At 40.7% G+C, this 45,343-nt stretch carries 46 protein-coding genes and 1 pseudogene; 45 read left to right on the top strand and 2 right to left on the bottom strand.

Annotation, left to right across the window (positions count from 1 at the left end):
- Window positions 1-1,408, top strand: a 1,408-nt coding sequence (locus OCF96_RS08545) for an SIALI-17 repeat-containing surface protein (RefSeq protein WP_261446925.1), incomplete at its 5' end; no start/stop codon positions are given.
- Between the two features lie 201 nt (window positions 1,409-1,609).
- Here OCF96_RS08545 and OCF96_RS08540 read toward each other — a convergent pair.
- On the bottom strand, window positions 1,610-2,155 hold the full coding sequence (locus OCF96_RS08540) for an NADPH-dependent FMN reductase (RefSeq protein WP_261446924.1): 546 nt from the start codon (window positions 2,153-2,155) through the stop codon (window positions 1,610-1,612).
- Window positions 2,156-2,409: 254 nt separating this feature from the next.
- Between OCF96_RS08540 and OCF96_RS08535 the strand changes: the two genes are divergently transcribed.
- The 15 genes from OCF96_RS08535 (at window position 2,410) to OCF96_RS08465 (ending at window position 12,959) form a co-directional block, all read left to right on the top strand.
- Window positions 2,410-2,898: a cell wall elongation regulator TseB-like domain-containing protein gene (locus OCF96_RS08535; RefSeq protein WP_261446923.1), complete on the top strand. Its 489-nt coding sequence runs from the start codon at window positions 2,410-2,412 to the stop codon at window positions 2,896-2,898.
- Complete coding sequence (locus tag OCF96_RS08530; protein WP_261446922.1) at window positions 2,895-4,073, top strand: pyridoxal phosphate-dependent aminotransferase; 1,179 nt, start codon at window positions 2,895-2,897, stop codon at window positions 4,071-4,073. Before OCF96_RS08535 ends, OCF96_RS08530 begins: the two co-directional genes overlap by 4 nt.
- Window positions 4,074-4,095: 22 nt before the next feature.
- The gene (gene asnS, locus OCF96_RS08525) at window positions 4,096-5,439 is read left to right on the top strand and encodes an asparagine--tRNA ligase (protein WP_000167160.1); all 1,344 of its coding nucleotides are present in this window, start codon (window positions 4,096-4,098) and stop codon (window positions 5,437-5,439) included.
- 152 nt (window positions 5,440-5,591) lie between these two features.
- Entirely contained in the window at window positions 5,592-5,882 is a 291-nt protein-coding gene (gene rpsF, locus OCF96_RS08520; RefSeq protein WP_001151778.1) for a 30S ribosomal protein S6, read from the top strand.
- A gap of 11 nt (window positions 5,883-5,893) precedes the next feature.
- Window positions 5,894-6,364, top strand: a complete 471-nt coding sequence (ssbA, locus tag OCF96_RS08515; RefSeq protein ID WP_000609606.1) for a single-stranded DNA-binding protein SsbA — start codon at window positions 5,894-5,896, stop codon at window positions 6,362-6,364.
- Window positions 6,365-6,395: 31 nt separating this feature from the next.
- A complete protein-coding gene (gene rpsR, locus OCF96_RS08510; protein ID WP_000068664.1) occupies window positions 6,396-6,635 on the top strand; it encodes a 30S ribosomal protein S18 in 240 nt (79 codons plus the stop codon).
- Between the two features lie 249 nt (window positions 6,636-6,884).
- Window positions 6,885-7,388: a GNAT family N-acetyltransferase gene (locus tag OCF96_RS08505; protein ID WP_261446921.1), complete on the top strand. Its 504-nt coding sequence runs from the start codon at window positions 6,885-6,887 to the stop codon at window positions 7,386-7,388.
- Window positions 7,389-7,467: 79 nt separating this feature from the next.
- Window positions 7,468-8,868, top strand: a complete 1,401-nt coding sequence (locus OCF96_RS08500) for a bifunctional Cof-type HAD-IIB family hydrolase/peptidylprolyl isomerase (RefSeq protein WP_261446920.1) — start codon at window positions 7,468-7,470, stop codon at window positions 8,866-8,868.
- Window position 8,869: 1 nt separating this feature from the next.
- Window positions 8,870-9,232, top strand: a complete 363-nt coding sequence (locus OCF96_RS08495) for a S1 RNA-binding domain-containing protein (RefSeq protein WP_261446919.1) — start codon at window positions 8,870-8,872, stop codon at window positions 9,230-9,232.
- A gap of 52 nt (window positions 9,233-9,284) precedes the next feature.
- On the top strand, window positions 9,285-10,034 hold the full coding sequence (locus tag OCF96_RS08490; RefSeq protein WP_261446918.1) for a tRNA1(Val) (adenine(37)-N6)-methyltransferase: 750 nt from the start codon (window positions 9,285-9,287) through the stop codon (window positions 10,032-10,034).
- Window positions 10,024-10,308 (top strand): GIY-YIG nuclease family protein, encoded by a 285-nt coding sequence (locus tag OCF96_RS08485; protein WP_261446917.1) that lies wholly within the window; start codon window positions 10,024-10,026, stop codon window positions 10,306-10,308. Before OCF96_RS08490 ends, OCF96_RS08485 begins: the two co-directional genes overlap by 11 nt.
- 84 nt (window positions 10,309-10,392) lie before the next feature.
- Window positions 10,393-11,328, top strand: a complete 936-nt coding sequence (locus tag OCF96_RS08480; protein WP_261039865.1) for a manganese-dependent inorganic pyrophosphatase — start codon at window positions 10,393-10,395, stop codon at window positions 11,326-11,328.
- A 210-nt stretch (window positions 11,329-11,538) separates the two neighbouring features.
- Window positions 11,539-12,033 carry a C40 family peptidase gene (locus OCF96_RS08475; protein ID WP_261039862.1) on the top strand — a complete coding sequence of 165 codons (495 nt, stop codon included), beginning with the start codon at window positions 11,539-11,541 and terminating at the stop codon, window positions 12,031-12,033.
- On the top strand, window positions 12,017-12,667 hold the full coding sequence (locus OCF96_RS08470; RefSeq protein ID WP_261020847.1) for a DUF1803 domain-containing protein: 651 nt from the start codon (window positions 12,017-12,019) through the stop codon (window positions 12,665-12,667). The genes OCF96_RS08475 and OCF96_RS08470 overlap by 17 nt, the downstream gene beginning before the upstream one ends.
- 100 nt (window positions 12,668-12,767) lie before the next feature.
- On the top strand, window positions 12,768-12,959 hold the full coding sequence (locus OCF96_RS08465) for a CsbD family protein (RefSeq protein ID WP_000051182.1): 192 nt from the start codon (window positions 12,768-12,770) through the stop codon (window positions 12,957-12,959).
- Between the two features lie 48 nt (window positions 12,960-13,007).
- On the opposite strand, the gene OCF96_RS08460 is transcribed toward OCF96_RS08465, so the two are convergent.
- Window positions 13,008-14,453, bottom strand: coding sequence for a UDP-N-acetylmuramoyl-L-alanyl-D-glutamate--L-lysine ligase (locus OCF96_RS08460; protein WP_261446916.1), 1,446 nt, complete (start codon window positions 14,451-14,453; stop codon window positions 13,008-13,010).
- A gap of 107 nt (window positions 14,454-14,560) precedes the next feature.
- Between OCF96_RS08460 and OCF96_RS08455 the strand changes: the two genes are divergently transcribed.
- From OCF96_RS08455 to OCF96_RS08315, 29 genes and pseudogenes are all read left to right on the top strand, one after another.
- Window positions 14,561-16,186 carry a putative polysaccharide biosynthesis protein gene (locus OCF96_RS08455; protein ID WP_261446927.1) on the top strand — a complete coding sequence of 542 codons (1,626 nt, stop codon included), beginning with the start codon at window positions 14,561-14,563 and terminating at the stop codon, window positions 16,184-16,186.
- 191 nt (window positions 16,187-16,377) lie between these two features.
- Window positions 16,378-18,335, top strand: a pseudogene (locus OCF96_RS08450) (peptide ABC transporter substrate-binding protein).
- Window positions 18,336-18,650: 315 nt separating this feature from the next.
- Entirely contained in the window at window positions 18,651-19,106 is a 456-nt protein-coding gene (locus OCF96_RS08445) for a hypothetical protein (RefSeq protein WP_261446915.1), read from the top strand.
- A gap of 164 nt (window positions 19,107-19,270) precedes the next feature.
- On the top strand, window positions 19,271-20,365 hold the full coding sequence (locus tag OCF96_RS08440) for a cystathionine gamma-synthase (protein WP_261446914.1): 1,095 nt from the start codon (window positions 19,271-19,273) through the stop codon (window positions 20,363-20,365).
- Between the two features lie 7 nt (window positions 20,366-20,372).
- Window positions 20,373-21,539 carry a MalY/PatB family protein gene (locus tag OCF96_RS08435; protein ID WP_261446913.1) on the top strand — a complete coding sequence of 389 codons (1,167 nt, stop codon included), beginning with the start codon at window positions 20,373-20,375 and terminating at the stop codon, window positions 21,537-21,539.
- A gap of 92 nt (window positions 21,540-21,631) precedes the next feature.
- On the top strand, window positions 21,632-24,730 hold the full coding sequence (locus OCF96_RS08430; RefSeq protein WP_261446912.1) for a pilus expression-regulating Snf2 family helicase: 3,099 nt from the start codon (window positions 21,632-21,634) through the stop codon (window positions 24,728-24,730).
- A gap of 47 nt (window positions 24,731-24,777) precedes the next feature.
- Window positions 24,778-25,395, top strand: coding sequence for a divisome accessory protein ZapJ (locus OCF96_RS08425; protein ID WP_261446911.1), 618 nt, complete (start codon window positions 24,778-24,780; stop codon window positions 25,393-25,395).
- A 10-nt stretch (window positions 25,396-25,405) separates the two neighbouring features.
- Window positions 25,406-26,740, top strand: a complete 1,335-nt coding sequence (gene murC, locus OCF96_RS08420) for a UDP-N-acetylmuramate--L-alanine ligase (protein WP_033689108.1) — start codon at window positions 25,406-25,408, stop codon at window positions 26,738-26,740.
- A 9-nt stretch (window positions 26,741-26,749) separates the two neighbouring features.
- Window positions 26,750-27,217, top strand: a complete 468-nt coding sequence (locus OCF96_RS08415) for a GNAT family N-acetyltransferase (protein WP_084926843.1) — start codon at window positions 26,750-26,752, stop codon at window positions 27,215-27,217.
- Window positions 27,214-27,708, top strand: coding sequence for a GNAT family N-acetyltransferase (locus OCF96_RS08410; RefSeq protein WP_084926844.1), 495 nt, complete (start codon window positions 27,214-27,216; stop codon window positions 27,706-27,708). The genes OCF96_RS08415 and OCF96_RS08410 overlap by 4 nt, the downstream gene beginning before the upstream one ends.
- A gap of 79 nt (window positions 27,709-27,787) precedes the next feature.
- The gene (gene mltG, locus OCF96_RS08405; RefSeq protein ID WP_001291630.1) at window positions 27,788-29,539 is read left to right on the top strand and encodes an endolytic transglycosylase MltG; all 1,752 of its coding nucleotides are present in this window, start codon (window positions 27,788-27,790) and stop codon (window positions 29,537-29,539) included.
- A 60-nt stretch (window positions 29,540-29,599) separates the two neighbouring features.
- Window positions 29,600-30,082 carry a transcription elongation factor GreA gene (gene greA / locus OCF96_RS08400; protein WP_000818750.1) on the top strand — a complete coding sequence of 161 codons (483 nt, stop codon included), beginning with the start codon at window positions 29,600-29,602 and terminating at the stop codon, window positions 30,080-30,082.
- 73 nt (window positions 30,083-30,155) lie between these two features.
- Entirely contained in the window at window positions 30,156-31,520 is a 1,365-nt protein-coding gene (locus OCF96_RS08395; RefSeq protein ID WP_000095648.1) for an amino acid permease, read from the top strand.
- 100 nt (window positions 31,521-31,620) lie between these two features.
- Window positions 31,621-32,031, top strand: coding sequence for a GNAT family N-acetyltransferase (locus OCF96_RS08390; protein WP_315898998.1), 411 nt, complete (start codon window positions 31,621-31,623; stop codon window positions 32,029-32,031).
- Between the two features lie 45 nt (window positions 32,032-32,076).
- Window positions 32,077-32,235: a hypothetical protein gene (locus OCF96_RS08385; RefSeq protein WP_261446910.1), complete on the top strand. Its 159-nt coding sequence runs from the start codon at window positions 32,077-32,079 to the stop codon at window positions 32,233-32,235.
- Between the two features lie 178 nt (window positions 32,236-32,413).
- Entirely contained in the window at window positions 32,414-33,259 is an 846-nt protein-coding gene (locus OCF96_RS08380; RefSeq protein WP_261446909.1) for an ABC transporter ATP-binding protein, read from the top strand.
- A 15-nt stretch (window positions 33,260-33,274) separates the two neighbouring features.
- Window positions 33,275-34,003, top strand: coding sequence for an ABC transporter permease (locus OCF96_RS08375; protein ID WP_049499000.1), 729 nt, complete (start codon window positions 33,275-33,277; stop codon window positions 34,001-34,003).
- Between the two features lie 384 nt (window positions 34,004-34,387).
- The gene (locus OCF96_RS08370; protein ID WP_001107500.1) at window positions 34,388-34,597 is read left to right on the top strand and encodes a helix-turn-helix transcriptional regulator; all 210 of its coding nucleotides are present in this window, start codon (window positions 34,388-34,390) and stop codon (window positions 34,595-34,597) included.
- The gene (locus tag OCF96_RS08365) at window positions 34,587-35,075 is read left to right on the top strand and encodes a DUF6773 family protein (RefSeq protein ID WP_049498998.1); all 489 of its coding nucleotides are present in this window, start codon (window positions 34,587-34,589) and stop codon (window positions 35,073-35,075) included. Before OCF96_RS08370 ends, OCF96_RS08365 begins: the two co-directional genes overlap by 11 nt.
- Window positions 35,076-35,190: 115 nt before the next feature.
- On the top strand, window positions 35,191-36,651 hold the full coding sequence (locus OCF96_RS08360) for a nicotinate phosphoribosyltransferase (RefSeq protein ID WP_261446908.1): 1,461 nt from the start codon (window positions 35,191-35,193) through the stop codon (window positions 36,649-36,651).
- On the top strand, window positions 36,648-37,472 hold the full coding sequence (gene nadE / locus OCF96_RS08355; RefSeq protein WP_261446907.1) for an ammonia-dependent NAD(+) synthetase: 825 nt from the start codon (window positions 36,648-36,650) through the stop codon (window positions 37,470-37,472). The genes OCF96_RS08360 and nadE overlap by 4 nt, the downstream gene beginning before the upstream one ends.
- Window positions 37,473-37,780: 308 nt before the next feature.
- A complete protein-coding gene (locus OCF96_RS08350; protein ID WP_261446906.1) occupies window positions 37,781-38,329 on the top strand; it encodes a GNAT family N-acetyltransferase in 549 nt (182 codons plus the stop codon).
- A gap of 166 nt (window positions 38,330-38,495) precedes the next feature.
- Complete coding sequence (gene ccdA2 / locus OCF96_RS08345; protein WP_261446905.1) at window positions 38,496-39,206, top strand: thiol-disulfide oxidoreductase-associated membrane protein CcdA2; 711 nt, start codon at window positions 38,496-38,498, stop codon at window positions 39,204-39,206.
- A 13-nt stretch (window positions 39,207-39,219) separates the two neighbouring features.
- Entirely contained in the window at window positions 39,220-39,783 is a 564-nt protein-coding gene (locus OCF96_RS08340) for a redoxin family protein (RefSeq protein ID WP_000759264.1), read from the top strand.
- Window positions 39,784-39,792: 9 nt separating this feature from the next.
- The gene (gene msrB, locus OCF96_RS08335; RefSeq protein WP_261446904.1) at window positions 39,793-40,905 is read left to right on the top strand and encodes a peptide-methionine (R)-S-oxide reductase MsrB; all 1,113 of its coding nucleotides are present in this window, start codon (window positions 39,793-39,795) and stop codon (window positions 40,903-40,905) included.
- A 70-nt stretch (window positions 40,906-40,975) separates the two neighbouring features.
- Window positions 40,976-41,713, top strand: coding sequence for a response regulator transcription factor (locus OCF96_RS08330; protein WP_261446903.1), 738 nt, complete (start codon window positions 40,976-40,978; stop codon window positions 41,711-41,713).
- Window positions 41,710-43,401 carry a cache domain-containing sensor histidine kinase gene (locus OCF96_RS08325; RefSeq protein ID WP_261446902.1) on the top strand — a complete coding sequence of 564 codons (1,692 nt, stop codon included), beginning with the start codon at window positions 41,710-41,712 and terminating at the stop codon, window positions 43,399-43,401. The genes OCF96_RS08330 and OCF96_RS08325 overlap by 4 nt, the downstream gene beginning before the upstream one ends.
- Before the next feature lie 114 nt (window positions 43,402-43,515).
- On the top strand, window positions 43,516-44,079 hold the full coding sequence (locus OCF96_RS08320; protein WP_061590307.1) for a TIGR01440 family protein: 564 nt from the start codon (window positions 43,516-43,518) through the stop codon (window positions 44,077-44,079).
- A gap of 2 nt (window positions 44,080-44,081) precedes the next feature.
- A partial coding sequence (locus tag OCF96_RS08315) for a YSIRK-type signal peptide-containing protein (RefSeq protein WP_261446901.1) occupies window positions 44,082-45,343 on the top strand: 1,262 nt, incomplete at its 3' end.

Here is a 45,343-nt window from a genome sequence, read left to right as displayed (position 1 = left end):
CCCAACGGCAAAAGAACCGAACCAAACTGTTCGTCACAACGAAGTACCAGATCCAGAGAAAAGTATTAATACAAATGACTTACCAAAAGGAACAAACTATAGCTGGTCAGAACAACCAGACACAAGTAAACCAGGAAGTAAGACAGGAAAAGTATTAATCACTTACCCAGATAAGAGTACGGAAGAAGTGACGGTAACAGTCGAAGTAACGCCACAAAAAGACGATTACGATCCACAGCCAAAAACACAAACGGTAGAACATGCTCAAGTACCATCTGCAAAAGATAGTATTGAAAATGTAAAAACGTTACCAGAAGGAACGACTTTTGGATGGAAAGATGGAAAAATTCCAGATACTTCAAAACATGGGGAGAAAAAAGGTGTTGTAACTGTAACGTATCCAGATGGAAGTACAGAAGATGTTGATGTTGTAATTACTGTGAATCCAGAAGATTTCAGTCCAGTAGTTCCGATGGAAAAAGTACCAGTGAAAAATCCTGAGAACTTAAGTCCAGAAGAACAAGATAAAGTGAAAGAAAAAGTGACAAAAGCAAATCCAGGAAAAGACGTAACAGTTGATTCAAAAGGAAATGTAACAATTACAGATCCGGAGACAAAAGTAAGTCATGAAATTTCTCGAGATAAATTAGTTTTTGCATATGCAAAAGGTGAACCAGAAACTTCGGAAATCCCTGAATTTAATGGCGGAGTGAACGCACCAGATTCACCAATTCATGAAGTTCCAGAGTTTGCAGGTGGTGTCAATGGAGAACCGGAAACTCAAGAAATCTTGCCAGAGTTTAATGGCGGAGCGAATACACCAAATTCACCAACACATGAAGTCCCAGAATTCAATGGAGGTGTAAATGGTGAGCTTCCTAATCCAGTAGAAGTATCTAAAATTCAACTGATGATCACCAAGTGGGTTGATGAAAATGGTAAAGAATTGAAACCAGCGGATGCCAAAGCACTAAAGGTATTAGGTGAAGCAAATGAAGCATTTGAACATGGTGAAATTGAAGGGTATGTATTTGTAAGAACAGAAACTAAAGGTGATGTTGTAACTCACATCTTCAGGAAAGTGAGTCCAGTCAGACCAACAGGTGACGGTCAACAAAGACCAGCTACACCATCTGATGATACAAATCCTAGACCGGATATTGCTACCCCTGCTGAGGTGCCAGCTACTCAAGCGGCTGGACAACCAAGTCAAACAGTTGAAGTACCTGCTCAATTGCCGAATGAAGTGTCAGAAACTGATTCATCAGTTTCTCAATCGCAAGCAGTATTGCCAAATACTGGTATACAAGGAGACCGTACTACAGGTACAGTAGGAGTTCTCTCTCTTCTTGGCGCATTTGGTTTGCTATTTGCTAAAAAGAAAAAAGACGATGAAGAGGAAGCTTAAATAGATGATCTCATCTGATCCTTGGTAGCTTTCCCTACATGAAGTCTTTGTAAATCAAAAAGAACTAGAAACATCACTCATTTGTGAGAACTCTAGTTCTTTTTTCGTATTTCAAGAAGTAGTCATTCAATTGTTGATAAATTGACTAGTTTTTTGATATATAGGACTAAAAGTCTGTTTAAAAATAACGATTAGTGATGACTAGATCGCATTGACCAAATCTTGAGCTTGTTTTTCAAGTGAATTTAGGACTGATTCTTCAAGAACCAATTTTCCGTCTACCCAAGCAGAGTCATTGACACGTGCAGCAGTGAAATCACCAACTACTTGTGTACGGATAAATGGCAAGAGGTCCTTGTAAATAGCGAAAAGTTGATCGTGACCTGCATTGGCTACAGATGAGACTGTGACAAACTTGTCTTGAAGGGCAGAAGCGCCACGTGTATCAGATAAGTCAAGGGCACGAGATAGCCAGTCAAGCAAGTTTTTCACTGTTCCAGGGATAGAGAAGTTGTAGACTGGAGAGAAAATCCAGATAGCATCAGCAGCGAGAACTGCTTCACGAGCAGCAACTACAGCTGTATGTGTTGGAACTTCCAAATCTTGGCTGAAGAGAGGAAGGTTTGAATAATCGAGGTAGCTAACTTCCGCTTTACCAGCAAGTGCTTTCTCAGCTTCGAGGGCCATTTGGTGGTTGAAAGAACCTTGGCGTAGTGATCCGACGATAAATAATACTTTTTTAGACATGATGTGTCTCCTTTTTCTTAAAATTTCCGAGAACTCTCTCGTTGTTATAAAATAGATTACAATATAACAAAAGGACTTGCAAGAAATTTGCTCAGAGTTTATTTGAAAATTATAAAATTGCTGAAACTCTAGTCAGTTGCCACTGGAAAAGTAAGAACTGTTTTTTGGATTCTGTTTTGTTTGAAGAGAGAAATAAAATGCGAGTATTCTTATATTCACTTGTAATAAAGCTTAATAGATGGTAAAATAGACGAGTGAAAAAAAGACAAAAAAAAGCAAAAAATAATCTACTGTGGCAGTATGGTCTAGGGATGACGATTTTGTTTGTGGTTATCAGTGCGTCCTTTCTGTATCTGGTGTTTCTGGGGATGAAACCCTACCAAACAGCTAAAAGTGAAGGAGAAAAATTAGCTCAGCAGTATGCAGGATTAGAGCAGGCTGATCAGGTTGACTTATACAATGGCTTGGAATCTTACTACAGTGTTCTTGGTCATAATAAACAGCAAGAATCACTTGCTGTCCTGATTGGAAAAGATGACCATAAGATTTACGTTTATCAGCTAAATCAGGGTGTTTCACAAGAAAAAGCAGAAGCTCTTTCTAAGGAAAAAGGAGCTGGCGAGATTGACAAGATTACCTTTGGCCGTTATCAAGACAAGCCAATCTGGGAAGTTAAGTCAGGCACTGATTTTTATCTAGTAGATTTTGAAACAGGAGCATTGGTCAATAAGGAGGGCCTATGAAACTATCCAACCGTGTTTTAGAAATGGAAGAAAGTGTCACTCTAGCTAGTGATGCTAGAGCAAAAAATTTAAAAGCTCAAGGTAAGGATGTCCTTTTCTTGACCTTAGGACAGCCAGATTTTCACACCCCTGAAAATATTCAGGATGCAGCAGTTAAAGCTATTCGAGAAGGACAGGCTTCCTTCTATACAGTAGCTTCAGGTCTACCAGAATTAAAAGCTGCAGTGAATACCTACTTTGAGCGCTACTATGGCTATTCTGTCGCAAGTAACGAGGTTACCTTTGCCACAGGTGCTAAGTTCTCTCTCTATACTTTCTTTATGGCTGTAATTAACCCTTTAGATGAGGTTATTATTCCAACTCCATATTGGGTTAGTTATGGAGACCAGGTCAAGATGGCAGAAGGGATTCCAGTCTTTGTTCAAGCTAAAGAAGACAATGATTTTAAAGTCACGGTGGATCAACTAGAACTAGTTAGGACAGATAAGACAAAGGTTTTGGTTCTCAATTCACCATCTAATCCGACTGGTATGATTTATACTCGTGAAGAATTACTAGCTATCGGAAATTGGGCAGTTGAGCATGACATTCTGATCTTAGCAGATGATATATACGGTCGCCTTGTTTATAATGGAAATGAATTTGTTCCAATCTCAAGTCTATCAGAAGCAATTCGTAAGCAAACCATTGTTATCAACGGTGTATCTAAGGCCTATGCCATGACGGGTTGGCGAGTTGGTTATGCGGTAGGTGATCCGGAAATCATTGCAGCTATGAGTAAATTGACAGGACAAACAACTTCAAATTTGACATCTGTTTCTCAATATGCGGCTATCGAAGCCTTAACAGGACTACAGGATTCTGTTGATATCATGCGTCAGGCTTTTGAGGAGCGTCTCAATACCATTTATCCGCTATTATGTGAGGTCCCTGGTTTTGAAGTCGTTAAGCCACAAGGAGCCTTCTATCTCTTTCCAAATGTCAAAAAGGCAATGGAGATGAAAGGCTATACGGATGTGACAGACTTTACAACTGCTATCCTAGAAGAAGCCGAAGTGGCCTTGGTAACAGGAGCAGGATTCGGAGCGCCAGAAAATGTGCGCCTCAGCTATGCGACAGACCTAGATACGCTTAAAGAAGCAGTCGAACGCTTGAAAGCATTTATGGAAAAATAAAAGAAAAAGAAAAGGAAAAATAATGACAAAACGTGTAACGATTATTGATGTAAAAGACTATGTTGGTCAGGAAGTGACGATTGGCGCTTGGGTTGCCAACAAATCAGGAAAAGGAAAAATCGCCTTCTTGCAATTGCGTGATGGAACAGCCTTCTTCCAAGGTGTGGCTTTTAAACCAAACTTTGTCGAAAAATTTGGTGAAGAAGTGGGACTTGAGAAGTTTGATGTTATCAAACGCTTGAGCCAAGAAACTTCTGTTTATGTGACAGGAATTGTCAAAGAAGACGAACGTTCTAAGTTTGGCTATGAATTGGACATTACAGACATCGAAGTGATCGGTGAATCTCAAGACTACCCAATCACACCAAAAGAACACGGAACAGACTTCTTGATGGACAACCGTCACTTGTGGCTCCGTTCTCGTAAGCAAGTGGCTGTGATGCAAATCCGTAACGCTATCATTTATGCAACGTATGAGTTCTTTGACAAGAATGGCTTTATGAAATTTGATAGCCCAATTCTTTCAGGAAATGCGGCTGAAGACTCAACGGAACTCTTTGAAACTGACTACTTCGGAACGCCAGCCTACTTGAGCCAATCAGGTCAGCTTTACCTAGAAGCAGGTGCTATGGCTCTTGGTCGTGTCTTTGACTTTGGTCCCGTATTCCGTGCTGAAAAATCAAAAACGCGCCGTCACTTGACTGAGTTCTGGATGATGGACGCAGAGTACTCATACTTGACTCACGATGAGTCACTTGATTTGCAAGAAGCTTATGTAAAAGCTCTTCTACAAGGTGTTCTTGACCGTGCGCCTCAAGCCTTGGAAACCTTGGAACGTGATACAGAACTCTTGAAACGCTACATTGCAGAGCCCTTCAAACGTATCACTTACGATCAAGCCATTGACCTCTTGCAAGAACATGAAAATGATGAAGACGCTGACTACGAACATCTTGAGCATGGTGATGACTTTGGTTCACCACATGAAACGTGGATCTCAAACCACTTTGGTGTACCAACATTTGTCATGAACTATCCAGCAGCCATCAAGGCCTTCTACATGAAACCAGTTCCTGGAAATCCAGAGCGCGTGCTTTGTGCAGACTTGCTTGCTCCAGAAGGTTACGGAGAAATCATCGGTGGTTCTATGCGTGAGGAAGACTACGATGCCCTTGTTGCTAAGATGGATGAACTTGGCATGGACCGTACAGAGTATGAATTCTACCTTGACCTTCGTAAATACGGTACAGTTCCACACGGTGGATTTGGTATCGGTATCGAGCGTATGGTAACCTTCGCAGCAGGAACAAAACACATCCGTGAAGCCATTCCATTCCCACGTATGTTGCACCGTATCAAACCATAAGAACAGGAAAACGCCCATGTGGCGTTTTTTCGAATTTCAGAGTTTTTACTTGCGTAAAAATTTGTTTTCTAGTATAATAGTTTATTGTGAGCGAACCTCACTTACCCCTTGCAAAGTCTTGGGGTCATTAGACCAAAAGGAGGAACATATCAATGGCTAAATACGAAATTCTTTATATCATTCGTCCAAACATTGAAGAAGAAGCTAAAAACGCTTTGGTAGCACGTTTTGACTCTATTTTGACTGACAACGGTGCAACTGTTGTTGAATCAAAATCTTGGGAAAAACGTCGTCTTGCATACGAAATCAAAGATTTCCGTGAAGGACTTTACCACATCGTTAACGTTGAAGCAAACGACGATGCAGCTCTTAAAGAGTTTGACCGTCTTTCAAAAATCAACGCTGACATTCTTCGTCACATGATCGTCAAAACTGACGCTTAAGAAGGTAAACTATGATTAACAATGTTGTACTTGTAGGGCGTATGACACGTGACGCTGAGTTACGTTATACCCCATCAAATGTAGCAGTTGCGACTTTTACTCTTGCAGTAAACCGTACATTTAAGAGTCAAAATGGTGAACGTGAGGCTGATTTTATCAATGTCGTTATGTGGCGCCAACAGGCTGAAAACCTTGCTAACTGGGCTAAAAAAGGCTCACTTATCGGGGTGACAGGTCGTATCCAGACTCGTAGTTACGATAACCAGCAAGGACAACGTGTCTACGTGACTGAGGTCGTGGCTGAGAATTTCCAAATGTTGGAAAGCCGTAGTGTGCGTGAGGGTCATACAGGTGGAGCTTACTCTGCACCAACTGCAAACTATTCAGCGCCTACAAATTCAGTACCAGACTTTTCACGTGATGAAAATCCATTTGGAGCAACAAATCCATTGGATATTTCAGATGATGATTTACCATTCTAATGGACAACTAAAATTATAAAGGAGAAAAAACATGGCTCAACAACGTCGTGGCGGATTCAAACGCCGTAAAAAAGTTGATTACATCGCAGCAAACAAAATTGAATATGTTGATTACAAAGATACTGAGCTTCTTAGCCGTTTCGTTTCAGAACGTGGGAAAATCCTTCCTCGTCGTGTAACAGGAACTTCAGCTAAAAACCAACGTAAAGTAACAACAGCTATCAAACGCGCTCGCGTAATGGCTTTGATGCCTTTCGTAAACGAAGATTAAAAAAGAGGTCCGGGTGAACCTCTTTTTCATGAGCTTGGAGACAAGAAAGCGAATAAAGACCCTGAAGGGTCTTTTTTTCACGAGCATTGAAATGAGAGAGCGAGTTGGGTCCGGATGGACCTCTTTTTCATGAGTTTGAAAACAAGAAAGTGAATTAAGACCTGGGTGGGTCTTTTTCACGAGATAGTTTTTTTCTGACCTTGGCGTGCTATAATGGTAATAAAAAGAGTAAAGGTGGGTAAGTCAAAGATGAATTGTACGATTAGAAATATGATTAAGTCTGATATTGAATCCTTATCTCATGGATTTATGAATCAAGGTTGGCCTGGTAGAGAGGAAATGTTGGCTAGATATTTTCTGGAACAGGAAAGTGGGGAGAGAGAAGTCTCAGTTGCAGAGATTGATGGTGCTGTAGCGGGCTACGTTACCATTTTGCCCTTTGCTAAACATGGTCCTTTTGCAGAAGTCTATCCAGAATTATCAGATTTTAATGTGTTTGAGCCTTTTCGAAATCAAGGGATTGGGAATCAACTGCTAGAAGAAGCAGAAAAACGAGTCAAGTTTGTTTCGAGTAAGGTCACTCTTGGTGTAGGTTTGCACTTGGGCTATGGCCCTGCCCAGAGATTGTATATCAGACGGGGCTACATTCCAGATGGGACGGGTTTATGGTATAGAAATAAACTGCTAGAAATGGGTGCAAGTTGTCAAAATAATAATGATTTAGTTTTATACTTATCCAAAGACTTACAATAAAACTGGAAACTTTTTGAAAATAGGGGATTTGCCTACTTTATGGTATAATGGAAAGAGTTAGATTGAAAGAGGTAGTGAGATGGATGCCAAATTAAGATACAAGGCAAAGAAGATCAAGATTGTCTTTTTTGATATTGATGATACATTGAGAAATTCCAAGACAGGTTTTATTCCAGCTTCAATCCCAACTGTCTTTAAGCAACTACGTGAGAAAGGAATCTTGACAGGTATTGCTTCTGGACGAGGGATTTTTGGTGTTGTGCCAGAGATTCGTGAACTCAATCCTGACTTTTTTGTAACCTTAAATGGGGCCTACATCGAAGATAAAAAAGGTCAGGTTATTTATCAACATCAGATTGAGAAGTCAGATGTTGAGGAGTATATCTCTTGGGCCAAGCAAGAGGGAATTGAGTATGGTTTGGTTGGGAGTCATGATGCCAAGTTGTCGACTCGCACCGATATGATTAGTGAGGCAATCAATCCAATTTACCCTGATTTGGATGTGGATCCTGATTTCCATGAGAAAGAAGACATCTATCAAATGTGGACCTTTGAAGATAAAGGAGATGACTTGCACTTACCTGACAGTCTCTCTGACAAACTTCGCATGGTTCGTTGGCATCAACATTCGTCTGATATTGTGCCGATTTCAGGCTCCAAAGCGACGGGGGTGGAAAAGGTTGTGGAACACCTAGGATTGAAACCAGAGAATGTCATGGTCTTTGGAGATGGACTCAATGACTTGGAACTCTTTGATTATGCTGGAATCAGCGTTGCCATGGGAATTTCTCATGATAACATCAAAGAAAAAGCAGATTATATTACAAAAACATTAGAAGAAGATGGCATTTTTGATGCCTTAGAAGGATTTGGTATGGTAGAAAAAGAATTGCATTTCCCACAAGTAGACATTGAAACAGTAGAAGGTCCTATCGCGACTATTAAGACCAATCACGGAGACTTGCGTATCAAGCTCTTCCCTGAACATGCTCCTAAAACAGTGGCTAACTTTGTAGCTCTTTCTAAAGATGGCTATTATGATGGTGTCATTTTCCACCGTATTATCAAGGACTTTATGATCCAAGGTGGAGACCCAACTGGAACTGGTATGGGTGGCGAGTCAATCTACGGCGAATCATTTGAGGATGAATTCTCAGAAGAACTTTACAATATCCGTGGTGCCCTTTCCATGGCTAATGCTGGGCCAAATACCAACGGTAGCCAGTTCTTTATTGTGCAAAATCAACACCTGCCTTATTCTAAAAAGGAGATTGCTCGTGGTGGTTGGCCAGAACCGATTGCGGAAATCTATGCAGAGCAAGGTGGGACACCTCACCTAGACCGTCGTCATACTGTATTTGGTCAGCTAGCTGATGAAGCTTCTTACGCTGTTTTGGATGCCATTGCTACTGTTGAGACTGGAGCTATGGACAAGCCAGTTGAAGATGTCGTTATTGAAACAATTGAAATCGAGGACTAAGATGAAAATCGGTGACAAGCTAAAGGGCCGTATTACAGGGATTCAGCCCTACGGTGCCTTTGTTGAGCTAGAAACGGGTGATACGGGACTGATTCACATTTCAGAGATTCGGACAGGCTTTATTGAAAATATCCAAGAAGCCTTGAAAGTCGATGAAGAGGTTCAAGTTCAAGTAGTAGATTTAGATGAATTTACAGGGAAAGCTAGTCTTTCTATCCGCACTTTGGAGGAAGAAAAGCACCAGTTTCTGAGACGGAGACGCTTTTCAAGCGACCGTTTTAACTACGGTTTTGCTCCTCTCAAACGAATGATGCCAATTTGGACCAAGGAAGCCCTTCAACATTTGAAGAATCAGAAGCACTAGTTAGAAACCTCTATCTTTTGTAATGTTAATATAAATCTGCTATAATAAGACCATGGAAGAAGAACAATTATTAAAATCAGGGGAGCGCATTAACCAGCTCTTTTCGACAGATATCAAAATCATTCAAAATAGAGAGGTTTTTAGCTATTCAGTGGATAGTGTTCTCTTGTCACGATTTCCACGTTTTCCTAAGAAGGGCTTGATTGTGGATTTCTGTACTGGGAATGGAGCAGTGGGACTTTTTGCCAGCACTCGTACTCAGGCACAGATTTTGGCAGTTGAGATTCAGGAGCGTTTGGCAGATATGGCTGAACGCTCTGTCCGTTTGAATGATTTGGAAGAGCAGATGCAGGTCATATGTGATGATTTGAAAAATATGCCTGCATACATTCAGGGAAGTAAGGTGGATCTGATTTTGTGTAATCCGCCCTATTTCAAGGTGGATCCTCATTCAAACTTAAATGATAGCGAGCATTATCTCTTGGCGCGGCATGAAATCACGACCAATTTGGAAGAAATCTGTCGTAGTGCCCAAAGTATTCTCAAATCTAATGGGCGTTTGGCCATGGTTCATCGTCCTGATCGACTCTTGGATATTTTGGACATGTTTCAACGGCATAATCTAGCACCTAAGCGTCTGCAGTTTGTTTATCCAAAAAGAGAAAAGGAAGCTAACATGCTCTTGATTGAAGCTATCAAGGATGGCTCAACAAGTGGTTTTAAGGTCTTGCCTCCTCTCATTGTCCACAATGATGATGGTTCCTATACGCCGGAACTTGAAGAGATTTATTATGGATCATAAGGCTTATATGTATGTGCTTGAGTGCCGTGATGGTTCCTACTATACAGGATATACGACTGATGTGAAAAAACGCCTCGCTGTTCATAATAGTGGGAAGGGAGCCAAATATACACGAGCTCGCTTGCCAGTCAAACTTATCTATGCTCAAGGTTTTGCCAGTAAGGAAGAAGCTATGTCTGCAGAATCCCTTCTCAAGCGTAAGAAGAGGCCACAGAAGGAAAGATTTTTATCTGAAAATCAAGATAGAAATTTACTCAGTTATTTTGAAGAGTAAGAGGAGTCCTTTGACTCCTCTTACTTTTGTCAAAAAGCGAAAAAAATGCTACAATAAAGAGAATAAACAAAATGAGGTATTATCATGTCTAAGATTCTAGTATTTGGTCACCAAAATCCAGACTCAGATGCCATTGGGTCATCTGTAGCCTTTGCCTACCTTGCAAAAGAAGCTTACGGTTTGGATACGGAAGCTGTTGCCCTTGGAACTCCAAATGAAGAAACAGCCTTTGTCTTGAACTATTTTGGTGTGGAAGCACCGCGTGTTATCACTTCTGCTAAAGCAGAAGGTGCAGAGCAAGTTATCCTGACTGACCACAATGAATTCCAACAATCTGTATCAGATATCGCTGAAGTAGAAGTTTATGGTGTTGTAGACCACCACCGTGTGGCTAACTTTGAAACTGCAAGCCCACTCTACATGCGTTTGGAGCCAGTTGGTTCAGCGTCTTCAATCGTTTACCGTATGTTCAAAGAACATGGTGTAGCTGTGCCTAAAGAGATTGCAGGTTTGATGCTTTCAGGTTTGATTTCAGATACCCTTCTTTTGAAATCACCAACAACACACCCAACAGATACAGTCCTTGCTCCTGAATTAGCTGAATTGGCTGGTGTCAACTTGGAAGAATATGGTTTAGCTATGTTGAAAGCTGGTACAAACTTGGCTAGCAAATCTGCTGAAGAATTGATTGATATCGATGCTAAGACTTTTGAATTGAACGGAAATAATGTCCGTGTTGCTCAAGTAAACTCAGTTGACATCGCTGAAGTATTGGAACGTCAAGCAGAAATTGAAGCTGCAATGCAAGCCGCTAACGCAGCAAATGGTTATTCTGACTTTGTCTTGATGATTACAGATATCGTCAACTCAAACTCAGAAATCCTAGCACTTGGTGCTAACATGGACAAGGTTGAAGCAGCCTTCAACTTCAAACTTGAAAACAATCATGCCTTCCTTGCTGGTGCTGTTTCACGTAAGAAACAAGTGGTACCTCAATTGACTGAAAGCTTCAATGCTTAAGATTTTGAGTGTTAATTCAAATTAGGAAAGGCTAGTTTGCCTTATATCGAAAGGAGTTTCGGCTCCTTTTTTTCTAGGAGTGAAGCATGTTAGAAAATGGCGATTTGATACTCAATGAAAATCAAAGAGCAAACTAGGAAGCTAGCCGCAAGCTGTACTTGAGTACGGTAAGGCGACGCTGACGTGGTTTGAATTTGATTTTCGAAGAGTATGATTTTTGTGAGAGATGAGTCAGATATAGGACAGGCCATCCAGACTTCCACAGGCAACTATAACCATGTTGCGATTTGTTTGGATGGGATGATTTACCACGCTAGTGGACAGGATGGTGTTGTCTGTCAGGAACCAGTAGACTTCTTTGAGTCCAATCACTTGTACGACCTCTATTTCTACCCAGAAATGGATATCCAGTCTGTGAAGGAAAAAGCTTGCAAACATCTAGGAACACCCTACAATGCTTCTTTCTATCCAGCTGGACCTGGTTTCTACTGTTCCCAGTACATGGCAGAAATCCTACCGATTTTTGAAACGATTCCCATGAAATTTGGAGATGGGGAGCAGGAGATTAGTGATTTTTGGAGAGAGTATTACAGAGAACTAGGTCTGCCTGTTCCTTTGAACCAAGCTGGGACCAATCCTAGTCAGTTGGCAGCATCGCCTCTGTTAGAATGTAAAGAAAGGAATCTTCATGATTCAGATTTTTAATCCATCTCGTTTGACGAGACAGCCATTTTTTAGAGAATTGATCCGCTATCTAGACCAGCATGAGGATGTGATTTTGCGAGAAATTAAGGCTCAATTTCCAGATGTTGCAGTCGATAAACTCATGGAAGAGTATATAAAGGCAGGTTTGATTCTACGAGAAAATAAGCGTTATTACCTTAATCTTCCTATGCTTGAATCACTCGATAGTCTCGAACTGGATCAAGAGATTTTTGTCAGCGAAGATAGTCCGGCCTATCAAGCCTTGTTAGAGCAGAGTTTTGAGACGGAATTACGAAATCAAACCAATGCAGCTATTTTAGTTGAAAAGACGGACTTTGCGAGATCAAAAATGACCCTGTCCAATTATTTCTACAAGGTCAAACATCAGTATCCTTTGACAGAAAAACAGCAGGAACTCTATGACATTTTGGGAGATGTTAATCCTGAGTATGCTCTCAAATATATGACGACTTTTTTGTTGAAATTTCTCAAAAAAGACCAGCTTATGCAGAAACGCCGTGATATCTTTGTGGACAGTTTAGTTGTCCTAGGTTATATTGTCCAAAATGAAGATGGAAAGTATGAGTTGGCTATCGATTTGGATAAGGAAAGATTAACTTTCTACTTGGCCTAATTTCTTTTTTCTGAGCACATTGTTTGACTTTCTTTAGGATTAAGTATAAACTATATGTAACCGGTAACACATATCGGAATAAACTAAAGGAGACAATCATATGTCACTTGAAAACAAATTGGAACAAGCAACAGGCGCTATCAAAGAAGGATTTGGTAAAGTTACTGGAGATGGCAAGACTGAAGCGGAAGGCGCTGTAGAAAAGACAGTTGCTAAGGCAAAAGAAGTAGTTGAAGATGCTAAAGGTGCTGTAGAAGGTGCCGTTGAAGGTTTGAAAAACGCTTTTAAATAAAAATAGAAAAAATCAAGGGTTTCGTTTCCCTTGATTTTTTTACGATCCTTATAAATAATTTTCTGCTACGGCTGCATCTCCTGGATAGGCTTCTTTCTTTCCTTGGACGATTTGGTAGCAATCGGCTCCCTTACCGGCGATAATAACTGCATCTAATTCTTGACTTGTGATAGTCATCGCTGCCCTGATGGCTTCTTGGCGATCTGCAATTTTTTCAACAGGATGATTGATGTAGCTACTAATTTCATCTGCAATGGCCATTGGGTCTTCATAGTTAGGGTCATCAGCAGTCAAAAAGACTTGAATCTCAGGGTGTTGATTGAGGAGGAGGCCAAAGTCCTTGCGACGACTTTCTCCCTTATTTCCTGTCGAACCTAAGACCAGAGCAATCTTTCCAGTTTGATGAGTTTCTACAACATTGATTAGTTTTTTCAGACTGTCACCATTGTGGGCATAGTCGATAAAAACCTTGGCTCCATTTTTCTGAGTGAGGACTTCCATACGACCAGGAACACGGGTTGCAGCGATTCCTTTTTTTATGTCCTCAAGACTAGCTCCGAGACGAAGGCAAGCAAGTCCAGCAGCAACGGCATTTTCTTGATTGAAGTGCCCAATCAGTTGGATAGCATAATCTCCAGCGAGTTTACCACTAGCTGAAAAACTAAAGGCTTTGGAATTCTCGATTTGGTTATCAGACTGGCTACCGTAGAAATCATGGTCTTGATCTTCCACCTGTTCTTTTAGTACAGAGAAGTGGTCCATGTCACTGTTAATGATGACTGCTCGGCTATTTTTCATCAAGAGACGCTTGTGGTAGAAGTAGTCTTCAAAGCTAGGGTGTTCAATCGGGCCGATATGGTCGGGGCTGATATTGAGGAAAACTCCCACATCAAAGGTTAGACCATAGACACGTTTGACCAGATAGGCCTGACTGGATACTTCCATAATGAGGTGAGTACGGCCATTTTGCACAGCTTGATTCATCATATCAAAGAGGTCAATACTCTCAGGGGTTGTTAATGCAGACTTAAAGAAACTCTTGCCATCTAGAGTTGTATTCATGGTCGAGAGCATAGCAGGTCGATGCCCTTGAGATAAAATGTTATAGGCGAAGTAGGCTGCTGTTGTTTTACCCTTAGTACCAGTAAAGGCAAGGAGTTTGAGTTTTTTCTGTGGATTGCCATAAAATTCCATAGCTACCAAACTCATGGCTTTCTTGATATCGCTGACGATAATAGCAGGAATACCAACTTCATAGTCTTCTTCAGCCACATACCAACCGAGGCCTTGAGAGATGGCAGAAATCAGAAATTCCTTTTTAAAGGCAGCACCCTTGACGAAAAAGATGCTCTTCTCTTTGGCCTTGCGGCTATCATAGCAGATGGTGTCAAATACGACATGGCTGTAGTTGTAGTGATAATGTCCTTGGTCGATAATCTCACGGAAGAGACCATCTTTCTTTAAAATATCTAATACGGTTTCAATCTTAATCATACTTTCTATTGTAAACCGAAAGTCGTAAATTTACAAGTGACAAGGAAAAGTTTATAATGGAAGATGAGGAATTTTTCCTAGTGATTTTAAAATTAAACGAGGAATCTATGTCTAACGAAAACAATCACCAGCAGGCCCAGATGTTACGGGGGACTGCTTGGCTAACGGCTAGTAACTTTATCAGTCGTCTACTCGGTGCCATTTATATCATCCCTTGGTATATATGGATGGGGTCTTATGCGGCTACAGCAAATGGTCTCTTTACCATGGGCTACAATATCTATGCCTGGTTCTTGCTGATTTCAACAGCGGGTATTCCAGTTGCGGTGGCCAAGCAAGTTGCCAAGTATAATACTATGCGAGAAGAAGAGCATAGCTTTGCCCTGATTCGGAGCTTTTTAGGCTTTATGACAGGACTAGGTCTAGTTTTTGCTTTAGTCTTGTATGTCTTTGCTCCTTGGCTAGCAGATTTGTCGGGTGTAGGGAAAGACCTGATACCAATCATGCAGAGCTTGGCTTGGGCGGTCTTGATTTTCCCATCTATGAGTGTGATTCGAGGTTTCTTCCAAGGGATGAATAACCTGAAACCTTATGCCATGAGCCAAATCGCTGAGCAGGTCATTCGTGTTATCTGGATGCTCTTAGCTACCTTTATGATTATGAAAATGGGTTCAGGGGATTATCTAGCAGCGGTTACCCAATCCACATTTGCTGCCTTTGTCGGCATGGTAGCTAGTTTTGCAGTTTTGATCTATTTCCTTGCCAAAGAAGGATTACTTAAAAGAGTCCTTGAAACAGGAGATAAGATAAACAGCAAGCGTCTTTTGGTCGACACCATTAAGGAAGCCATTCCTTTTATCCTGACAGGGTCTGCTATCCAGCTTTTCCAGATTTTGGACCAGATGACCTTTATCAATAGTATGAGTTGGTTTACCAACTATAGTAATGAAGACTTGGTTGTCATGTTTTCTTATTTCTCAGCTAATCCTAATAAAATCACTATGATTTTGATTTCTGTTGGGGTTTCGATTGGGAGTGTAGGCTTGCCACTTTTGACTGAAAACTATGTCAAGGGAGACTTGAAGGCGGCTTCTCGTCTAGTTCAGGACAGCATTACCATGCTTTTCTTATTCCTGCTGCCTGCAACGGTTGGAGTAGTCATGGTAGGAGAACCTCTCTATACTGTCTTCTATGGCAAGCCAGATAGTTTGGCTATGGGCTTGTTTGTCTTTGCAGTTTTGCAGTCTACTATTTTAGGCTTGTACATGGTCTTGTCTCCCATGCTTCAAGCTATGTTCCGAAATCGCAAGGCAGTTCTCTATTTTATCTATGGTTCCATTGCCAAGCTGGTCTTGCAACTTCCAACCATCGCTCTCTTCCACAGTTATGGACCTTTGATTTCAACAACCATCGGACTCATTATTCCTAATGTTTTGATGTATCGGGATATTTGTAAGGTAACAGGTGTTAAGCGCAAGGTGATTTTGAAGCGAACCATTTTAATCAGTTTGTTAACTCTTTTCATGTTTCTAGTAGTTGGGACATTGCAGTGGATTTTAGGATTTGTTTTCCAACCAAGTGGACGTTTGTGGAGTTTCCTATACGTAGCTCTTGTCGGTGCCATGGGGGGAGGAGTTTACGGATTCTTGAGTCTTCGTACCCGTCTATTAGACAAGGTGATTGGACAAGCCCAAGCTAATCGCCTAAGAGCAAAATTAAGAATTTCTCAATAATTTTTCATAAATAAAAGGGATAATTTGAACATTTCTATCATGGAATGCTTAAATTATTCTCTTTTTTATTATTTTGTAGAATAATTTCTATAGTTTGTAGATGTAATGATTAATTTTTTCAAAAAATCTATTGACTAAATAAAACATGAGTTGTATAATAAGACAAATATTTAAATCAGGAGGTTCTGGAGATGAAAAAGTCTAAAGCCAAGTATGCAACGCTTGCAGGTATCGTTTTAAGTGCAGGTATTTTATTAAGCGCGTGTGGAAATTCTAGCACAGGGTCAAAAACATATAACTATGTTTATTCTAGCGATCCGTCAAGTTTTAACTATCTAGCAGAAAACCGTGCGACAACTAATGATATTATCACTAATCTGGTAGATGGTCTTATGGAAAATGACCAGTATGGGAACTATATTCCATCCTTGGCAGAGGATTGGAGTGTTTCTCAAGACGGTTTGACCTATACCTATAAACTGCGTAAAGATGCTAAATGGTATACTGCAGATGGAGATGAATATGCTCCTGTAACTGCTCAAGATTTTATAACTGGTCTTAAGTATGCAGCTGATAAAAAATCAGAAGCCTTGTACCTAGTTCAAGACTCTGTTGCTGGTTTGGATGACTATATCAACGGGAAAACAACTGACTTTTCAACTGTAGGTGTTAAGGCGATTGATGACCAAACTGTTCAATATACCTTGACACGACCAGAATCTTACTGGAATTCAAAAACAACATCAACCATTCTCTTCCCTGTTAACGCTGATTTCTTGAAATCAAAAGGTGATGATTTTGGGAAGGTAGACCCATCTAGCATATTGTACAATGGACCGTTCTTGATGAAATCCTTTGTTTCAAAATCTGTTATTGAATTCAAGAAAAATCCGAACTACTGGGATGCTAAAAATGTCTTTGTAGATGATGTGAAATTGGCCTATTATGATGGTAGTGACCAAGATGCACTAGCTCGTAACTTTGTCGAGGGAGCTTATAGCTACGCTCGTCTCTATCCAAATAGTTCAAGCTTTGAAGGGATTAAAGAAAAGAATAAGGATAATATCATCTATAGCTTGCAAGATGCCACTTCTTATTTCTTAAACTTTAACCTGGATAGAAAATCTTATAAATTCACTTCTAAGACAAGTGATGCTGAAAAGAATCGACTCAGGAAGCGGTTCTTAATAAAAACTTCCGTCAAGCCATTAACTTTGCCTATGACCGTACAGCTTACGGGGCTCAATCCCAAGGAGAGGATGGTGCAACTAAGATTTTGCGTAACCTAGTCGTTCCTCCAAACTTCGTAAGTATCAATGGCAAAGACTTTGGTGAAGTAGTAGCCTCTAAGATGGTTAATTACGGTAAGGAATGGCAAGGAATTAACTTTGCAGATGCCCAAGATCCATACTACAATCCTGACAAAGCCAAGGCTAAATTTGCTGAAGCTAAGAAAGAACTCCAAGCTAAAGGAGTTCAATTCCCTATCCACTTAGATAAAACTGTAGATTTGACCAATAAGGCAGAAATTCAAGGAATCAATTCCATGAAACAATCAATTGAATCTGTCTTGGGGGCAGATAATGTTGTGATTGATGTTCACCAACTCTCTACTGAAGACTTTGATAATACAAGCTATTTAGCTCAGACTGCAGCTCAGAAGGATTATGATCTTTACAACGGTGGCTGGAGCGCAGACTATCAAGATCCATCAAGCTACCTTGATATTTTTAATATTAATTCTGGTGGAGTGTTGCAAAATCTAGGTTTAGAACCAGGTGAAGCCAATGATAAGGCCAAGGCTGTTGGGCTAGATGTCTATACTCAAATGTTGGAAGAAGCCAATAAGGAGCAAGATCCAGCTAAACGTTATGAAAAATATGCAGATGCCCAAGCTTGGTTAGTAGATAGCTCTCTAGCAATTCCAAATGTTTCACTGGGTGGAACACCAACATTGAGAAAAATCGTTCCTTTCTCAACACCATATTCATTGGCTGGTAATAAAGGGGTTGAATCATATAAATACCTCAAATTACAAGATAAGACAGTTACAAAAGACGAATATGAAAAAGCCAAAGAAAAATGGTTGAAAGAAAAAGAAGAATCTAATAAAAAGGCCCAAGAAGAATTAGCAAAACATGTGAAATAGGGATTTTTCAAGAAAAACGATGGTTTCGAAGGAAACTGTCGTTTTTTAATAGAATGATGGCAAATTTGGAAGAAAAGTGCTTACATTTTTTAATTGGTTTATTAAATTTATGTTATAATGAATATAACAAAAACGTGAGAAACTATTTTCGAAAGTCTCTTCCAGCGTTAATGGAAGTATGCACATGCTAGGGTAATGTTATAGGAGGGATGCTATCTACTGTAAAAGTAAGATAAAACGCAACAAATGATAAGTCCTTCTTTTATACGAAGAGTGCTTATCTGCCTATTTACTAATCGTTATGGAGGTAAGGTCATGGGCGCTATTATGGAGTTTGCAACAGAAAAACAGATTGAATCATTTCTCTCAACTTGCCACATTGAAGGGCAAAAGAATTTTCTGATGGCTTTCAAGAAAAAGACATGGTTGAAATCCTTTATTGATTTTTTCATTATAGGTGGTTCCTACTACGTTCAGTCGAGTGTGAAGCCTAAGATTCTGGCATTCATACCTAAGGGGATTTGCTTGATGGACATCAGTGATGTAATTGAAAATCGTTCTAATCAAGTCCTCGAGATGCCTTGGGATGACGTTAAAGATTTTACTTATCAGACAGCCTTGAATACAGTTAGGCTGAACTGGAACTATCAAAATGAAGCCTATATTTTTTCTGTGGATGTCGGTCAGATTAGTCAGCATGTGGGTCAGTATCAATTTAACAAAGACCATTATGACTATTTAGCCCAACACGATTTCTTTCAGTCAAAGTAAACCTTAGCAATCATCGTCACAAAAGGATCTGGAAGCTTTTCTGGATTCTTTTTAGCTTTACTCGATAAGTCTATAGTTTGAAACTATAACTAGCTCTTGAAAAGAAGAAAATGAGTTGATGCAAATAAGTGGTACAATAGTTACTATAGATTTGGAGGTATTGTATGAGCAAAGAATTACACATCAACACAATTTTGGCCCAGGCGGGTATTAAGTCAGATGAAGCGACAGGTGCCTTGGTGACACCGCTTCATTTTTCAACGACCTATCAGCATCCAGAGTTTGGCAAATCTACTGGATTTGACTATACACGTACTAAAAACCCAACTCGTAGTAAGGCTGAAGAAGTCTTGGCGGCTATTGAGTCAGCAGATTATGCCCTAGCGACTAGCTCAGGAATGTCAGCTATTGTTTTAGCTTTTAGCGTCTTTCCAGTAGGAAGTAAGGTCTTGGCTGTTCGTGACCTTTACGGTGGTTCTTTCCGCTGGTTTAACCAAGTGGAGCAGGAAGGCCGTTTCCATTTTACCTATGCCAATACAGAAGAAGAGTTGATTTCCGAGTTAGAGGAGGATGTGGATGTTCTCTATATCGAAACCCCAACCAACCCTTTGATGTTGGAATTTGATATTGAAAAACTAGCAAAATTGGCCCATGCCAAGGGTGCCAAAGTGGTGGTGGACAATACCTTCTATAGCCCTATTTACCAACGTCCGATTGAAGATGGAGCAGATATCGTCCTTCATTCAGCAACCAAGTATCTAGCAGGCCACAATGATGTCTTGGCTGGAGTGGTTGTGACCAATAGTTTAGAACTATACGAGAAGCTTTTCTACAATCTTAATACGACAGGAGCAGTCTTGTCTCCATTTGACAGCTACCAGTTGATTCGTGGTCTCAAGACCTTGTCTCTTCGTATGGAACGCTCAACAGCCAATGCTCAAGAAGTGGTTGCTTTTTTGAAGGATTCTCCAGCAGTTAAGGAAGTTCTATACACTGGGCGTGGAGGGATGATTTCTTTTAAAGTAGCAGATGAAAAACGTATTCCTCATATTTTGAACGGCCTCAAGGTCTTCTCTTTTGCGGAAAGTTTGGGTGGGGTGGAAAGTCTTATTACTTATCCAACGACACAAACTCATGCCGATATTCCAGCAGAAGTGCGCCATTCTTATGGTTTGACAGATGACCTCTTGCGCTTGTCAATTGGGATTGAGGATGCTAGAGATTTGATTGCAGATTTGCGCCAAGCATTAGAAGGATAAGATAAAGATGGGAAAATATGATTTTACAAGCCTGCCCAATCGTTTAGGGCATCATACCTATAAATGGAAAGAGGCGGAAACGGATAGCGAAGTTCTACCAGCTTGGATAGCGGATATGGACTTTGTGGTCTTGCCTGAAATCCGCCAAGCCGTGCAAACTTACGCTGATCAACTGGTTTATGGTTATACTTATGCTAGTGAAGAGTTAATTAAGGAAGTTCAAAAGTGGGAAGCTACACAACATGGTTATCACTTTGACAAAGAGGCTCTTGTCTTTATCGAGGGTGTGGTACCGGCCATCTCAACAGCTATTCAAGCCTTTACAAAAGAAGGCGAGGCTGTTTTGATTAACACGCCTGTCTATCCACCTTTTGCTCGCAGTGTCAAGTTGAACAATCGTAGATTGATTACCAATTCTTTGGTGGAAAAGGATGGTCTGTTTGAGATTGACTTTGACCAACTGGAGAAGGATTTGGTGGAAGAGGATGTCAAACTTTATATCCTCTGCAACCCTCACAATCCTGGTGGACGTGTTTGGGAAAAAGAAGTCTTGGAAAAGATTGGCCAACTCTGCCAGAAACACGGTGTTTTCTTGGTTTCGGACGAGATTCACCAAGATTTGGCCCTCTTTGGTCACAAACACCATTCTTTCAATACCATTAATCCTGCCTTCAAAGATTTTGCTATTGTCTTGACTAGTGCCACTAAAACCTTTAACATCGCTGGAACAAAAAATTCATATGCAGTTATTGAAAATCATAAGTTGAGACTGGCTTACCAGAAACGCCAGTTGGCCAATAACCAGCATGAAATTTCAGGCTTGGGTTATTTGGCGACAGAAGCTGCCTATCGATACGGTAAAGATTGGTTAGAGGAACTCAAGCAAGTCTTTGAAGACCACATCAATTATGTGGTGGATTTATTTGGAAAAGAGACTAAAATCAAGGTTATGAAACCGCAAGGAACCTACTTGATTTGGCTTGATTTTTCAGCCTATGACCTGACTGATGAAAGATTGCAAGAGCTGTTGAGAAATGAAGCTAAGGTTATCCTCAACCGTGGTTTGGATTTTGGGGAGGAAGGAAGTCTCCATGCCCGCCTCAATGTAGCCATGCCTAAAACTCTGTTGCAAGAAGTTTGTCAGCGGATTGTGGCGACTTTTGCCAAACTTTAAACATCCAGCCTTCTAGGAGAAAAGTCTTCCTAGGAGGCTATTTTCATAGGCGAAAATATGGTATAATAAAAAGATAAGGTAAAGGTAGAAATATGGCTAAATTGATTCCGGGGAAAGTCCGTATCGAAGGCGTTGCCCTTTATGAAACTGGTAAAGTTGACATCATCAAGGAAAAGAACAATCGGCTCTACGCTCGCGTTGCAGAAGAAGAACTGCGCTATAGTTTAGAGGATGATTTGGTTTTTTGTGCCTGCGATTTTTTCCAAAAGAGGGGCTACTGTGTGCACTTGGCGGCGCTGGAGCATTTTCTGAAAAATGATGAGCGTGGTCAGGAAATCTTGCAAAGTCTGGAAGAAGGTCATGAAGAAAAAGAGGCCGTTGAAACCAAGGTAACCTTGGGTGGCAAATTTTTGGACCGAATCTTGCCTCCAAAAGCAGAACGTGCCTATGAATTATCGGCTGTGGGGCAAGTGGAAGCAGGAACCAATCATATCTTGTGGACCCTTAGAATCGGGCAAATCAATAGCCAAAAATACTATGTCATTCGGGACATTCCACTCTTTTTAAGGGTTGTCGAGCAGAGAAAACCTTATATGATTGGTAAAACTTATGAGGAGTCTCTGTCTTTGGAAGACTTTGATGAGGCAAGTCAAGAGCTTCTTACTTTCTTGCGGGGACTAGTGGAGGAAGGACTAACTCCAGACCTCTTTTTCCAAAATCAAGGCCGACACCTTTTTTTCCCTCTGACCTTTTTTGAGCAGGGTGTGAATTTACTGATGACTCTGCCCCATTTTCAATTTGACCATCAAGTGGATAGCTACCAAACACTGCTCTTTCAGGATATGAATGCGGATGCCAATTTATTTGCCTTTACAGTAACAGAATACTCTGACTATTTTGAAATGGAAATCAGCGAGAGCCCTAGGGCCAATGTCTTTTATCAGGGAGCTGTGCTATTCCATAAAGGACAGGTTTATTTTCTAACCGACCAGCAGGTGCGTCTTCTCAAAGAAATCAAAACGCTGCCTGTGGATCAACATGGAAAGAAATACCTACAATTTGATAGCAGTGACCGCGATAAATTGGCTTCCTGTCTGACTCTCTTTGGCCAGATGGGCACTATTTCAGCTCCAGAACGCTTACAAATCAAAACTTTTGCTCCCTTTTTTTACTTTGACAGGGAAGAGGATAACCGGATTCGTCTAGAAATCCAGTTTGATTATGGAGATAAGCAGGTATCTAGCCGACAAGAGCTAGAAGAATTGCCATTTTCGAGTGATGCTAACTTAGAAGAAAAAATTTTCCAAGTCTGTTTGGTGGCAGGCTTTGAAGTAGATTTTCAATCTTGGCGTCAGGCCTTAAAAGCGGAGTCTGTCTATCATTTCTTCCATGAAATCATTCCAATATTTGAAAAACTCGGGCATGTTGACCTATCAGACAAGCTAGAAGAACTTTATAGCCTAGCGAGTCCTCAAGTGCAGATTGCTTCTAAGGGAGGTCTCTTGGAAATCCAGTTTGATTTTCAAGATATTGCCCAAGAGGAAATTGACCAAGCCATGCAGGCCTTGGTTGCCAACCAAGATTTTTACATTGATTCGTCCAATCAAGTCTACTTTTTCGATGACGAAACCAAGAAAATTCGCCAAAATCTACAGGAACTAGGACAGTTTGAATTAAAAGATGGGACCTTGCAGGCTCGAAAATCCTTGGCCTATAGTTTAGCTCATCTTTTTGAAGGGCGTGACCGTGTTTCTTTTTCACAAGAATTCCAGAATTTGGCCCAGGATTTAACGCATCCAGAGGACTTCCCACGACAAGCAACTCAGGTTCAGGCTGATTTACGAGATTATCAGGGAAAGGGAATCGGCTGGTTGCAAATGCTCCATCATTATGGTTTTGGTGGGATTTTGGCTGATGATATGGGGTTGGGTAAAACCCTGCAGACCATTGCTTTTTTGACTAGTCAAGTGACAAAAGAAAGTCGGGTTTTGATTCTCGCTCCGTCGGGTTTGATTTACAACTGGGCAGATGAATTTAAGAAATTTGCTCCACAGTTGGATGTGGCTGTTGTTCACGGTTTGAAAGCAAGTCGTGAAGAGATACTTTCCGAGAGCTATCAAATCTATGTAACGAGCTATGCTACCTTCCGTCAGGACAGTGATCTTTATCAGGGGATGGCCTTTGACTTCCTTTTCTTAGATGAAGCTCAGGTCATGAAAAATGCCCAGACCAAGATTGCCCAGACCTTGAGACAATTTGTAGTACCGTCGGTCTTTGCCCTGTCAGGAACTCCTATTGAAAACCATCTGGGTGAGCTGTGGTCTATTTTCCAAATCGTCATGCCAGGACTTCTGCCAAGTAAGAAAGAATTTATGAAATTGCCAGCTGAGCGAGTAGCTCAGTTTATCAAGCCTTTCGTTATGCGACGCAAGAAAGAAGAAGTTCTGACTGAATTGCCAGATTTGATAGAAGTCGTTTATAAGAATGAACTGGAAGACCAGCAAAAGGCTATCTATCTAGCCCAGTTACAACAGATGCGGGAACGACTGGCTCAAGTGTCAGACCAGGAATTCCAACGAAATCGAGTGGAAATCTTGTCTGGTCTGATGCGCTTGCGTCAAATCTGTGACACCCCTGCCCTCTTTATGGAGGATTATCAGGGTGCCAGTGGTAAACTGGATAGTCTACGAGATCTGCTGGTACAGGTGGCAGACGGTGGACACCGTGTCTTGATTTTCTCGCAGTTCAAGGGAATGTTGGAGAAAATTGAACAAGAACTACCAGACTTGGGCTTGACTTCCTTTAAAATTACAGGGTCAACACTAGCCAAGGATAGACAAGACATGACTAAGGCCTTTAACCAAGGGGAGAGAGATGCCTTTCTGATTTCCCTTAAGGCAGGTGGTGTTGGTCTGAACCTGACCGGTGCTGATACAGTGATTTTGGTTGACCTTTGGTGGAATCCTGCGGTGGAAGCGCAAGCTATTGGCCGTGCCCATCGGATGGGTCAGGAAGAAACGGTTGAGGTCTATCGCTTGGTGACCAAGGGAACCATTGAAGAAAAAATTCAGGAACTTCAAGAACAGAAGAAACATCTGGTGTCACAAGTATTGGACGGCACAGAGTCACGTGGCAGTCTGACCCTAGCAGAAATTAGAGAAATTTTGGGAATTTCTGAAGCCAGCACTTGAAAAATCAAGACAATACGCTATAATGAAGTGTTGAAAGGAAATAGAAAATGAGAGAAGAACGATTTCCATTGGTCTCAGATGATGAGGTCATGCTGACTGAGATGCCGGTTATGGACCTCTATGATGAATCTGACTTTATCAGTAATATCAAGGGAGAATACCGTGATAAGAATTATCTGGATTGGGCCCTTATTACTGAAGAAAAACCAGTCAAACCCATTGAAAAGCCAGTAGAGAAACCTAAGAAGTCTGGTTTAGGAGTTAAGAGAGAAGGAAAGAGCTATGCGGAGGTGGCGCGTGAAGAAGCGCGTGCGGACCTGAAAAAGAAACGCTCAGCAAGTTATCTGACTAAGGATATTACTCCTACAAGGCGCCCTTCTCAGCAACGTTTGGATAGACAGGGCAATCAACCTACTGCGCCTTTCCAAAAGGAAAATCCTGGTGAATTTGTTAAATATAGTCAAAAATTGACCCAGTCTCATTACATCTTGGCGGAAGAAGTGAACAATATTTCGACTCAAGCTGAGCCAAAAGAAACTTCAGGCCCAAAGAAAAACAATTATGATTTTCTGAAGAAGAGCCAAATCTACAATAAAAAGAATCAACAAAAAGAACAAGAACGTCAGGTTGCCCAAGAGTTGAATCTGACAAGAATTACGGAATAGGGGAGAAAACATGTCAAAGACATATCATTTTATCGGAATTAAAGGATCAGGTATGAGTGCCTTGGCCTTGATGTTGCACCAAATGGGGCATAAGGTACAGGGATCAGATGTTGAAAAGTACTACTTTACTCAACGTGGTCTTGAGCAGGCAGGGATTACTATTCTTCCTTTTGATGAAAAGAATCTAGACGGTGATATGGAAATTATCGCTGGAAATGCCTTTCGTCCAGATAACAACGTCGAAATTGCCTATGCGGACCAAAATGGCATTAGCTACAAACGCTACCATGAGTTCCTAGGTAGCTTTATGCGCGACTTTGTTAGCATGGGAGTTGCTGGAGCGCACGGAAAAACTTCAACAACGGGTATGTTGTCTCATGTCTTGTCTCATATCACAGATACTAGCTTCTTGATTGGAGATGGGACAGGCCGTGGTTCAGCCAATGCCAAATATTTTGTCTTTGAATCTGACGAATATGAGCGCCACTTCATGCCTTACCACCCAGAATACTCTATTATCACCAATATTGACTTTGACCATCCAGACTATTTCACAAGTCTAGAGGATGTTTTCAATGCCTTTAACGACTATGCTAAGCAAATTACCAAGGGTCTCTTTGTCTATGGTGAAGATGCTGAATTGCGTAAGATTACGTCTGATGCACCAATTTATTATTATGGTTTTGAAGCAGAAGGTAATGACTTTGTCGCTAGTGATCTTCTTCGTTCAACAACTGGTTCAACCTTCACTGTTCACTTCCGTGGACAAGAATTGGGGCAATTCCACATTCCAACCTTTGGTCGTCACAATATCATGAATGCGACAGCCGTTATTGGTCTTCTTTACACAGCAGGATTTGATTTGAACTTGGTGCGTGAACACTTGAAAACATTTGCCGGTGTTAAGCGTCGTTTCACTGAGAAAATTGTTAATGACACAGTGATTATCGATGACTTTGCCCACCATCCAACAGAAATCATTGCGACCTTGGATGCGGCTCGTCAAAAATATCCAAGCAAAGAGATAGTAGCAATCTTCCAACCGCATACTTTTACAAGAACCATTGCCTTGTTGGACGAATTTGCCCACGCTTTGAACCAAGCGGATGCAGTTTACCTAGCTCAAATTTATGGCTCTGCCCGTGAAGTAGACCACGGCGATGTTAAGGTAGAAGACCTAGCCAATAAAATCAACAAGAAACACCAAGTCATTACTGTTGAAAATGTTTCTCCACTCCTAGACCATGACAATGCTGTTTATGTCTTTATGGGAGCAGGGGACATCCAAACCTATGAATATTCATTTGAACGTCTCTTGTCTAATTTGACAAGCAATGTTCAATAGGCTATCCACATGGAAACTCCAATTAAGATCATTCGGGCAAATAAGTCTGATTTACCTGAGATAGAGGCACTGCAGACCTCATCTTTTCCAGCTGAAAAACAGCTGACTTCCCATATCTTAGAAGAAAGTATCCGTAAGTCTGCGGATACCTTTCTTCTAGCTAGGGATGAAAATCAGCTTCTGGGCTATGTTCTAGGTGGTCCTTACCCACACAATCCGAAATGTCTAGAAGTACATTCTTTAGTCATTGATACTGACCATCAGAGACAGGGCTTGGGCATGCTTCTTCTTGCGGCTTTAAAAGAGGTGGCTGTTGAGCAGGATTACAAAGCTATTCGTTTGAAGAGTCCTGATGAGCTACTTTCCTATTTTGAAATGAACGGTTTTATTGATGAAGAAGAAGGAACTGCGCTTTATGCAGCTAGTCAAGGTTTTAGTATGATTTGGTTTAATCCTTTTTATCTGGAGGCACAATGAAAATTAGGAAAGCAAGATTAGAAGATTTAGATCGTATCGTTGAGATTGAACTAGAAAATTTCTCACTTGAAGAAGCCATTACTCGCTCTGTTTTTGAGGCGCATTTGCGAGTAATTCAGACCTCTTTTCTGGTTGCAGAAAAAGAGGGTAAGATTATTGGTTATATAGAAGGGCCAGTTGGACCACACCGCCATCTGCAAGACCAGTCTTTTACAGAGGAGATAGAAGACCATAGTCATGAGCCTGGTGGATATATCTCTGTGACCTGCCTGTCTATTGCCAAGGAAGCACAGAGACTAGGACTGGGTCAGAAATTGCTAACAGCTTTGAAAGAACTGGCTCTTGAACACGAAAGAGAAGGCATTAACCTAACCTGTCATGACTATCTCATCGCCTACTACGAAAAGCATGGATTTGTCAATGAAGGCTTGTCCCAGTCAACCTTTGCAGGAGAAACCTGGTATGATATGGTCTGGGAAGCTAAAAAATAAGCCAGAAAAGCATGCTAGGTTGCTTTTCTTTCGTTTTTAAGATATAATATTATGGATTGTCAACGAGGAGGATAAACTTTTGAGTGAAAAGTCAAGAGAAGACGAAAAATTAAGCTTTAAAGAGCAGATTTTACGTGATTTAGAACGAGTTAAAAAACATGAAGAAGATCAGGAAGAAGTTAATTTAGCTTCAATAAAACCTCAACTTTCTTCTAAAAATGATCAGTCAATAGAAGACTTGATGGAAGATTCTCTATCAGCTGTAGAGGATATTATGAGAAACGCTCCTACCGTGCCGACTCACCCCAGCCAAGATTTACCAGCTTCTCCAGCAGATGAGATAAAAAGAGAAACTCTTACTGTTCCAAGTCATCCCAGTCAAGATGTTCCTTCTTCTCCCGCGGAAGAGGCTGTAAGACAAGCTCCACTTGCTCCTAGTCACCCGAGTCAAGAAGGACCTTCTACTCCATCAGCGGAGGGAGTATCAAGACCAACTCCAGGACCTGTTAGTCCTAGAAACGTAGAGAAGGAATTTAATGAAATCCCAACAAGAGTAGCTGTTTCTTATAAGACTGAAGCTGAAAAAGAACCTCAGAAAGAAGTAGCAAAACCAGAACCAGTTACGGAATCGGAAGCTGTTGAAGTTGTTACTGAAACTCCACGTCGTAGTCGCCGTGAGACAGTTAAACCAGTTAAGAAGAAAAAATCACATTTGAAGGCTTTCTTCATTTCACTACTGATTTTCCTTGCCCTGATTTCAGCAGGTGGTTACTTCGGTTATCAGTATGTTCAGTCATCTTTATTACCAGTTGATGCTAATTCTAAGCAGTATGTAACCGTTCAAATCCCGGAAGGATCCAATGTCCAAGAGATTGGATCAGCACTTGAAAATGCTGGTGTGATTAAACACGGAGTGATTTTTGCTTTCTATGCGAAATATAAGAATTATTCAGATTTGAAGGCTGGATATTACAATTTGCAAAAGAGCATGAGTACAGAGGATATCATTAAGGAACTACAAAAAGGTGGTACTCCTGAACCTCAAGAACCTTCACTTGCTGATTTAACCATTCCAGAAGGATATACGATTGATCAAATTGCCCAAGCTGTAGGCCAATTACAAGGTGAATTTAAAGAACCTTTGACAGCGGAAGCCTTCTTGGCTAAGGTGCAAGATGACAACTTTATCAGTCAAGAAGTTGCTAAATATCCAAACCTACTCGAAAGCTTGCCAACGAAAGAAAGTGGAGTTCGTTACCGTTTGGAAGGTTATCTTTTCCCAGCGACCTACTCTATCAAGGAAAGCACGACTATTGAAAGCTTGATTGATGAGATGTTGGCAGCCATGGATAAGACCTTGACTCCGCACTATAGTGCAATTAAGTCTAAGAACTTGACAGTTAATGAATTGCTAACAATTGCTTCACTTGTTGAAAAAGAAGGTGCTAAGACTGAAGATCGTAAATTGATTGCAGGTGTCTTCTACAATCGTTTGAACCTTGGTATGCCACTTCAAAGCAATATCGCAATCTTGTATGCTCAAGGCAAACTTGGCCAAAATATCAGCCTAGCAGATGACGCTGGAATTGATACATCGATTAATTCACCATACAATGTTTATACAAAACCTGGTTTGATGCCTGGTCCAGTGGATAGTCCAAGTAAGGACGCGATTGAAGCAAGTATCAACCAAACAAAGAGTGAGAACCTCTACTTTGTAGCCAATGTTACAGATGGTAAAGTCTATTACGCAGTGACACAGGAAGAACATGATCGTAATGTAGCTGAGCACGTCAATAGCAAGCTTACTCAAAATAGTAGTTCAAACTAAGACTACAAAAATGAGAATCTCAGATAGAGATTCAATACTATCGAAGGAAAGTTGAGAAAAATGGCAGAAAAAACATATCCTATGACCCTTGCGGAAAAGGAAAAACTTGAAAAAGAATTAGAAGAATTGAAATTGGTCCGCCGTCCAGAAGTGGTAGAACGCATTAAGATTGCCCGTTCATACGGTGACCTTTCTGAAAACAGTGAGTACGAAGCAGCTAAGGATGAACAAGCCTTTGTTGAAGGACAAATCTCTAGCTTGGAAACAAAAATCCGTTATGCTGAAATCGTCAATAGCGACTCAGTTGCCCAAGATGAAGTAGCGATTGGTAAAACAGTCACTATCCAAGAAATTGGTGAGGACGAAGAAGAAGTTTATATTATCGTAGGTTCAGCTGGTGCAGATGCTTTTGCAGGTAAGGTTTCAAATGAAAGCCCAATTGGACAAGCTTTGATTGGTAAGAAAACAGGTGACACAGCAACTATTGAAACACCTGTTGGTAGCTATGATGTAAAAATCTTGAAGGTTGAAAAAACAGCCTAAAACAAAAAAAGGAGTGGGGAGGCAGTGCGCTTCACTCACTCCTTTTTCCATTTTAAATTGAATTGGAGACTATATGAGTTCAAAGAAGAAAAAAAATAAGATGGAGCGTGGTTTAACTAATCGTCACGTACAGGTTATGGCCATCGCCGGAACAATCGGAACAGGACTCTTTTTGGGAGCGGGTCGCTCAATTAGCCTAACAGGTCCGTCCATTGTACTGATTTATATGATTACTGGGGCTTTTATGTTCCTCATGATGCGTGCGGTTGGGGAAATGCTCTACCAAGACCCTGAGCAACATACCTTTATCAACTTTATCACGCGCCATTTGGGTAAGGGCTGGGGCTATTTCTCAGTTTGGTCTTACTGGCTATCCGTTGTCTTTATCGGTATGGCGGAAATCACAGCTATCTCTCACTATGTTCAGTTTTGGTTTCCTAGCTGGCCGAGTTGGATGATTGAGATTGGATTTTTGACAATTCTAGCCTTGGTTAATCTGATTGCGGTTAAGCTCTTTGGGGAAGTTGAGTTTTGGTTTGCGATGGTCAAGATTGTGGCTATTTTAGCTATGATTGCCACAGGAGTCTTTATGGTCTTGACAGGCTTTAAGACACCTCATGGAGTAGCAAGTTTGGCTAATATCGCCGACAATTTCTCCCTATTCCCAAATGGTGGAGTAAACTTTGTCATGGCCTTCCAGATGGTTTTCTTTGCCTACCTCATGATTGAGTTTATCGGGGTAACGACTTCTGAAACCAAAAATCCACGTCAGGTCTTGCCAAAAGCTGTTAAGGAAATTCCTTTGCGTATCGTATTTTTCTATGGTGGAGCTCTCTTAGCCATTATGTCCATTATTCCTTGGCGTGAACTTGCATCGGCTGATTCTCCCTTTGTTACGGTGTTTGAATTGGCAGGTATCAAGTGGGCAGCGGCCTTGATTAACTTCGTCGTTTTGACGTCAGCAGCATCTGCTCTTAACTCAACCCTTTATTCAACAGGCCGTCATTTATACCAGATTGCCCATGATTCACCAAATCGCTTCCTCAAGGCGATTAAGGCTGATACCCTTTCTCGTCATAATGTGCCACAAAATGCCATCATCGCTTCAGCAATTTTGATTGCCCTAGCAGCCTTTATCAACGTCTTGCCAGGAGTTTCGGATGCCTTTGCCTTGATTACGGCATCATCATCAGGTGTCTATATCGCCATTTATATCTTGATTATGGTGGCTCACCTTAAATACCGCAAGTCACCAGACTTTATGGCGGATGGCTATCTCATGCCCCACTATCGTTTCCTAAATCCTTTAACCATGCTCTTCTTTGCCTTTGTCTTTGTAACTCTCTTTCTACAAGAGTCTACATTTGTAGGAGCAATCGGATCAGCTATCTGGATTATCGGTTTTGGGATTTATAGCCAGTGGAAATTTAGAAAGTAGATTTGGAACTCATCAACTTAGCTTGATGAGTTTTTGCTAGTTTGACAGTCCATTGAAATAAGACTATAATCAAGCTGTATCAGTTTTCGAGGAGGTTTGGATGTACTTTAGAATGGAAAATAAGGAATCCCAGAAGGCGCAAGAAATTGGGAATTTGATTCGTGCTTATAACCGTTCCAAAAGAGAAGAGGCTGAAAGTGTGCCACTTAATCTTTATGTAGAAGATGAAAAGGGTAATCTCCTGGCAGGTTTGATAGCAGAGACTTTTGGAAATTGGCTAGAAATCGAGTATTTGTTTGTAAAAGAGGAATTGCGAGGGCAAGGAATCGGTTCAAAACTATTGAAGCAGGTAGAAAGTGAAGCTAAGAATCGAAACTGTCGTTTTGCCTTTGTCAATACTTACCAGTTCCAGGCACCAGACTTTTATCAGAAGCATGGCTACAAGGAAGTTTTTACCTTGCAAGACTATCCCTACATTGGCCAAAGATATTATTACCAAAAGAATCTGTAAGGAGAATATGAAAGCATAAGGCAAAGAGGGGTTCTTGACATAAGTATGAAGGGGATTCTCGATAAATACCAGTTAAATCCTACAAATTGTGTCTTTCTAGACGATATTGAAGACAATGCAATCGCAGCTGAGAAGGTGGGAATCAAGGCTTATCAGGTTAAGAAAAGAAGTGATGTCGTCGAAATTTTGAAATCATATATTTAGATTCAACACTCTCTATTTTTTATGGTAGAGATTTTTTTGTTAATAAAATTTTACAAAATGACATTTATATATTGCATTAGGTTAGATATATGATATAATAATGTTGAAAAGAGGCGCAACTTTTTAAAATTAATGAGAATCAAAGAGAAAACCAAGAATATTAATGGAGGAATAAAAAATGGAAGTTATAAATGTAAGTAAGCATTATGGTCATTCAACCATTCTCAAAGATATAAATTTCGTACTTAATAAGGGTGAAATTGTTGGTCTAGTAGGGAGAAACGGAGTTGGTAAGAGTACATTGATGAAAATTCTTGTTCAGAATAATCAACCGACTGCAGGGAATATTATAAGTAGTGATAATGTTGGGTATTTAATCGAAGAACCAAAATTATTTTTATCTAAAACAGGTTTAGAGAATTTAAAATATCTGGCAAATTTATATGGTGTTGACTACAATCAAGAAAGATTTGGGAGTTTGATTCAAGAGTTAGATTTGACTCAGTCTATTAATAAAAAAGTAAAGACCTATTCTTTGGGTACAAAACAAAAATTAGCTTTGCTTCTAACTCTCGTTTCGGAACCTGATATATTGATTTTAGATGAACCGACTAATGGTTTAGATATTGAATCATCACAAATAGTTTTAGCGGCTCTAAAAAATTTAGCTTTACATGAAAATGTGGGAATTTTAATATCAAGTCATAAATTAGAAGATATTGAAGAAATTTGTGAGAGGGTTCTTTTCTTGGAGAATGGGCTTTTGATATTCCAAAAAGTAGGAAAAGATAGTCATAATTGCTTGTTTGAGATAGCTTTTTCATCAGCTACAGATAAAGACATTTTCATTACTAAACAAGAATTTGGGGATATTGTTCAGGAAGAGGGACTGAGAATTACTATGTCTGGGAATATTCAAAGTAGTGAGCTTTTTAAATTTTTTAACGAAAATTCTATTAAAGTAGTTGATTTTGAAACTAAAAAAGAGACGCTTAAAGATATTTATCTAAATCGTTCAAAATAAAGGAAGGTTATAATCATGAAATTAAATAAATTGAATTTTCTTAAGGAAAATATAAGGGATTTATATTCATCAGGCGTAATATATCTTTGTTTGATTATCTCGTTTATACCGCCGCTACTGGTTACATTCTTTATTTTAAAGACTCAAGGGACATCGCTTGGTATTAAGCATATTTCAAACTTTTATGCTATGCTCGGTATGTTAATGGCTGTTATACATGCTAACCGAATTATTAGCAGGGATTTTTCCCACAATACGATAAGTTTATTTTATAATCAACAGAAAAATCGGATGATTTACGTCTTGTCCAATTTTCTATATGCCATCTCAGTTTCCATTATTTATGCTTTGAATGGCATTTTGTTACTAGTCATCGTAAGTAAATTGGGTGTTCCAGGTGCTTTAGGATTAAATTTTATAGCAGTCATTGTAGTCAATACAATTTTGTTAGTCCTATTTTATTTTCTATTATCTTACATTTTCTATTTATACAAATTGAAAAGTGGCTTGGTATTTGGTATTTTAGTAGCTTTACTACTCTTTATCCCTAATATATTAAATACGATTATGATGAATACTAGTAATGATTTGTTTATCAAAGCAATTGAACTTCTTCCTTTTTATTCCTTACCTGTATTTGTTGCTTCAAATACGATGTCTATTAGTCAGTATCTTGTGGTAATCACTACAATCATTTTATTGTATTTTTTCACTCTCAAGAAAAGTAAGGAGTATTCATTTTAGTTTCGTTTAGTATTATTTTGCAGACTTAAAATCCAGCAAAAAATCAGTCATCTTGCTATGCTCCTGCTCTTGCTGTGTACACGTTTTTGTCTTATGCTAGACTCATTTCCAAAAGCATTATATAATAGTGATATGAAAGCAACTAAATTAAACAAGAAATACAAGCAATCAAAACTCGTTTAAAAGACCCTACTAAAGCTAATACTAAACAAAAAATCAAATAGCCAGCTAGGGAGTTTATTTCAAACAATCTAACATACTGATTTTAGGCTGAAGATAATATTGGAGTGCTAATTAATGAGGTTATAATAAATAGCTGACAGCTTGTGTTGGTTTTGGATTTTTTAAGAGTAGATGAGTATTAAAACTATAAGGAGGATGCAGGTGGCTAAAAATTTAAAATTAAAATTAGCTCGTGTAGAGCTTGATTTAACACAAGGTCAACTGGCAGAGGCTGTTGGGGTGACGCGCCAGACTATTGGTTTGATAGAGGCGGGGAAATACAATCCCAGTCTCTCACTCTGCCAGTCTATTTGCAGATGTTTAGGGAAAACCCTAGACCAACTATTTTGGGAGGAAGAAGATGGTAAATAAATTCATTCATTATCAATTACTTGACGAAAGAGAAGAACAACTAATCAATAAAGCTGGGGCAGAATCCTTTACCCTCTTCATTGGGCTTGTGCTTCTAAGCTATTTGGTGGCTGTATTGGCTCCATCTATTTTTAATCCGAATTTTCTAGTCTATACTCTGATAGTAGGAATTTTCTTCTTTTTCAATCGTGCCCGTTATCTGGGAGTGACCTACTATAGTCGTTTTCATTTTACAATTTTGGGTTGTTTTTTCCTAACCTTGGCGATTACAACTCTATTGATGTTGCAGAATTATCAATTCAACATAGAAATTTATCAGCACAATCCTTTGAACGTTAAATACCTATCTGCTTGGGTCATTACTTATGTCATTTACCTTCCCTGGGTCTTTATTGGCAATCTTGGTCTTAAGAGCTATGGCGAATGGGCTCAGAAAAAGTTTGAACAAGACATGGATGAACTGGAGAGTGGTGAATAGCTTGTTACTCTTTTCTCAATCCAGCTAAAATGTGATATAATAGTACTAATTTATTGGAATACATGAAAGTTCTTGAAAATTTTCATGTATTTCTAGCTAAGGAAGTAGGAAAAGTATGTATCCAGATGATAGTTTGACATTGCACACGGACTTGTACCAGATTAACATGATGCAGGTTTACTTTGACCAAGGGATTCACAATAAGAAGGCAGTTTTTGAGGTTTATTTCCGCCAACAGCCTTTTAAGAACGGCTATGCGGTTTTTGCTGGTTTGGAAAGAATTGTGAATTATCTTGAAGAGTTGCGTTTTTCAGATAGTGATATCGCCTATTTGGAGTCGCTTGGTTATCATGGGGCATTCTTGGACTACCTCCGCAATTTCAAGTTGGAGTTGACAGTTCGTTCTGCCCAAGAAGGGGATTTGGTTTTTGCTAATGAACCGATTGTGCAGGTGGAAGGTCCTCTAGCCCAATGTCAATTGGTCGAAACGGCTCTTTTGAACATTGTCAACTACCAGACCTTGGTGGCTACTAAGGCAGCTCGTATTCGTTCGGTCATCGAAGATGAACCTTTGATGGAGTTTGGGACACGTCGGGCGCAAGAAATGGATGCGGCTATCTGGGGAACACGCGCAGCGGTGATTGGTGGTGCTAATGGAACTAGCAACGTGCGTGCGGGTAAACTCTTTGACATTCCTGTCTTGGGGACCCATGCCCATTCTTTGGTACAGGTTTATGGAAATGACTATGAGGCTTTTAAGGCTTATGCTACGACTCACAAAAATTGTGTCTTTCTTGTGGATACCTATGACACCCTTCGCATCGGTGTGCCAGCTGCCATTCAGGTGGCGCGTGAGCTGGGCGACCAGATTAACTTTATGGGTGTTCGAATTGACTCTGGGGATATTGCCTACATTTCCAAGACAGTCCGTCAGCAACTGGACGAGGCTGGATTTACAGAGGCTAAGATTTATGCTTCAAATGACCTAGATGAAAATACTATCCTCAACCTCAAGATGCAAAAGGCCAAGATTGATGTCTGGGGTGTAGGAACTAAGCTGATTACAGCCTATGACCAGCCAGCTCTTGGGGCAGTTTATAAGATTGTTGCAATCGAAGATGAAAATGGCCAGATGCGCAATACCATCAAGCTGTCAAATAATGCCGAAAAAGTGTCTACGCCAGGTAAGAAGCAGGTGTGGCGCATTACTAGTCGTGAAAAAGGCAAGTCAGAAGGCGACTACATAACCTATGATGGTGTTGATGTTTCCAGCATGACAGAAATCAAGATGTTCCATCCGACTTATACATACATCAAGAAGACCGTTCGTAATTTTGACGCAGTTCCTCTCTTGGTGGATATTTTTAAAGATGGGAAATTGACTTACAACTTGCCTAGCTTGACTGAGATTCAGGATTATGCTCGTAAGGAATTTGACAAGCTTTGGGATGAGTACAAGCGCGTGCTCAATCCGCAACACTATCCAGTGGATTTGGCGCGTGATGTATGGCAAGATAAGATGGACTTGATTGACAAGATGCGCAAGGAAGCCCTCGGCGAAGGAGAAGAAGAATGAGTTTGCAAGAAACGATTATCCAAGAATTGGGTGTCAAACTGGTGATTGATGCTCAGGAAGAAATCCGTCGTTCTATTGATTTCTTAAAAAGATATCTGAAAAAACATCCCTTCCTTAAAACCTTTGTACTAGGGATTTCTGGAGGACAAGACTCAACCTTAGCAGGACGTTTAGCTCAATTGACTATGGAAGAACTGCGAGCTGAAACGGGCGATGACAGCTACAAATTTATCGCTGTCCGCCTGCCATATGGAGTGCAAGCTGATGAAGCAGATGCTCAAAAAGCTCTAGCCTTCATCCAGCCAGATGTCAGCTTGGTAGTTAATATCAAGGAGTCTGCAGATGCTATGACAGCTGCAGTTGAAGCGACAGGTAGTCATGTTTCAGATTTTAACAAGGGCAATATCAAGGCTCGTTGCCGTATGATTGCTCAGTATGCCCTTGCTGGTGCCCATAGTGGAGCGGTCATTGGAACAGACCACGCCGCGGAAAATATCACAGGTTTCTTTACCAAGTTTGGTGACGGGGGTGCAGATATTCTCCCTCTTTATCGCCTCAATAAACGCCAAGGAAAACAACTCTTAAAGGAACTTGGTGCAGACTCAGCACTTTATGAAAAAATCCCAACAGCAGACTTAGAAGAAGACAAACCAGGCCTAGCTGACGAAGTAGCCCTCGGGGTTACTTATGAAGAGATTGACGACTACTTAGAAGGAAAAACAATCAGCCCAGAAGCTCAAGCGACTATTGAAAATTGGTGGCACAAAGGCCAACACAAACGCCACCTACCAATCACCGTATTTGATGACTTTTGGGAGTAAAAAGGTCCAGTGGACCTTTTTAGCTTCTTGCCCTGAAATTAAAAAGCAAGAAAAACCTCCAGTGGAGGTTTTTACCCTGAGCCTAGAAATAAGAAAGCGAAGAAGGTCCGGGGGACCTTTTTAGCTTCTTGCCTAGAAACTGGGAAGCAAGAATAACCTCCAGTGGACCTTTTTATCCCGAGCATGGAAACAGATAAGCGAAGAAGGTCCGAGAGACCTTTTTAGCTTATTACCTTGAAATTAAAAAGCAAAGTAAATTTAAATTGAGGTTGGGCAGAGAATCATCTATCAGAAAGCGAGGTAGCGTCATGAAAGCAATCGGTACGCAAATATTACAGACAGATCGTTTAATCTTACGAAGATTTGTGGAAAGTGATGCAGAAGCCATGTTTCAGAATTGGGCTTCATCCGCTGAGAATCTGACCTATGTCACCTGGGATCCTCATTCTGATGTCGAGGTGACTCGAAACTCGATTCGTAATTGGGTTGTTTCCTATGCTAATCCCAACTATTACAAATGGGCCATTTGTCTCAAAGAAAACCCGGAGCAGGTGATAGGAGATATCAGCATCGTTGCAATAGATGAGAACGATTTTTCTTGTGAAATTGGCTATGTGCTAGGCAAGGCTTACTGGGGACATGGGATTATGACAGAGGCCTTGAAAGCTGTCTTGGACTTTTGTTTTACTCAAGCAGGTTTTCAAAATGTTAGAGCACGATATGCTAGTCTCAATCCAGCTTCAGGTCGTGTCATGGAGAAGGCTGGAATGTCCTATCTAAAGACTATTACCAATGGTGTAGAGAGAAAAGGCTATCTTGCGGATCTTATTTATTATCAGGTAAGTAGGGAAGACTAGTGAATTTTCTTTTCAGTTTCCATCCAAGTCAGACTGTGTCTGGCTTTTTTTGCAACATTTTTTACATAACCTGATTAAATTCCTATTTTTCCCTATCATTGTCCCTGTTTTTTCTGGAGTTTTGGGGCTATAATAGTCCTATCAAATCAAAGAATGGAGGAAGGCAATGGATAATATAATCTTTTTTATCAGTGTTTTTCTTGCTGGAATTCTTTCCTTCTTTTCTCCTTGTATCTTACCCTTGTTACCGGTTTATGCAGGGGTCTTGTTGGATGACAAAGATGGTGCTCAGGCTTCTAGTGGCAAATTTTCAATCTCAGTTGTCAGTTTATTGCGAACTCTGGCCTTTATAGCAGGGATATCCTTTATCTTCATCTTACTGGGTTATGGTGCTGGTTTTTTAGGCAATTTGCTATATGCCTCTTGGTTTCAGTATGTGACGGGTGCGGTTATCATTATTTTAGGCTTGCACCAGATGGAAGTCTTACATTTTCAGGGACTTTACAAGGAAAGAAGGCTACAATTAAAGAGACAGGTGCAAAAGGGTAAGGGCTATAGTCAGGCATTTTTACTGGGCTTGACCTTTAGTTTTGCTTGGACGCCATGTGTGGGACCGGTTCTGGGCTCTGTTTTAGCCTTGGCTGCTTCAGGTGGTTCAGGTGCTTGGCAGGGAGCTGGTCTCATGTTAATCTATACGCTGGGTCTAGCGCTACCATTTTTGGTTCTAGCTCTTGCCTCCAGCTATGTTTTGAAACATTTCCGAAAACTCCATCCTTATCTAGGAACCCTCAAAAAAGTGGGTGGTTTCCTCATTATCGTGATGGGAATCTTGGTGCTTTTGGGAAATGCTTCTATTTTGACAAGTTTATTTGAATAGAGAGGAAGAAGAAATGAAAAAATGGCAAACATGTCTCCTTGGAGTCGGATCAATCTGTTGCTTGGCAGCTTGTTCGGCTAAAAATATGTCAGATGAATCTACTATGAAGGAGCAAACAAAAACAGAACAAGTCAGTTCGCAAACTGCCACCAAGGGTCAGGCGGTTGCTGATTTTGAATTGACAGGAGTAGATGGCAAGACCTACCGCTTGTCTGATTACAAGGGCAAGAAAGTCTATCTCAAATTCTGGGCTTCTTGGTGTTCCATCTGTCTGGCCAGTCTTCCAGATACGGATGAAATCGCTAAGGATGCTGGTGATGACTATGTAGTTTTGACAGTGGTCTCTCCTGGACACAAGGGGGAACAAGCTGAAGCAGACTTTAAGAATTGGTACAAGGGTTTGGATTATAAAAATTTCCCAGTTCTAATTGACCCATCAGGCAAACTTTTAGAAAGTTATGGTGTCCGTTCTTACCCAACTCAAGCCTTTATAGACAAGGAAGGTAAGCTAGTCAAAACGCAACCTGGTTTTATGGATAAGGATATGATTTTAAAAACATTGAAAGAAATGGGGTAGAGAAAGGTCATGAATGATAAAGTAAAAATTTTTGTTCTGGTAGGGATTTTTTTCCTAGCCATAACCGGTTTCTATTTTCTATTGATGCGAAATGCAGGGCAGACAGATAGCTCTCAAATTGAGAAAGCGGCAGTTAGCCAAGGAGGAAAAACAGTGAAAAAAACAGAAGTTAGTAAAGATGCAGACTTGCACGAAATTTATCTGGCTGGAGGTTGTTTCTGGGGAGTTGAGGAATATTTCTCACGCGTTCCCGGGGTGACGGATGCCGTTTCAGGCTATGCAAATGGTAGAGGAGAAACAACCAAGTACGAATTGATTAACCAAACAGGACATGCAGAGACTGTCCATATTACCTATGATGCTAATCAAATTTCTCTCAAAGAAATCCTGCTTCATTACTTCCGCATTATCAATCCAACCAGCAAAAATAAACAAGGAAATGATGTGGGTACCCAGTACCGTACGGGTGTTTATTACACAGATGACAAGGATTTAGAGGTGATCAACCAAGTCTTTGATGAGGTAGCAAAGAAATACGATCAACCTCTAGCAGTTGAAAAGGAGGCCTTGAAGAATTTTGTAGTGGCTGAGGATTACCACCAAGACTATCTCAAGAAAAATCCAAATGGCTACTGCCATATCAATGTCAATCAGGCTGCCTATCCCGTCATCGATGCCAGCAAATATCCAAAACCAAGTGATGAGGAATTGAAAAAGACCTTGTCACCTGAGGAGTATGCAGTCACCCAGAAAAATCAAACAGAACGGGCTTTCTCAAACCGCTACTGGGATAAATTTGAATCTGGTATCTATGTGGATGTGGCAACTGGCGAACCTCTCTTTTCATCAAAGGACAAGTTTGAGTCTGGTTGTGGTTGGCCTAGTTTTACCCAACCCATCAGTCCAGATGTTGCCACCTACAAGGAAGATAAGTCCTACAATATGACACGCATGGAAGTGAGAAGTCGAGTGGGAGATTCTCACCTTGGTCATGTCTTTACGGATGGCCCACAGGATAAGGGGGGCTTGCGCTACTGTATCAATAGTCTTTCCATTCGCTTTATTCCCAAAAATCAAATGGAAGAAAAAGGCTATGATTATTTACTAGATTATGTTGATTAAGAGGTCTTTCCTAAGCAGTTAGAGGAGAATTTTGCTATACTGATACTAGTAAGTGACAAAGGAGAGAAGCATGACCTATAAAATCTTAATCGTAGAAGATGAATATCTGGTAAGACAAGGCTTGACCAAGCTGGTCAATGTAGCAGCCTACGATATGGAAAACATCGGTCAGGCTGAAAATGGAAGGCAGGCTTGGGAATTGATTCAAAAGCAGGTGCCAGATATCATTTTAACCGATATCAACATGCCTCAGCTAAATGGCATCCAGTTAGCGAGTCTGGTCCGAGAAACCTACCCTCAGGTTCATTTGGTCTTTTTGACTGGCTACGATGATTTTGATTATGCCTTGTCTGCTGTCAAACTCGGTGTAGATGACTACCTACTCAAGCCCTTTTCTCGTCAGGATATTGAGGAAATGTTGGGGAAAATTAAGCAAAAGTTGGATAAGGAAGAAAAGGAAGAGCAGTTACAAGATTTACTGATCGATAAGTTTGAGGGAAATATGGCCCAGAAAATCCAGTCCCATCTGGCTGATAGCCAGTTTAGTTTAAAGTCTTTGGCCAGTGACTTGGGCTTTAGCCCGACTTATCTGAGTTCTTTGATTAAGAAAGAGTTGGGCCTACCTTTTCAGGATTATCTGGTGAGAGAACGTGTCAAACAAGCTAAGCTTTTACTTTTAACTACAGATTTAAAGATTTATGAGATCGCAGAGAAGGTTGGTTTTGAAGATATGAACTATTTTACCCAACGCTTTAAGCAGATTGCAGGTGTGACACCTCGTCAGTTTAAGAAGGGGGAAGGTCGATGAAGCGTTCTTCTCTCCTAGTCAGAATGGTTATTTCTATCTTTTTGGTCTTTCTCATTCTCCTAGCTGTGGTTGGGACTTTCTACTATCGATCTAGTTCTTCAGCCATTGAGGCTAGCATTGAGGGCGATAGCCAAACGACTATCAGTCAGACTAGCCACTTTATCCAGTCTTATATCAAAAAATTAGAAACCACCTCGACCAGTTTGACCCAGCAGACGGATGTCCTAGCCTATGCTGAGAATCCCAGTCAAGACAAGGTAAAGGGAATTCGAGATCTATTTTTGACCATCTTGAAGGCAGATCAGGACTTGAAAGCTGTTGTGCTGGTAACCAAGTCTGGTCAGCTCATTTCTACAGATGACACTGTGCAGATGAAAACATCTTCAGATATGATGACTGAGGATTGGTACCAAAAGGCCATTCATCAGGGTGCTAAGCCAGTTTTGACCCCAGCTCATAAATCAGATAGTCAATGGGTTATTTCTGTCACTCAGGAACTTCTTGATGCAAAGGGAGCCGATCTGGGCGTTCTTCGCTTGGATATTTCCTATGAAACTCTGGAATCCTATCTTAACCAACTTCAGTTGGGTCAGCAAGGCTTTGCCTTTATCATCAATGAAAACCATGAATTTGTTTACCATCCTCAACACACAGTTTATAGTTCGTCTAGCGAAATGGAGGCCATGAAACCCTATATTGAGACAGGGCAGGGCTATACGCTGGACCACCGATTTTACGTCAGTCAGGAAAAGATTGCAGGAACTGATTGGACGGTCCTTGGCGTGTCTTCGTTGGAGAAGTTAGACCAGGTTCGGAGTCAACTCATGTGGACCTTGCTTGGGGCTAGTGTCACATCTCTTTTTGCCTGTCTCTGCTTGGTGTGGTTCAGTCTTAAACGCTGGATTGCCCCTTTGAATGACTTGAGAGAAACCATGTCGGAGATTGCTTCTGGTAATCAGAATCTTCGTGCCAAGGAAGCTGGTGCCCATGAACTGAGAGAAGTGACTCGTCAGTTCAATGCCATGTTGGATCAGATTGATCAGCTGATGGCAGATGTTCGCAGGCAGGAAGAGACGACCTGTCAGTACCAACTTCAAGCCCTATCGAGCCAGATTAATCCGCATTTCCTCTATAATACATTGGACACCATCATTTGGATGGCTGAATTTCAGGATAGTCAGCGAGTGGTTCAGGTGACCAAGTCCTTGGCGACCTATTTCCGCTTGGCGCTCAATCAGGGTAAAGATTTGATTTGCCTGTCTGACGAAATCAACCATGTCCGCCAGTATCTCTTTATCCAGAAACAACGCTATGGCGATAAGCTGGAATACGAAATTAATGAAAATCCTGCCTTTGATAAGCTAGTCTTGCCAAAGCTGGTCCTACAACCTCTTGTAGAGAATGCTCTTTACCATGGCATCAAGGAGAAAGAAGGTCAGGGTCATATTAGAGTCTCTGTCCAGAAACAGAATTCAGGATTGGTCATCCGTATTGAGGATGATGGAGTAGGATTCCAAAATGTTAGCTATAGTAGTCAAAGTCAGCTCAAACGTGGGGGAGTTGGTCTTCAAAATGTTGACCAACGGCTCAAACTTTATTTTGGAGAACATTACCAAATGAAGATTGATTCTACTCTCTCAAAAGGTACGACAGTTGAAATATACATAAATAGAATAGAAACTAGCTAACTCCCAGTTCATTCTGGGAGTTTTATGCGTAATTAGGCAAGCTTTCTAGGTTGTCTATCTTGCTAAAAAGTAGAAAAAACGATATGATAGATAATGACAAAAGAGGTATCAAGTATGAAGGAAAAAGACATTCAAAGAGAAACAAGCCAGATTGTAAAAGATGTATTAGAAAAGGCCAATTTGAAGCAAGAATCTATCTTTGTTTTGGGCCTTTCTTCTAGTGAGGTGATAGGTGGTCAGATTGGCAAGGAATCTAGCCAAGAAATTGGGGAAATCATTGTGAAGACCATCCTAGATATCTTAGAGGAAAAAGGAATTCATCTAGCTGTTCAAGGTTGTGAGCATGTCAATCGGGCCCTCGTCGTTGAACGTCAGGTGGCAGAGCAGTTTGGTCTGGAAATCGTCAGTGTCCTTCCTACCCTTCATGCAGGAGGTTCAGGTCAGTTGGCAGCCTTCAAGTTTATGCAAGATCCAGTTGAGGTTGAATTTATCAAGGCTCATGCTGGATTGGATATCGGGGACACTGCAATTGGCATGCATGTCAAGCATGTTCAGGTTCCGATTCGCCCTCTTTTGAGAGAAATTGGGCATGCCCATGTAACGGCTCTTGCTAGCCGTCCAAAATTAATTGGAGGTGCGCGTGCGCATTATCCACAAGATTCTATCAGAAAGTCGTGAGAATGAAAAAAACAAAACAACAACTAGAAAAAATCACCAAATATTCCATTCGTAAGCTAACTGTTGGAGTAGGTCCTGTAGCCATTGGTGCCTTCCTTTTTGGTGCCAGTACCCTTTCAGTAGATAAAGTGCATGCCAATGAAGTTGGCGGTGCTCATAGTGTTCATTACCGTTATTTGGCGGAGCAGGAATTGACCGAGTCTGAAAAAGCTCTGATTCATCATGAGGTTCCAACAGAGTTTCAAGATGAAGATATTATTTATGTAGTTTATCGCAAGAAGGCGACTACCAGTCAACAACTTCCTTACACAGGAAGTAAGGAAGTCGCTCTAGCAGGTCTTGGCTTGGCAACAGCCTCGCTAGCGATTCTATTAGTTTCAAAGAAACACCGCAGTAAAGTACTTGGGGTTCTGTTAATTAGCTCTATTGGAATCAGCAATTTTGTACCTTTTACTGCCTTTGCATTTGAAAATAAAGAGTTACTTTCTTATAACCAAACTATTTCATCCTCTACACATGAAGGCTTGGCTAAAGGAGTTATTCATATTGAAGGATATGAGTATGTTGGTTACTTTAAAGAATCAAAATCGACTATCAATACAAGAAGTAAAAAAGGTGAATCTTTAGTTCAAGAACCGCAAGCAGCATATACAGGAAAGGTTGAGGCTAAAGGCACTCAAGAATCAGGTAAAGAGGGTGAGTCTTTAGTTCAAGAACCGCAAACAGCATATTCAGGCAAAATCGAGGCTAAAGGTACTCAAGAAACTGATAAAGAGGGTGAATCCTTAGTTCAAGAACCGCAAACAGTATATTCAGGAAAAATTGAAGCCAAAGGCACTCAGGAGACTGGTAAAGAGGGCGAATCCTTAGTTCAAGAACCGCAAGCAGCATATACTGGAAAGATTGAGTCCAAAGGCACTCAAGAGACTGGTAAAGAGGGCGAATCCTTAGTTCAAGAACCGCAAGCAGCATATACTGGAAAAATTGAAGCCAAAGGCACTCAAGAGACTGGTAAAGAGGGCGAATCCTTAGTTCAAGAACCACAAGTAGCATATTCAGGAAAGGTTGAGGCCAAAGGCACTCAAGAAACTGGTAAAAAAGGCGAGTCTTTAGTTCAAGAACCGCAAGTAGCATATTCAGGAAAAATTGAAGCTAAAGGCACTCAAGAACCAGGTAAAGAAGGCGAATCTTTAGTTCAAGAACCGCAAGCAGTATATTCAGGAAAAATTGAAGCCAAAGGCACTCAAGAAACTGGTAAAGAGGG

Origin of the sequence: Streptococcus mitis, from assembly GCF_946190065.1 — a bacterium.
Taxonomy (GTDB): Bacteria; Bacillota; Bacilli; order Lactobacillales; family Streptococcaceae; genus Streptococcus; species Streptococcus mitis_DE.
Note: the sequence above shows the minus strand (reverse complement) of the source record. Positions and strands in the feature narration are given on the sequence as shown.

What these genes read in the sequence shown, in the direction of transcription:
- OCF96_RS08375 (WP_049499000.1), top strand. Translation starts at nt 33,275, where the DNA reads ATGAAATTAAATAAATTGAATTTTCTTAAGGAAAATATAAGGGATTTA.
- OCF96_RS08495 (WP_261446919.1), top strand. Translation starts at nt 8,870, where the DNA reads ATGAAAATCGGTGACAAGCTAAAGGGCCGTATTACAGGGATTCAGCCC.
- nadE (WP_261446907.1), top strand. Translation starts at nt 36,648, where the DNA reads ATGAGTTTGCAAGAAACGATTATCCAAGAATTGGGTGTCAAACTGGTG.
- OCF96_RS08320 (WP_061590307.1), top strand. Translation starts at nt 43,516, where the DNA reads ATGAAGGAAAAAGACATTCAAAGAGAAACAAGCCAGATTGTAAAAGAT.
- OCF96_RS08365 (WP_049498998.1), top strand. Translation starts at nt 34,587, where the DNA reads ATGGTAAATAAATTCATTCATTATCAATTACTTGACGAAAGAGAAGAA.
- ccdA2 (WP_261446905.1), top strand. Translation starts at nt 38,496, where the DNA reads ATGGATAATATAATCTTTTTTATCAGTGTTTTTCTTGCTGGAATTCTT.
- OCF96_RS08340 (WP_000759264.1), top strand. Translation starts at nt 39,220, where the DNA reads ATGAAAAAATGGCAAACATGTCTCCTTGGAGTCGGATCAATCTGTTGC.
- OCF96_RS08440 (WP_261446914.1), top strand. Translation starts at nt 19,271, where the DNA reads ATGAGCAAAGAATTACACATCAACACAATTTTGGCCCAGGCGGGTATT.
- OCF96_RS08360 (WP_261446908.1), top strand. Translation starts at nt 35,191, where the DNA reads ATGTATCCAGATGATAGTTTGACATTGCACACGGACTTGTACCAGATT.
- OCF96_RS08385 (WP_261446910.1), top strand. Translation starts at nt 32,077, where the DNA reads ATGAAGGGGATTCTCGATAAATACCAGTTAAATCCTACAAATTGTGTC.
- asnS (WP_000167160.1), top strand. Translation starts at nt 4,096, where the DNA reads ATGACAAAACGTGTAACGATTATTGATGTAAAAGACTATGTTGGTCAG.
- OCF96_RS08490 (WP_261446918.1), top strand. Translation starts at nt 9,285, where the DNA reads ATGGAAGAAGAACAATTATTAAAATCAGGGGAGCGCATTAACCAGCTC.
- OCF96_RS08485 (WP_261446917.1), top strand. Translation starts at nt 10,024, where the DNA reads ATGGATCATAAGGCTTATATGTATGTGCTTGAGTGCCGTGATGGTTCC.
- OCF96_RS08475 (WP_261039862.1), top strand. Translation starts at nt 11,539, where the DNA reads ATGATTTTTGTGAGAGATGAGTCAGATATAGGACAGGCCATCCAGACT.
- OCF96_RS08455 (WP_261446927.1), top strand. Translation starts at nt 14,561, where the DNA reads ATGTCTAACGAAAACAATCACCAGCAGGCCCAGATGTTACGGGGGACT.
- rpsF (WP_001151778.1), top strand. Translation starts at nt 5,592, where the DNA reads ATGGCTAAATACGAAATTCTTTATATCATTCGTCCAAACATTGAAGAA.
- OCF96_RS08425 (WP_261446911.1), top strand. Translation starts at nt 24,778, where the DNA reads ATGAGAGAAGAACGATTTCCATTGGTCTCAGATGATGAGGTCATGCTG.
- OCF96_RS08505 (WP_261446921.1), top strand. Translation starts at nt 6,885, where the DNA reads ATGAATTGTACGATTAGAAATATGATTAAGTCTGATATTGAATCCTTA.
- OCF96_RS08530 (WP_261446922.1), top strand. Translation starts at nt 2,895, where the DNA reads ATGAAACTATCCAACCGTGTTTTAGAAATGGAAGAAAGTGTCACTCTA.
- OCF96_RS08350 (WP_261446906.1), top strand. Translation starts at nt 37,781, where the DNA reads ATGAAAGCAATCGGTACGCAAATATTACAGACAGATCGTTTAATCTTA.
- OCF96_RS08460 (WP_261446916.1), bottom strand. Translation starts at nt 14,453, where the DNA reads ATGATTAAGATTGAAACCGTATTAGATATTTTAAAGAAAGATGGTCTC.
- ssbA (WP_000609606.1), top strand. Translation starts at nt 5,894, where the DNA reads ATGATTAACAATGTTGTACTTGTAGGGCGTATGACACGTGACGCTGAG.
- murC (WP_033689108.1), top strand. Translation starts at nt 25,406, where the DNA reads ATGTCAAAGACATATCATTTTATCGGAATTAAAGGATCAGGTATGAGT.
- OCF96_RS08415 (WP_084926843.1), top strand. Translation starts at nt 26,750, where the DNA reads ATGGAAACTCCAATTAAGATCATTCGGGCAAATAAGTCTGATTTACCT.
- OCF96_RS08470 (WP_261020847.1), top strand. Translation starts at nt 12,017, where the DNA reads ATGATTCAGATTTTTAATCCATCTCGTTTGACGAGACAGCCATTTTTT.
- OCF96_RS08435 (WP_261446913.1), top strand. Translation starts at nt 20,373, where the DNA reads ATGGGAAAATATGATTTTACAAGCCTGCCCAATCGTTTAGGGCATCAT.
- OCF96_RS08380 (WP_261446909.1), top strand. Translation starts at nt 32,414, where the DNA reads ATGGAAGTTATAAATGTAAGTAAGCATTATGGTCATTCAACCATTCTC.
- OCF96_RS08480 (WP_261039865.1), top strand. Translation starts at nt 10,393, where the DNA reads ATGTCTAAGATTCTAGTATTTGGTCACCAAAATCCAGACTCAGATGCC.
- rpsR (WP_000068664.1), top strand. Translation starts at nt 6,396, where the DNA reads ATGGCTCAACAACGTCGTGGCGGATTCAAACGCCGTAAAAAAGTTGAT.
- OCF96_RS08540 (WP_261446924.1), bottom strand. Translation starts at nt 2,155, where the DNA reads ATGTCTAAAAAAGTATTATTTATCGTCGGATCACTACGCCAAGGTTCT.
- greA (WP_000818750.1), top strand. Translation starts at nt 29,600, where the DNA reads ATGGCAGAAAAAACATATCCTATGACCCTTGCGGAAAAGGAAAAACTT.
- OCF96_RS08325 (WP_261446902.1), top strand. Translation starts at nt 41,710, where the DNA reads ATGAAGCGTTCTTCTCTCCTAGTCAGAATGGTTATTTCTATCTTTTTG.
- OCF96_RS08465 (WP_000051182.1), top strand. Translation starts at nt 12,768, where the DNA reads ATGTCACTTGAAAACAAATTGGAACAAGCAACAGGCGCTATCAAAGAA.
- OCF96_RS08500 (WP_261446920.1), top strand. Translation starts at nt 7,468, where the DNA reads ATGGATGCCAAATTAAGATACAAGGCAAAGAAGATCAAGATTGTCTTT.
- msrB (WP_261446904.1), top strand. Translation starts at nt 39,793, where the DNA reads ATGAATGATAAAGTAAAAATTTTTGTTCTGGTAGGGATTTTTTTCCTA.
- OCF96_RS08395 (WP_000095648.1), top strand. Translation starts at nt 30,156, where the DNA reads ATGAGTTCAAAGAAGAAAAAAAATAAGATGGAGCGTGGTTTAACTAAT.
- OCF96_RS08430 (WP_261446912.1), top strand. Translation starts at nt 21,632, where the DNA reads ATGGCTAAATTGATTCCGGGGAAAGTCCGTATCGAAGGCGTTGCCCTT.
- OCF96_RS08390 (WP_315898998.1), top strand. Translation starts at nt 31,621, where the DNA reads ATGTACTTTAGAATGGAAAATAAGGAATCCCAGAAGGCGCAAGAAATT.
- OCF96_RS08330 (WP_261446903.1), top strand. Translation starts at nt 40,976, where the DNA reads ATGACCTATAAAATCTTAATCGTAGAAGATGAATATCTGGTAAGACAA.
- OCF96_RS08410 (WP_084926844.1), top strand. Translation starts at nt 27,214, where the DNA reads ATGAAAATTAGGAAAGCAAGATTAGAAGATTTAGATCGTATCGTTGAG.
- OCF96_RS08445 (WP_261446915.1), top strand. Translation starts at nt 18,651, where the DNA reads ATGGGCGCTATTATGGAGTTTGCAACAGAAAAACAGATTGAATCATTT.